This is a genomic window from Roseburia sp. 1XD42-69 (assembly GCF_003612565.1).
In the GTDB taxonomy this organism is placed as follows: Bacteria; Bacillota; Clostridia; order Lachnospirales; family Lachnospiraceae; genus Roseburia_B.
In genome coordinates this window covers 115344-164899 of record NZ_RAZG01000003.1, presented here as the reverse complement: position 1 = coordinate 164899, position 49556 = coordinate 115344, and the positions used below count along the sequence as shown (strand labels likewise).

52 protein-coding genes (1 of these 52 only partly in view) are annotated in these 49556 nt (G+C 42.6%); all 52 read right to left on the bottom strand.

The window, feature by feature from the left end; genetic code table 11:
• Nucleotides 1–172: 172 nt before the first annotated feature.
• Nucleotides 173–652, bottom strand: a complete 480-nt coding sequence (locus tag D7Y06_RS02945) for a hypothetical protein (RefSeq protein ID WP_120406341.1) — start codon at nt 650–652, stop codon at nt 173–175.
• A gap of 480 nt (nt 653–1132) precedes the next feature.
• On the bottom strand, nt 1133–2155 hold the full coding sequence (locus D7Y06_RS02940; protein ID WP_120406340.1) for a PDDEXK nuclease domain-containing protein: 1023 nt from the start codon (nt 2153–2155) through the stop codon (nt 1133–1135).
• Nucleotides 2156–2264: 109 nt separating this feature from the next.
• Nucleotides 2265–3215 carry a hypothetical protein gene (locus tag D7Y06_RS02935; protein ID WP_158591198.1) on the bottom strand — a complete coding sequence of 317 codons (951 nt, stop codon included), beginning with the start codon at nt 3213–3215 and terminating at the stop codon, nt 2265–2267.
• Nucleotides 3216–3355: 140 nt separating this feature from the next.
• Nucleotides 3356–4285 carry a translation elongation factor Ts gene (tsf, locus tag D7Y06_RS02930; protein WP_120406338.1) on the bottom strand — a complete coding sequence of 310 codons (930 nt, stop codon included), beginning with the start codon at nt 4283–4285 and terminating at the stop codon, nt 3356–3358.
• A 21-nt stretch (nt 4286–4306) separates the two neighbouring features.
• Nucleotides 4307–5044, bottom strand: coding sequence for a 30S ribosomal protein S2 (gene rpsB, locus D7Y06_RS02925; RefSeq protein ID WP_120406337.1), 738 nt, complete (start codon nt 5042–5044; stop codon nt 4307–4309).
• Nucleotides 5045–5214: 170 nt separating this feature from the next.
• Nucleotides 5215–5820, bottom strand: coding sequence for a hypothetical protein (locus D7Y06_RS02920; RefSeq protein WP_120406336.1), 606 nt, complete (start codon nt 5818–5820; stop codon nt 5215–5217).
• Complete coding sequence (locus tag D7Y06_RS02915) at nt 5817–6572, bottom strand: DUF6115 domain-containing protein (RefSeq protein WP_120406335.1); 756 nt, start codon at nt 6570–6572, stop codon at nt 5817–5819. The genes D7Y06_RS02920 and D7Y06_RS02915 overlap by 4 nt, the downstream gene beginning before the upstream one ends.
• A 14-nt stretch (nt 6573–6586) precedes the next feature.
• Nucleotides 6587–6907, bottom strand: a complete 321-nt coding sequence (locus tag D7Y06_RS02910; RefSeq protein ID WP_120406334.1) for a hypothetical protein — start codon at nt 6905–6907, stop codon at nt 6587–6589.
• Between the two features lie 24 nt (nt 6908–6931).
• The gene (locus D7Y06_RS02905) at nt 6932–8530 is read right to left on the bottom strand and encodes a DUF342 domain-containing protein (RefSeq protein WP_158591197.1); all 1599 of its coding nucleotides are present in this window, start codon (nt 8528–8530) and stop codon (nt 6932–6934) included.
• 14 nt (nt 8531–8544) lie between these two features.
• On the bottom strand, nt 8545–9309 hold the full coding sequence (locus tag D7Y06_RS02900) for a FliA/WhiG family RNA polymerase sigma factor (RefSeq protein WP_120406332.1): 765 nt from the start codon (nt 9307–9309) through the stop codon (nt 8545–8547).
• Nucleotides 9310–9367: 58 nt separating this feature from the next.
• On the bottom strand, nt 9368–9715 hold the full coding sequence (locus D7Y06_RS02895) for a hypothetical protein (protein ID WP_120406331.1): 348 nt from the start codon (nt 9713–9715) through the stop codon (nt 9368–9370).
• 29 nt (nt 9716–9744) lie between these two features.
• Nucleotides 9745–10230: a chemotaxis protein CheD gene (locus D7Y06_RS02890; RefSeq protein ID WP_120406330.1), complete on the bottom strand. Its 486-nt coding sequence runs from the start codon at nt 10228–10230 to the stop codon at nt 9745–9747.
• A gap of 13 nt (nt 10231–10243) precedes the next feature.
• Nucleotides 10244–10864: a chemotaxis protein CheC gene (locus tag D7Y06_RS02885; protein WP_120406329.1), complete on the bottom strand. Its 621-nt coding sequence runs from the start codon at nt 10862–10864 to the stop codon at nt 10244–10246.
• A 27-nt stretch (nt 10865–10891) separates the two neighbouring features.
• The gene (locus D7Y06_RS02880) at nt 10892–11356 is read right to left on the bottom strand and encodes a chemotaxis protein CheW (protein ID WP_330566346.1); all 465 of its coding nucleotides are present in this window, start codon (nt 11354–11356) and stop codon (nt 10892–10894) included.
• 15 nt (nt 11357–11371) lie between these two features.
• Nucleotides 11372–13456 (bottom strand): chemotaxis protein CheA, encoded by a 2085-nt coding sequence (locus D7Y06_RS02875; protein WP_120406328.1) that lies wholly within the window; start codon nt 13454–13456, stop codon nt 11372–11374.
• A gap of 1 nt (nt 13457) precedes the next feature.
• Nucleotides 13458–14519: a chemotaxis-specific protein-glutamate methyltransferase CheB gene (gene cheB / locus D7Y06_RS02870; protein ID WP_120406327.1), complete on the bottom strand. Its 1062-nt coding sequence runs from the start codon at nt 14517–14519 to the stop codon at nt 13458–13460.
• Nucleotides 14520–14579: 60 nt separating this feature from the next.
• The gene (locus D7Y06_RS02865) at nt 14580–15317 is read right to left on the bottom strand and encodes a flagellar brake protein (RefSeq protein ID WP_120406326.1); all 738 of its coding nucleotides are present in this window, start codon (nt 15315–15317) and stop codon (nt 14580–14582) included.
• Nucleotides 15318–15352: 35 nt separating this feature from the next.
• Complete coding sequence (locus tag D7Y06_RS02860) at nt 15353–16231, bottom strand: MinD/ParA family protein (RefSeq protein WP_120406325.1); 879 nt, start codon at nt 16229–16231, stop codon at nt 15353–15355.
• A 3-nt stretch (nt 16232–16234) separates the two neighbouring features.
• Nucleotides 16235–17539 (bottom strand): flagellar biosynthesis protein FlhF, encoded by a 1305-nt coding sequence (gene flhF, locus D7Y06_RS02855; protein ID WP_120406324.1) that lies wholly within the window; start codon nt 17537–17539, stop codon nt 16235–16237.
• Entirely contained in the window at nt 17540–19573 is a 2034-nt protein-coding gene (flhA, locus tag D7Y06_RS02850; RefSeq protein WP_120406323.1) for a flagellar biosynthesis protein FlhA, read from the bottom strand. It lies immediately after the preceding gene.
• A 17-nt stretch (nt 19574–19590) separates the two neighbouring features.
• Entirely contained in the window at nt 19591–20718 is a 1128-nt protein-coding gene (gene flhB / locus D7Y06_RS02845) for a flagellar biosynthesis protein FlhB (RefSeq protein ID WP_243119047.1), read from the bottom strand.
• Nucleotides 20715–21500: a flagellar biosynthetic protein FliR gene (gene fliR / locus D7Y06_RS02840; RefSeq protein WP_120406322.1), complete on the bottom strand. Its 786-nt coding sequence runs from the start codon at nt 21498–21500 to the stop codon at nt 20715–20717. Before fliR ends, flhB begins: the two co-directional genes overlap by 4 nt.
• Before the next feature lie 8 nt (nt 21501–21508).
• Nucleotides 21509–21781, bottom strand: coding sequence for a flagellar biosynthesis protein FliQ (gene fliQ, locus D7Y06_RS02835; protein WP_120406321.1), 273 nt, complete (start codon nt 21779–21781; stop codon nt 21509–21511).
• Between the two features lie 12 nt (nt 21782–21793).
• A complete protein-coding gene (gene fliP / locus D7Y06_RS02830) occupies nt 21794–22708 on the bottom strand; it encodes a flagellar type III secretion system pore protein FliP (RefSeq protein ID WP_120406320.1) in 915 nt (304 codons plus the stop codon).
• 13 nt (nt 22709–22721) lie between these two features.
• A complete protein-coding gene (locus tag D7Y06_RS02825; RefSeq protein WP_120406319.1) occupies nt 22722–23102 on the bottom strand; it encodes a flagellar biosynthetic protein FliO in 381 nt (126 codons plus the stop codon).
• Between the two features lies 1 nt (nt 23103).
• Nucleotides 23104–23466 carry a response regulator gene (locus tag D7Y06_RS02820; protein ID WP_120406318.1) on the bottom strand — a complete coding sequence of 121 codons (363 nt, stop codon included), beginning with the start codon at nt 23464–23466 and terminating at the stop codon, nt 23104–23106.
• Nucleotides 23467–23490: 24 nt separating this feature from the next.
• Nucleotides 23491–24627 (bottom strand): flagellar motor switch phosphatase FliY, encoded by a 1137-nt coding sequence (gene fliY / locus D7Y06_RS02815; RefSeq protein WP_120406317.1) that lies wholly within the window; start codon nt 24625–24627, stop codon nt 23491–23493.
• Nucleotides 24628–24630: 3 nt separating this feature from the next.
• Nucleotides 24631–25611, bottom strand: coding sequence for a flagellar motor switch protein FliM (fliM, locus tag D7Y06_RS02810; protein WP_120406316.1), 981 nt, complete (start codon nt 25609–25611; stop codon nt 24631–24633).
• Nucleotides 25612–25646: 35 nt separating this feature from the next.
• Complete coding sequence (locus D7Y06_RS02805) at nt 25647–26162, bottom strand: flagellar basal body-associated FliL family protein (protein WP_120406315.1); 516 nt, start codon at nt 26160–26162, stop codon at nt 25647–25649.
• Between the two features lie 26 nt (nt 26163–26188).
• Nucleotides 26189–26992 (bottom strand): OmpA/MotB family protein, encoded by an 804-nt coding sequence (locus tag D7Y06_RS02800; RefSeq protein ID WP_120406314.1) that lies wholly within the window; start codon nt 26990–26992, stop codon nt 26189–26191.
• Nucleotides 26992–27777, bottom strand: coding sequence for a motility protein A (locus tag D7Y06_RS02795; RefSeq protein ID WP_120406313.1), 786 nt, complete (start codon nt 27775–27777; stop codon nt 26992–26994). The genes D7Y06_RS02800 and D7Y06_RS02795 overlap by 1 nt, the downstream gene beginning before the upstream one ends.
• Before the next feature lie 320 nt (nt 27778–28097).
• The gene (locus tag D7Y06_RS02790) at nt 28098–29900 is read right to left on the bottom strand and encodes a flagellar hook-basal body complex protein (protein WP_120406312.1); all 1803 of its coding nucleotides are present in this window, start codon (nt 29898–29900) and stop codon (nt 28098–28100) included.
• An 83-nt stretch (nt 29901–29983) separates the two neighbouring features.
• Nucleotides 29984–30382 carry a TIGR02530 family flagellar biosynthesis protein gene (locus D7Y06_RS02785; protein ID WP_120406311.1) on the bottom strand — a complete coding sequence of 133 codons (399 nt, stop codon included), beginning with the start codon at nt 30380–30382 and terminating at the stop codon, nt 29984–29986.
• 17 nt (nt 30383–30399) lie between these two features.
• Nucleotides 30400–31116: a flagellar hook assembly protein FlgD gene (locus D7Y06_RS02780; RefSeq protein ID WP_120406310.1), complete on the bottom strand. Its 717-nt coding sequence runs from the start codon at nt 31114–31116 to the stop codon at nt 30400–30402.
• Between the two features lie 14 nt (nt 31117–31130).
• On the bottom strand, nt 31131–32603 hold the full coding sequence (locus tag D7Y06_RS02775) for a flagellar hook-length control protein FliK (RefSeq protein WP_120406309.1): 1473 nt from the start codon (nt 32601–32603) through the stop codon (nt 31131–31133).
• 23 nt (nt 32604–32626) lie between these two features.
• Entirely contained in the window at nt 32627–33550 is a 924-nt protein-coding gene (locus D7Y06_RS02770; protein ID WP_243119046.1) for a MotE family protein, read from the bottom strand.
• A 37-nt stretch (nt 33551–33587) separates the two neighbouring features.
• Entirely contained in the window at nt 33588–34040 is a 453-nt protein-coding gene (fliJ, locus tag D7Y06_RS02765; protein WP_120406308.1) for a flagellar export protein FliJ, read from the bottom strand.
• Nucleotides 34041–34043: 3 nt separating this feature from the next.
• Nucleotides 34044–35363: a flagellar protein export ATPase FliI gene (fliI, locus tag D7Y06_RS02760; protein ID WP_120406307.1), complete on the bottom strand. Its 1320-nt coding sequence runs from the start codon at nt 35361–35363 to the stop codon at nt 34044–34046.
• 2 nt (nt 35364–35365) lie between these two features.
• The gene (locus D7Y06_RS02755; RefSeq protein ID WP_243119045.1) at nt 35366–36172 is read right to left on the bottom strand and encodes a FliH/SctL family protein; all 807 of its coding nucleotides are present in this window, start codon (nt 36170–36172) and stop codon (nt 35366–35368) included.
• Entirely contained in the window at nt 36165–37175 is a 1011-nt protein-coding gene (gene fliG, locus D7Y06_RS02750) for a flagellar motor switch protein FliG (protein ID WP_120406306.1), read from the bottom strand. Before fliG ends, D7Y06_RS02755 begins: the two co-directional genes overlap by 8 nt.
• A gap of 4 nt (nt 37176–37179) precedes the next feature.
• Nucleotides 37180–38784: a flagellar M-ring protein FliF C-terminal domain-containing protein gene (locus tag D7Y06_RS02745; protein WP_120406305.1), complete on the bottom strand. Its 1605-nt coding sequence runs from the start codon at nt 38782–38784 to the stop codon at nt 37180–37182.
• A 16-nt stretch (nt 38785–38800) separates the two neighbouring features.
• Entirely contained in the window at nt 38801–39118 is a 318-nt protein-coding gene (gene fliE, locus D7Y06_RS02740; protein ID WP_120406304.1) for a flagellar hook-basal body complex protein FliE, read from the bottom strand.
• Between the two features lie 24 nt (nt 39119–39142).
• Entirely contained in the window at nt 39143–39586 is a 444-nt protein-coding gene (gene flgC, locus D7Y06_RS02735; protein WP_120406303.1) for a flagellar basal body rod protein FlgC, read from the bottom strand.
• 30 nt (nt 39587–39616) lie between these two features.
• Entirely contained in the window at nt 39617–40006 is a 390-nt protein-coding gene (flgB, locus tag D7Y06_RS02730) for a flagellar basal body rod protein FlgB (RefSeq protein ID WP_120406302.1), read from the bottom strand.
• Nucleotides 40007–40228: 222 nt separating this feature from the next.
• Nucleotides 40229–41011, bottom strand: a complete 783-nt coding sequence (gene codY / locus D7Y06_RS02725) for a GTP-sensing pleiotropic transcriptional regulator CodY (protein ID WP_120406301.1) — start codon at nt 41009–41011, stop codon at nt 40229–40231.
• A 119-nt stretch (nt 41012–41130) separates the two neighbouring features.
• Nucleotides 41131–43224, bottom strand: coding sequence for a type I DNA topoisomerase (gene topA / locus D7Y06_RS02720; RefSeq protein ID WP_120406300.1), 2094 nt, complete (start codon nt 43222–43224; stop codon nt 41131–41133).
• A 27-nt stretch (nt 43225–43251) separates the two neighbouring features.
• A complete protein-coding gene (gene dprA / locus D7Y06_RS02715) occupies nt 43252–44337 on the bottom strand; it encodes a DNA-processing protein DprA (protein WP_120406299.1) in 1086 nt (361 codons plus the stop codon).
• Nucleotides 44338–44339: 2 nt separating this feature from the next.
• On the bottom strand, nt 44340–45863 hold the full coding sequence (locus tag D7Y06_RS02710) for a YifB family Mg chelatase-like AAA ATPase (protein ID WP_120406298.1): 1524 nt from the start codon (nt 45861–45863) through the stop codon (nt 44340–44342).
• Between the two features lie 129 nt (nt 45864–45992).
• Nucleotides 45993–46619 (bottom strand): RNA polymerase sporulation sigma factor SigK, encoded by a 627-nt coding sequence (sigK, locus tag D7Y06_RS02705; RefSeq protein ID WP_120406297.1) that lies wholly within the window; start codon nt 46617–46619, stop codon nt 45993–45995.
• A gap of 125 nt (nt 46620–46744) precedes the next feature.
• On the bottom strand, nt 46745–47752 hold the full coding sequence (gene trpS, locus D7Y06_RS02700; RefSeq protein WP_120406296.1) for a tryptophan--tRNA ligase: 1008 nt from the start codon (nt 47750–47752) through the stop codon (nt 46745–46747).
• Nucleotides 47753–47773: 21 nt separating this feature from the next.
• Entirely contained in the window at nt 47774–48307 is a 534-nt protein-coding gene (locus D7Y06_RS02695) for a DUF5662 family protein (protein ID WP_120406295.1), read from the bottom strand.
• A gap of 21 nt (nt 48308–48328) precedes the next feature.
• Nucleotides 48329–49556: the 3' portion of a glycogen operon protein GlgX gene (locus tag D7Y06_RS02690; protein WP_147415569.1), read on the bottom strand. Its footprint extends 635 nt past the window's final position; only the last 1228 of its 1863 coding nucleotides appear in the window; its start codon lies off the right edge, out of view; it ends in the stop codon at nt 48329–48331.

Sequence of the window (49556 nt, the reverse complement as noted above, 5' to 3'; positions counted from 1 at the left end):
TAAGAAAGGTGGTGATGCCAACTTCTTTACATTCTACAATATAACCACTATATGAAAAAACAGCTGATAGCACCAAGGGGGAAGTCCGCCCTTTTTTAGTGTATTTTTATCATTCCTATCATCTATTATTGTTGGTTCAATGGCTTAATCCTGTTGTAATGTCATACCACTACTAAGTTGTTAACATTGCTTCTCCAATTACTTTAAGTATCCCCTTTTCATCATAAAACTCCCTTCTTGCATTCTTCCATGCCAAAACTGCCTCATCATATCTTTCTGCTAAATGAAATCCATTAACAATAGTTCCTTGCTTATTGACATTAAGGAATAAAATAAATTTTACTTTTCCCGGATCAAATACACCAGCTTCTACAGAAATCAACCAATTATACATTGTTTTCCATAAATCAGCCGCCTTATTAGATACCGGATTTCTATTAGAAAGGGCACTTTTTAATTGAATAGCATCCTTGCTTCCATCTTCATGTTCTACCCCTACATCATCAAATACTTCAACACTCACACTATCTCCATCTTTACAATTCAACAATTCATATAACATATGATGCGATTGAATCATAAACGCATAAACTTTATCTGGCACATGCGTTTTCTCAATATTAGTTTTTTTAATAACTTCTCCCTTGTCCATACTCACTTCTCCAAATCATAAGTAGGTTCTCATTTTTTCTATTCTAACATACTTTTTCTCCATATTCTACCACTTATATTTCCTTGAAATGTAAAAAGTTCCTGTAAACAGTGCCACTGCACCGTTTACAAGAACTTTTGTTTTAAATATCAATGTGTCGACAAAATACGACAATTATTTCATCTGTTTTGCGAACTTTCCCCTTTTTGTGTCCTGGTCGCATATCCCCAGAACTATGTATTTTACTGGCTTTGCAGTGATTTTTGACTACTCTAATCCAGCGGCTTTTCAACCGTATCCCCCAAATTTTATTTTGGGGGAAATTTCATTTTGCTTTCTAAAGTTTCCGATTTCTGATTTTTCAAATTTGGGGGATAGCCATTTCCCATTTGGGGGAATTTGGGGGTAAGGTTCTTCCCCAAAATTTCTGTTTTTCCAAATTATCATGAAATATATTTTTACAATCTATACATTTACATTTTATCCGTTTTGTATATCATCATGTAAAATATTATAAACCAATTTTTCCAGCTCTTTTCTGTTAGGCAGATATAATTCATATTTTGAAACAAATAGATTACTGTCCATCCCATAAGTAGCATATTCTACAAGCAATTCATCTTTGTTTTTACTTAAAATAATCCCAATAGGCGCATTGTCATCTGGCATATTCTCTTCCATTGCGAAATACCCCAGATACATATTCATTTGACCTATATCTTCATGCCTTACTGAATTTTTCTTCAAATCAATTAACACAAAACATTTTAAGATACGATGGTAAAATACTAAATCTACATGATAGTGAATATTATTCACTGTGATTTTATACTGTCGTCCAACAAAAGTAAAACCTTTTCCAAGTTCTAGCAAAAATATCTGGAGATTATCAATTATCCTTTGTTCCAAATCGCCTTCCGAATATTGTTTCAATTCTGGTATATTCAAAAACTCTAAAGTATAAGTGTTTTTAATTACGTCTTCAGGTGTTTGAATCTCAATTCCTTCCTGTGCCAATGATAAAATTCCTTCTTTGTCACGGCTCACTGCCAACCGAAGAAAAAGCGCAGATTCCATTTGACGTTGTAGTTCCCTAACTCCCCACTTTTCGCTTACCGCTTCTTTTTCATAAAAACTTCTTTCCAAATCATCATCAATTTTTATCAGTTCACAGATATGTGACCAACTCAATTTATCAGATACTAAATGATAATCTGGATATCTTAAATAAAACTTTCTCATATTATTTAGATTAGGCCGGCTATAGCCCTTACCTAAACGCAACGTCAATTCTTTAGAAAGAGTAGTAAGTAATTTACTTCCATAAGCCGCTTTAATGTTACCATTCTGTTCTGATTCCACAATATATTTTCCAATCAGCCAATAGGTTTCTATCATGGTGCTATTAACAACACCTGCTAGGTTCTCTTTTGCTCTTTTCACGGTTTCTTCAATGTTTAAAATTAAATCTTCCAATACAGTATTTAATCTAATTTCGCCCATGCATTACCTCCCTTAAATTTGTCAGACACCGTCTGACAAATTTAACATAATCACTAAGTTCACCTATTTTTAAAGTATCATTCCAAAGTCTTCGATATAACAAATTCAATTATATATCCTGATAAAATTGAAATTTACTAATTTCCCTGTTTATCATTTCGCCAATGTTACTTTGTTCATCAATATTGATCTCGAATCTACGCAATAATACGTCCAGACTTCCCAAACTTAATCCTGTTAATCGTGCAATCAAATAAGGATTCGCACCATTCACTGCTAAATTCACTATCCCAGTATTTCTAATGCATTCTACAGAGAATGTATCTTTATCCTCTGGCACATCATATCCAGTTTCTCTCAGTGCATAATAAAATGGTGTATTAAACACATTCTCTGAATATTTACAACTACAAAACAATTCAAAAAATAAATTCTCCTCACAAATTTCTCTACTTATCTTTTCTAACTCTCTTTTTATATCTTGGCTAAGTGCCCGTGGTAATTTGATTTTAATACCATTATGATACAGCAGCTCAAAATCATCTGAAAAATCTTTCACTTTCAAATTAGCGATTACTTTTCGTTTTGCAGGAACCAATAATGTAATCTTAAAAAAGAACCCTATCATTGTCATATTACTATACTTTTTAGGATAGCTATTAAAATAATCTAATAATTCTTTTATTTGATCTGCATCAATATATCCTCTATTACTAGAAGGTTTTAAATTGTTCTCTGTAATAATCTCATCCCTAAAAGCATCATAATCTGCAATTTTATTAAAAATATTATCAGCAATTCCTTCTTTGTAAAGATAAACAAAAAATTTTTTTATTGCATTCAAATGGTTATTCATTGTATTAACAGTTTGAATGAGACTTTTCCCATGATAAAATGAAACCGAATCTTTTAATTGCTGACTTCCAATTTCTACTATTTTATCCCCCAATCCAATTTGCTCCATATAATCCACAAATTTTAAAGATTGATTCATATAAATGTATTCCAAATCATTCGATTCTACAAATTTATCTCTATACATTCTAAGATAACTCATCATATCCGCCTTCTGAAATTATTATTTTTCTCTTATTATACTTCAACTTTTAATATTTTCATATATAAAGTTCAAAAAAAGAACCTATGAGCATTTACCCATAGATTCTTTTCGTTTCGTTATAAAATTCGCCACAAAGTTCACTAACGCATCTGCGCTGCAACCTCCGCCGCAAAGTCCTCATTTTTCTTCTCCAAGCCTTCGCCTGTCTCAAAGCGTACAAATCTCTTAACAGAAACCGGTGCGCCAGCCTCTTTGGAAACAGCCTCCAAATACTTTGCAACGGTCTGCTTTCCGTCCTCTGCCTTTACATAAACCTGATCTACCAGGCAGATCTCTTTCAGCTCTTTATTCACACGGCCTTCAATCATGCCATTGATAACCTTTTCCGGTTTCTGGGACTCTTTGGGATCATTCATAATCTGAGCCAAAAGAATCTCTTTTTCATGGGCAATATACTCTGCGCTGATTTCGCTTCTCGTCACATATTTGGGATTTAATGCCGCAATCTGCATAGCAATATTCTTCATAGCTTCTTTTACAGCGTCATTTACAACTGTTGTGTCGGCTTCTACGATAACGCCAATGCGTCCGCCGCCATGAATATAATCAACTACACATCCGTTTTCTGCAACTACTTTTTCAAATCTTCTGATTTTTAAGTTCTCGCCGATGACAGCCACCTGCTCCACCAATGCATCTTTCACAGTCTTAGAAGCGTCTTCTGTCCAGGATTCCTCCATAAATGCATCGATATCAGCGGCGTTGCTCACAAGTACCTGCTCTGCAACTTTCCCTACATAAGTCTGGAATTTCTCATTTTTTGCAACAAAATCTGTCTCGGAGTTTACCTCAACAATAGCTGCTGTATTGTCTTTCACTGCAATTTTAACAATACCTTCCGCTGCAATCCTAGCTGCTTTCTTCTCAGCTTTTGCCTGCCCGTTCTTTCTCAGGTACTCCATTGCCTCATCCATGTTGCCGTTTGTCTCGTTTAACGCTTTTTTACAATCCATCATTCCTGCGCCGGATTTCTCACGCAGTTCTTTTACCATTGCTGCTGTAATAGCCATTTCTCAATCCTCCAACTGTTTTTACTCTTCTACTGTTTCCTCTTCTTCTGTAAACTCGGCCTCATCCACTTCGATGTTACCCTGGTTTGCCTCGATAACAGCGTCTGCCATCTTGGAAACAATCAGTTTTACCGCACGAATTGCATCGTCATTTCCGGGAATTACATAGTCTAACTCTTCCGGATCACAGTTGGTATCTGCAATACCAATCAAAGTAATACCCAATGTATGAGCTTCCTGGATACAAATTCTTTCTTTTTTCGGGTCTACCACAAAAATAGCATCCGGAATTCTCTTCATATCCTTGATACCCCCAAGGTTTTTCTCCAATTTTTCCCATTCTTTCTTAAGGGCGATAACTTCTTTTTTGGGAAGAACATCAAATGTTCCGTCTTCTGCCATAGTTTCAATGGCTTTCAGCCTTGCAATACGGCTCTGAATCGTCTTAAAGTTGGTAAGCATGCCACCCAGCCATCTCTCATTTACATAGTACATGCCGCAGCGCTCTGCCTCTGCCTTAATGGCATCCTGCGCCTGTTTTTTTGTACCAACAAAGAGAATAGTTCCGCCGTCAGCTACGATATCTGCAACTGCTTTGTAAGCCTCGTCCACTTTGCCTACAGATTTCTGTAGATCAATGATATAAATCCCATTTCTCTCTGTGTAAATGTATGGAGCCATTTTAGGATTCCATCTTCTGGTCTGATGTCCAAAATGAACACCTGCTTCCAATAACTGTTTCATTGTGATAACACTCATCTTATTACCTCCGTATGGTTCATTGCTTCCATATGTTTCCTCTTATGGAACACCTTTTGGCACCTGTCCCATCATCCACATATGTGCTTTTTAGCCGGCACTATTGCCAAACCTTAAAAATTATATCACAAGAAAAAAGAAAATGCAAGATAAAATCTGCATCTCCTTTTTTAATTCTCTTCTATTTTCGTTGTCAGAAGTTTTGCAATTTCCTCGTAGGTAGCCCCTTTAGGAATTGCATAGACCCCCGGTAAAATCAAATTATCGTAATCATTGGCAATTAAAAACTTATTAAACTCTTCCGCACTGTCAATGAGATTTGCCTGCTGTAATTTCTTACAAATCACATCGGAGTATTCCCCTCCTCCAATCTCAAACCTGACTTTTCCCGTGTCAAGGGCCGTGTCAGAAGGATTATCTGCCGGATTGTCATTTTCCTTCTTATCATCCTTGACATCTTCCTCTATCTTATCTGCAGGTTTCGTCTCAGAACTTTTTTCTTCCGGCACATTAGTTTCGGAACTCTTTGTCTCCGGCTTATTTACTTCTGTAGACTTTTGTTCAGGTTTTTGGGCCAGCTGCTGATTTTCTTCCTGGGAGACTTCACTTTCTGACTCTGATTCTGTCTCCAGCATATCTGCCACTGTAGCATTTTTTTTGTCCTCTGCAGGTGTATTGTCCGTCTCATTTTTATGAAGTGCAATTGAAACCATAAAAATAAGGGTCGTGACCACTACGCCAATTCCTATTCCTCTTAAATAATATTTTAATTTCACTTCTTCCGGTTCCCTTCATACAATCCAATTACCAATTGAACTTCCCCCAGACCTAAGGCCAGTTCCCTGGCAATTTCAATAGCTGATTTTCCTTGCTTATGCAGCTTTAATATTTCTTCGTTATGATTAAAGTCTTCTCTGTCATCGGCCTCAATCTCTGCGTTGAACTCCTCAAACAATACATCTTTCAACCCTTCTTCGGCCTCAATCTCCACTTTCTCCGGAGCTTTTTCTTTTTCCTTTGCCTTTGCTTTCGGTTTCCGTCCCGGTTTTCCCGCCGGTTTAGGAGGCTGTACTTCCTCCACCTTTACTGGAAAAACTAAATGTTTCTGAATTTCTTCATCTTTTTTGGCTATCTCACTGGAGAGTTCCTGAAGTTTTGAAGAAAATTGAGTCAGCTCCGCATGTTTATCATTCAACATGCTGTAAAGAAACATAATCTCATTATGGGTCTTATTCATAGATTCGATTACCGTGTCAGAATACTCCCCAATGGCTTTAATTTTGTCATTGCACTCATTTTCCATAGAATCCGCAGTTTTTACCAAAACTTCCTCTACTTTTTCTTCCACTCTGCTGCCGATGCTGGCAGTGGCTCTCTGAAGTTCACGCTCCATAACTTTTTGAATCTCTTCATTACTCAGCTCACCGATTTTCCCCAGCTCACTTGGCGATAATTTTTCTGCTATAAAGAAACTGGCAACAAAAAATACTACTCCGATTACCAGCAACAGAATTTCTACTCCTGTCATCCTTCCAATCTCCTCTAAATTTTCATATCAAAATGGCTGTTCCCTGCTTTTAAGACGACTGACCCATCCTTTTCATTGGATCGTTTCTTTTTTTTCTGTTGTCCCTGGCCCTGGTATTCATTATTTCCTTTTTCTTTTGCGTCATATTTCTTTTTATGATTTTCTGAATCATCCGCATGGCGAACTTGTTTCAGATGTTTCATCTGCTCATTTTTCATATGAGCCTGAATATTCTGCTGATCTACCATAGGTTTTGAGTCTTCCTGATGCTTAACCGCTCCCACATCGTTCGCCCTCTGGATGACACCATGAATTGTAACTGGTCCAACTGACATAATTATCAACCTCGATTCTGTCTCTTACAGATTTACGGCCTTAATCTCTCCATTGTCTTTGACAAACTGGCAGTAATGTCTGGTATCTTTCGTTGTCATAGACAATTCTGAAATTTTAATAGTGACACCGGGATAAATCATGTTCTGAATCATAACCTTTGCCCGGTTTGCACTTACAAATTCCATCCGGAGCGTGTTGATTTCCTCATTGATAGGCGCTAACTGGCTCTGGAGAGTCTTTAATGCCATTACCTGTTTTTTTACGAACTCTATCTGCTCCGGGGAGAGCTGAACTCTTGAATTCATCTTTTCCGTGTATGTCACCAAAACCGGACGAATCTTTTCAATCTTCTGGCTGATTTCTTTGGCATTCCTTTGTAAATCGGCAAAGCGCTCTAATTTTTCCGGTTCCACTCCCACTTCCACCATGGTTGCAGTGCCCATATTTGAACCGATGGACTTTGCTGTTATCTTGGAGCCTGCCCGAACCATTCCTCCCATAATAAATCCTTTTCCGCCGTTTACCGTTATCTCTGAATTAGCGGAAACACGGCTCTGGATAATGGATTCCGTGTCAATGTATCCACCTGACCTTACGGTTGCCCCTTCTATAAATTTAATGACAATATTTCCCCTTGCGTTTAAAAGGCCTTTTCCCATGCCGTGGATACCTCTCTGCACAATAATCTGTCCGCCGGCATATAACTGTGCGCCTTCTACAACACCGTCTACAATGATGTCTCCTTCCGCCTTAATCATAAAGCCGCTCTTAACATTTCCTTTTACGGAAACATTTCCAGGGTAATTAATGTCCCCTATAGAATTATCTACATCTGCGGGAACTTCGTACACACCGGAGACAAATACTTTTCCATTGACCAAAGATGCATGGCCTGTCACTTCCGAATAGAGCTCTGTCCCGTCCTCGGAAATACGGATATTATTGGAAAAGGAAAGTTTTAACTGCTGTACATCCCTGGGCTTTAACTCCCCGCCCATTACATCAGTACCAGGTTCTCCCGGGACTGCAGGAATGAGTTTTGCAATCATCTGGTCTTTTTCCACTCTGCTGATAATATCCAGTTCGTGATAATTAACGGAGCCATCATCATTGTGTTTCGGCTTTAGACTCTGTTTCGTAGAAAAATAATACTCAATTTTGGCATCTTTTCCCAAACTGGGCGGAGTTCCCTTTGCAATAAGATATTCTGTGCAATATTCATGTTCTTTAACCAGCTGGGCAATCATTTCTTCGTCCATACCGTAGATAACTTTTTCATGGGTTAAAGCATCCATTATCCCATCCTGTGTAATGGCCCTTGTCCCGTCAGCGCCGGGATAAAATTTGCACCATACCAGCATACTGTCCAAGGAAACAGACAACATCACAGATTCATCAAAAGGATTTCCCAAATCGCTTCCAATATAAACTTCCTCAGGAGCCTCGGCGATAATTCCCTTATTCAAGGAAACCACATCGGTATCTGGATATCCCTGCATGTTCAAATAATTTTGAACATCCCTTAAATCCAGCCGTTTACCGCCCTCCTGCGCAGGGAAAAATTTTAAATAAATATTCCCATCTCTTTTCATTGGCTTAAAATAACTATTCTTATTATCCATGTACATTTCCCCCATCAGTCCACAAGAATGTCCATATAACTTCCCATTTTTTTCCGCATTTTCATTAGTGCTTTCGTATGCAGCTGTGAAACTCTTGATTCAGAAACATCAAGAACCTTGCTGATTTCTTTTAAGGTCAACTCTTCATAATAATACAATTCAATTACTTTTCTTTCTTTCTCTGTCAGAAGTTCTAGTGTTGATTTCAGTACTTCCTTCAGTTCATTTTCCTGGATTTGTTCTTCCGGCTGGGCAAAATGAGTATTGTGCTTTGCATCCATAACCGGCTCACTGCCCTGTTCCACATATTCGTTTAACGAGACAATGTTCGTTATTTTCAGTTGGGACTGCCAATTTGTCAGCTCTGCGTCTGAAATTCCGATTTCCTTTGCTATGTCCTCATCGCTGGCATTTTTGCCTGTCCGCATTTCCACACGCTTAATCGCTTCATCTAATTTTTTTTGTTTCTGTCTCACTGTCCTGGGAATCCAGTCCATTTTGCGAATCTGGTCCAGGATAGAACCCCGGATTCTGAGACTTGCATATGTCTCAAACTTTACATCTTTTGCTGCGTCAAATTTGTCAATAGCATCAATAAGACCAAATATGCCGTATCCCACCAGGTCATCATACTCCACATTATAACCAAGATACATGCTCAGCCTTCCCGCCACTACCCTTACAAGAGGTGCATACTCTAAGATAATCTGTTCTCGAATTTCAGGTGAAGGATTCTTCTGATAGGATTCCCATAACTTTTCTTTGTCTGTTGTCTTCATTTAAAGCCCCCATCATCTGAAAACTGTTTCTACACAGTTTTGCTCATTTCTGCCAATGCTATTCATCCTCGGATTCTTCTGAATCATCTTCTGAAGCGTCCTCTGAATCTTCATCCATGGATTCTTCCCTAAAGCTCTCTGTCTCTTCCTCAGACGCTTCCATGGACTCAATATTTTCTATTGAATCCTCGTTCACCGCCTCTTCCTCCGGCAATGGGTGCAGTATATCTTTAAAATTTACCTCTATCAAAATTCTTGCAATCATGCCGATAATAAAAAATATCACACATACGATTACAAACCGCTTTGCAAATACTACAATGTCTACATGCTGTACAAAAGACATAATACATGTGACAAATCCTGCAATCAAAGCCAAAAGTGCCGGTATTGGTTTCGTATTCATTTCTATTCCTCCATCAATACAGAGGCTTATTAGATAATTTTTAACGGTTTGCCCACGGATTTTATATAAAATTCCCCTGTGTCACAGTGTAACTCTACCGTGCGCCCATAATTAAGCCCTGTATCCTCCGCTACCAGCCGTATTCTAAGCTGTTTTAATTTTTGTTTGGCAGCAATCGCATTTCTCTCTCCAATATTTCCCACATTGGAAACACCGCTAACTTCAAACATTTTTGCGCCTCCGGCTATCTTTGCAACAAGACAATTCCGGTTGGCACCTGCTCTTATGACCCGTTTTAATAACTCATCTATCCCCGTATCTGCAAATTTTGCAATATTACTGTTATTCCTCATCTGTGTACTGTCCGGCAGCATATAGTGCACCATTCCGCCTATTTTGCTCACTGGATCATAAAAGGTCAGTCCAATACAGGAACCAAGTCCCAATGTTATGATAGTATCCGGTGATTTACAAACATTCAAATCTGCCATACCTACTCTTATAACCTGACTCATACATCCGCTCTCCTTACATTGAAAGACCAAGTGCCGTAAGTATCTTATCATAGGAATCCTGCTCCGGCATCAATATAAAATAACCATCAATCATTACATCATCGCCAAATTCCGTCTCTATCAAAAGCGCATTATCTCCAAACTGACCAAACTGAATCGCCGGCACACTTAAGATGGATGCCGCCATATCCACCGCAATATAGGGAATGGAAGGTGTAATGGTCAAACGTGTCATACCAGAAAGGGCAGACAGATAAGATGCTGCAATAATATTGCCGATTTCCTTTAATGCAGAAAGATCCATCTCATCAAATTCCGCTTTGTAATCCGCATCACGCATCATCAGTTTGTTCACCAGATACTGGGCAGATCCCATCTTCAAAAGAAACATCATGCTGCCCTCGATATCCGTCTGTACCTCCAAAAAAATCCCTACGATAATCTCATCTTCCGGACAAATTGCTGAGCCAAGTTTTGAAGCGTCCATGAGCTCAACTTTTGGAACATTCATATCTATTCTTAGCCCCAACATGGACGCAATAGCCGTAGTTGCATTACCGGCTCCGATATTTCCAATTTCCCTTAAGACATCAACATACATATTGTTAACATCTTCTAAACTAAATTTACCCATCCGTTCCTCCTCCACTCTGCTTTGTATTTAAGCATTATCCGGCTCATCAACAACAGCACTGATGTCAAACAGAGAAATAAGTTCATCGCCATGCTTTCCAACACCAAAGATAAAACTGTTTTTGTCAAGCTTGGATTTCTGAGCAGGGCGGTCAATATCATCCATTGCCAGTTCCACAACTTCCTTGACTTCATCCACAATAATTCCAATGGTTCCCTGTTCCTCAATTTTCAGAATAATAATACGGGAAGCGTCTGTAAACTGATCATCTGCCAAAAGCATTTTCAGACGGATACTCATCACAGGCACAACTTCCCCCCTCAAATTGATAATCCCCTTAAAATAGGTCTGAACTTTAGGTACCCTTGTAATTGTCTGCATACGCACAATATTGTCTATGTAGCTGATGTCAAGGCCGTACTGCTCACTTCCTATTTTCACCACTATGTACTGTTTTGTAGATTTCCCAGAAATCTCTATTCCATTCATCATCTTGGGTACCCTCCTTTAAAACAACGTATTGACATCTAAAATCAATGCCATTTCACCGTCACCAAGAATCGTTGCACCGCTGATAATCTTATTGGCTTTGATAAATTTGCCCAGGGATTTAATTACGATTTCCTGCTGTCCTATAAGATTATCTACCACAAGACCTGCATAGTTGTCGCCTTTTTTCACCACTACCACAGTAAGGCTTTCCGGCTCTTTCTCCAAAGGCTCCATCTCAAGGATTTTGTCAAGACGGATAATTGGAATTACAATCCCTCTTAAATGGATAACCTCTTTTGCCTCCACAAAACGAATCTCGTTTACAGGAATATCTTCAATATTTTGGATGCTTCCAAGGGCAATGGCATATTTCTCGTCCCTGATTTCCACCATCAATGCCTGGATAATTGCCAGGGTCAATGGCAGTCTTACGGTAAACTTAGAGCCTTCGCCTAACTTACTGGAAACTTCTACGTCGCCGCCTAAAGCTTCAATATTAGAGCGCACCACATCCAGTCCAACGCCGCGGCCGGAGATATCCGTAATCTTTTTTGCCATAGAAAAACTTGGCATAAACAAAAGATTGATAATCTCCTTCTGACTCATTCCATCGGCCTGATCCGGTGTGATAACCCCTCTTTCAATAGCTTTTTCCCTCACCGCATCCGTATCAATTCCGTTACCGTCATCGCTGACTTCAATAATAACGTTATTTCCTTCCTGAAAAGCGTTTAAGTAAATGGAGCCTTTTGCCGGTTTTCCTCTCTGGATACGGGTTTCAGAACTCTCCAAGCCATGGTCCGCAGAATTTCGGAGCAAATGCTGCAGAGGGTCCCCAATCTGGTCGACTACCGTACGGTCTAATTCTGTATCTTCACCGCTCATGTAAAGTTCCATGCTCTTGTTCAATTTCCTGGACAAGTCACGGATCATACGCGGGAACTTATTTACCACACTCTCAATGGGAACCATTCGCACTTTCATAACAGACTCGTGAAGGCTGGTGGTAATTCTCTCCAAATATTCTATCTGCTCATGGAAGAGCTGGCTCTCAAAATTTCCACCCTCTGTTGCACTGATGGAAACAAGACTGTTCTTTGCAATAATCAACTCACTGACCTGGTTCATCAACGCATCTAATTTTTCAATATCCACACGGACGGTACGGCTGGTCACAGGTTTATTGGCCGCCTGTTTCTTCCCTGCATTTGCTGCGGCAGGTGCAGCCTTCTTCGCCGGTTCCTGTTCCTTTGGCGCCGGAGCAGCTTCCGCTGAGACAGATGTCTCCTCCTTTTTATTGAAATCAGCAAATTTCACTTCCTCAGCTAAGACCGCATCTATCTCTGACACAGCCAAAGTGCCCGGTATAATTTTTTCCAGATCCTCTGAGGAAGCCAGGAAAAATGTAAAATCTAACTCAAACTTCTCATCCTCAATATCCCTGGAACTGGGACGGTAAATGATAATCTCGCCAAACTCTTCCACCGCCTTAAAGACAAGGAAAGCCCGTGCTGCTTTTAAGAGACAATCCTGGTGGATATACACTGTAAAACCGTAAACCCTGGTTCCTGAATCCTCTGCGCTTTTGATTGCCGTCTTCTCCACCTCATCCAGTTCCACTTTCAAGAACTTCTTTTCCCTTTCGTCCTCATCCTTTGCAGTATCGGACTTTTCTTCCTTGGCAGGTTCCGGTGCCGGAGCAGACGCTTCCCCGGATGCCTGGGCAATAAAGTCATTCAGCTCTTTAATAATCGCTTCATTGTCCTCCGTACCCTCATTTGAAGTTTCTTTTACATTCTCCAAATATTTATCCAGAGCATCCAAACATTCAAATAACAAATCAATCATTCTGCTGTTGACAGAAATCTTATCACTGCGTACTTCCTGGAACACGTTTTCCATATCATGGGTCAGATGTTGCATACGCTTAAAGCCCATGGTACCAGCCATTCCTTTTAAGGAGTGTGCTGCACGAAAAATCTCATTTATCGTGTCTTTGTTATCCGGCTCCTTTTCCAGAACCATAATGCAGTCACTTAAATTCTGCAAATGTTCATTGGTCTCATCAATAAAAATCTCAAGATATTGACTTACATCCATCTTAATGTACCCCCACTCTCTTGGTAATTGTCGCTGCAACTTCTGTCAAAGGAACCACTTCATCTACAACGCCGGCATCATAAACCGCCTTCGGCATGCCATATACCACACAACTCTTTGCATCCTGGGAAATCACATAAATAGATTTCCTTTTTTCCAAAGAAAGGATTCCGCTGGTACCGTCTGCCCCCATACCTGTGAGAACCACGCAGACGATTTCATCATATCCTGTCTTTGTCAAAGAATCATACATTATGTTGGCACAAGGTTTTAAGCCTCCGATTGCCGGCATGTCGTTGAATGTAATCTTATGTTTGCCGTCCGCCATTTTGGCAACCTCAATATGTTTGTCTCCCGGGGCAACATAGACACATCCTTTCTGTAAAATCTCGCCTTCCTCCGCCTCTTTTACAGACACCTTGCTGATTTCGTTCAAACGCTCTGCCATAGACCTGGTAAATCCCATGGGCATGTGCTGTACCAAAACCACAGGGGCATCCAATTCCTTGGGAAGAAAAGGTATCACTTGCTGTAATGCTTTCGGGCCCCCGGTGGAACAGGCTAAAGCAATCAGCTTTTCCCCTTTCACCGCAGAAGATTTCTTATTGGGCTTTTTAGGCACTGCCGGTCTGACAGGCTGCACTACAGTTTTTACCGGACGCTGTGTCTTTAGCACTGCAGCTAAAGTATCCAGTATCTTTGTCCGGAAAACCTCTCCTTTGGCCTCTATGATATTGGTTGGCTTGGTGATAAAATCCACCGCTCCCAATTCCATGGCGCGTATGACAATATCCGCATCCCTTATAGCCAGAGTGCTGATCATAATAACAGTTGTTTTGATCTTTTCACTCTGAAGTCTTCTAAGTACTTCCAGTCCATCCATTCTGGGCATATTAATATCAAGAAATACCGCATCATATTGTGTTGTCTTTAATTTTTCATATGCTTCCAGTCCGTCTTTACAAACATCTGTCACCTGAAATGTACTATCTGAGTTAATTATATCACAAATCACCCTTCTCATGAGTGCAGAGTCATCGACAACCAAAATATTTTTCTTCATAAGAACTTCCTTTCCCATATATGCATTACACATATGCAGGTAAAACATGAAAAAAACACTTTATAATTCACTGTTTCTGTCTTTTCTCTCTTCCTCAAATATATATTTGATAATTTCTTCTCTTATCTTATTATCTTTAAAGATAAACTGAATCCTTATCTCAAATTTGTCTGTATACCCTTTTAGAACTTCCGAAGTAAGTACATGCCCCATGATATAGTGCTGTGTGTCCATCACCTCATTGGTAAGTTTTAATATCAGCAGAAGAAAACTTCCCACCTGCAATTTTTCTTCTGCGATAATGCGTACTCCTCCGCCGCTGACATCCACAACTTTGCAAAATTTCTTTTTTTCATAGAATTGGTCGTCCCTCAGCTGATTCAGTATATCTTCTGTGGAATTCTTTTCTGCGTCCTCCTCTGTGATGGGATAAAACTCAGCGTCAATTAAACAGGGATAACGGTAATATTGTCTTCTCTGAAATTTTTCCATCTGAGAGTGGAGTTCTACTACAAGAACGTAGATATTATCTTTTTTACAGCGCTCTTTTATCTGCCCAATACAGTGATAAAGCCCTGTCTTTGCATAAAAGACAAACTCATACCGCACACCTAAAGGTAAAAGACGCACTTTCCCGTTTTCTATAGGCATAGTAATTTCAATATCGCCATTATCGCCGATATCATTAACCTGGCTCTTATATATCTTGGGGGAAACTCCTGTCTTTTGTTCCTGCGCCATCTGTTGTACCAGGCAAAAATCCACTTTGTCTCCCAAATGAATAATATCTGTAATCATCTGAATTGCCTCATTTCATTATTATACTAATTATACTACTTTCTGGATAAAAAGTTAATAAATAATTGGGTAATCCCCCTATGTATCACAATTTGTTCATTTTTTTCATTCAGAAAATTATCGGTTAGAATCCGAAAAGCCTGGGAAGAGGATGCTTTTAATCTCTCCAGTGAAACAATTTTCTGACTGCGGATGGCATTTTCAAGCTCCTGATCCTGGGGTATCATCCCCAGGAAATTCAGATTTCCGTTTAAAAACTGCGACACAACTGAATTTAATTTTGAAAAAACTGCGTCCCCCTCTTCTATGGTATTGACTTTGTTGGCCACAATATTAATTCTCGCCTTGTCTTTGCTAAAAGTGGGATTGCGGTACAGTGCCTTAAGCAGGGAATAGGAATCTGTGAGAGAGCTGGGCTCCGGGGTGCTGATTAACATAATCTCAGGACTCGCCAGCACAAATTCCAACACGCTGTCAGATATTCCAGCCCCTGTGTCAATGATAATCACATCCGCCATCTCATTTAATTCCGCCAGGGAATGTACCAGATATACAATCTGGTCTTTCGTCAGATTGCTTAACCCTGCAATACCGGACCCCCCAGAAATAAATCCTATCTCCATGGGCCCCTGGGAAATAATCTCTTTTATATTTTTTCCTTTATAGATTAAATCACTTAGATTATATTGTGGGACAGCACCAAACATGACTTCCACGTTTGCCAATCCCAAGTCCGCATCAAAAATCAGGACCCTTTTTCCTATTTTCCGGAGCCACACCGCCATATTTACCGCCACCGTGGATTTTCCAACCCCGCCTTTTCCACTGGTAATGGTAATGACCCTTGCATGCTCCGGCGGTGATTCCTGATTTTTCTGCTTAATCACATTCCTAAGCTGTTGTGCCTGATCCATAGGTTACCTTCCTCCTAGCAACCGTTTCACAATCTTTTGTGAATTAAAAACCTCAATATCATCCGGGACATTCTGCCCGTTGGTAATATAGGAAACTTCAGCATTAGAATATAACTTAATATTTAAAATGCTGCCGTAAGTTGTTGTCTCGTCCAGTTTTGTAAATATTATTTTATAATTGGATATCTCTTTGTAGACATCGGATATCTCTATCAAATCTTTATACTTGGTGGTAGCGCTTAACACCAGGTAAACTTCGCTGTCATACTTGACATCAACGCTTTTAATCAGCCTTCTGATATCCTCCTTCTGCTCCACATTTTTGTGGGAAAAACCTGCGGTATCCACTAAAATCACATCAAAGTCTTCCAGTTTCTCCACCGCCTGGTTTAACTCTTCCGGAGAATAGATAATGTTTAAAGGGGTATCCAAAATATTTGCATAAGTCCTAAGCTGTTCCGCAGCTGCAATACGATAGGTATCCGCCGTCAAAAATGCTACCTTTTTTCCCTGTTCCACCTTAAGCTTCGACGCCACTTTTGCAATGGTAGTTGTTTTTCCTACCCCTGTGGGCCCCACAAAAAAGAGAATTTTGGGTTTCTTTCCCGACAAATCAATGCCGTGGGGCGTACCGAATTTTAAAATCATTTTCTGATACACATTGGACAAAATATAGTCCACACTGTTGCCATTCCAATTGACTTTTTCCAATTCGTCCATTATCTGGTTTACATATTTTTCATTTACCTCATTGTCAATCAATGTCTCATACAAAACCTTGATAAATGCCAGGTTCTCATTCTTCTTGGAACCTGCGGCTTTCATAAACTCCTGTTCTTCCTTTGCCTTCTCCTGATTTTCACTGTACTGTTTTTCCAGGATACTCTGAAGATTTTCCAGTTTTTCTTCAATTCTCTCTGTTCTCTCTGAATCATCCGTGGTTTTCTGTGAAGACTCATTTTTCAAAAGTTCCGCATTGCGCTTTAAAAACTCAATGGCACTCTGCTCTGCCTTTGCCTGATCCATGGGCTCTTCCTTTACCAAAGGTATTTTAATGGGCTCATCCGCTGTCATATTAATTGTCTCATGCATTTTCTGGGCATTTTTCAATGCAAGGCCTGAATCCACATAATTTTCTTTTTCTTCCATTGCCGCCGTCACCTCATAGGTAGATTTTTTTAAGCTCTGAAATACTCCCTTTGGCTTTATCTCCTTAATGTTCATGACAACTGCATTTTCACCTAATTCCGCTTTTGCTTTTTCAATCGCTTCCTCTTTTGTTTTTCCTTGAAATTTTTTGATTGTCATTTAACCTGTCACCATCCCAACCGACTGTAATTCTACATTGGATTCCACTTCATTATAAGATATAACAATTAACTCCGGGAAATAATCCGATGTAAGTTTCTTAAAATACATTCTCACAATAGGAGAAGTCACAACAACTGCATTCTTCCCTAAATTTTCCAATTTCGCCACTTCATTTTCCAGAGAAGAAATAATCGCCCTGGTTCTCTCCGGGTCAAGGGTTAGATAAGCCCCCTGCTCTGTCTGCTTTACAGAAGCCATAATATCCTGCTCTGTCTTGGGGTCCAAAGTGATTACACTTGTCACCTCATTGGGAACAAAATATTTGCTGGAAATTGCACGTTTTAAGTTTTGTCTCACGTATTCTGTGAGCACATCCGTATCTCTGGTGGTCTGGGCATGGTCTGCCAAAGTCTCAAAGATACTTAAGAGGTCACGGATAGAAATGCCCTCACGCAAAAGATTCTGCAATACCTTCTGGACTTCCCCAAGCCCCAAAAGCTTTGGTACAAGTTCCTCCACCAAAACGGGATTGCTCTCTTTTAAATTGTCCACAAGATTCTGTACATCCTGCCTTGTCAGGAGTTCGTCTATATGGGTACGGATGACTTCCGTCAAATGGGTTGCAATAATGGAAGGCGGATCCACCACGGTATAACCCAGGCTCTCCGCACGCTCCCTCTGTCCTTCCGTAATCCAGATAGCCGGAAGGTGGAAAGAGGGCTCAAAAGTAGGAATACCTGTAATCTCCTCCTCCACAAATCCCGGATTCATTGCCATATAGTGGTCAAAGAGAATTTCGCCCTCGGTAATTTGTATCCCCTTAATCTTAATTATATACTGGTTGGGGTTTAATTGAATGTTGTCCCGAAGCCTTATAATAGGGACTACAGTACCAAGCTCCAAGGCTATCTGCCTTCGAATCATAACTACCCTGTCCAGCAAATCCCCGCCTTGGTTCACATCCGCCAGAGGGATAATTCCGTAACCAAACTCCAATTCGATAGGATCCACCTGGAGAAGGGAAACCACATTTTCCGGTTTTCTGATTTCTTCCGCCTCCGTCTCCTCCATATTTACCTCATCTTCAATCTGCTCAATATTTATATTTTTATCCACATTTTTTCCTGTTATAATAAAAGCGGTTCCAAGACTGACAAACAACACGATATTTAATGGAGTTGCAACGCCGAGAAAGGCTAACGTCCCTCCTGCTATGTAGAGCACTTTGGGAATGCCGAAAAGCTGTTTTACCAAAACAGTGCCAAAATCTGCCTCCTTGGACGCCTTGGTAATCAAAATACCTGTAGCCATGGAAATCAACAGGGAAGGGATCTGGCTGCTAAGGCCGTCACCGATGGTAAGCACGCCGAAAGACTGGATTGCCTCTGCAAAGGGGAGTCCCTGGCGCAGAACGCCCATGACAGTACCGCCGATTAAGTTTACAAAGGTAATGATAAGGCCTGCGGTGGCATCTCCTTTTACATACTTTGTGGCACCGTCCATAGCCCCGAAGAAATTTGATTCCATCTGGATTTTTTCACGGCGGATCCTTGCCTCTTTCTCTGTTATGGTGCCCGTATTTAAATCCGCATCAATTGCCATCTGTTTACCTGGCATAGCGTCCAAAGTAAAACGTGCAGTAACCTCTGCAACCCTCTCGGAACCTTTATTGATAACCACAAACTGTATAATAATCAGGATAATGAATACAATAGCTCCGATAATCAAATCACCGCCGCCTACAAATCCCCCGAATGTCCGAACCACATTTCCCGGGTCACCGGTAGTTAAAATCAAACGGGTGGAAGAAACATTTAAAGAAATACGAAACAATGTTGTAAACAACAGCAGTGTGGGAAAAAATGACATGTCCAAAACTTCCTGGACAAAAAGTGCATTAAACAATACAATCAACGCTATGGAAATATTGATTGCCAACATGCAATCCAACAAAATGGAAGGAATCGGTACAATGAAAAATATGACTGCACAAAGCAAATATAAAGCCACACCAACGTCTGCTTTTTTCATCCTTCATTCTCCTCCTTCTAAGTATTCTTTAGATTATAAACCATGGCAAGGACTTCTGCCACCGCCTGATAGAGTTCCGGCGGAATCTCCTGCCCGATATCCACATTAGCGTAAAGCATTCGGGCCAAAGGTTTATTTTCTACAATCTCTATGTGATGCTCCTTGGCTGCTTCCCTGATTTTCATAGCAAGGAAATCCTCTCCCTTTGCCACCACAATAGGTGCTTTGGAAATTTCCGCATCATATTTCAATGCAACAGCCAGATGGGTAGGGTTTGTGATAACCACATCTGCAGTGGGAACATCCTGCATCATACGCCTTCTTGATGCCTCCCGCATCCTCTGGCGCTGCCTTCCTTTAATTTCGGGATTTCCTTCTGTATTTTTATATTCATCTTTGACTTCCTGTTTTGTCATTTTCATCTCTTCGTGGAACTTATGTTTCTGATAGATAAAATCTGCAATCCCCACAATCAGGTAGACCAAAGCAATTTTCAAACCTGCATCTACGATAACCTGTCCGCAGAGAATAATAGCCTGCATCAAGGGGATATCATATAAAACAAATAACTCATCGGAATTTTTCCGTACCGATATGTACGCCACATAGGCAATTACTCCTAATTTTGCAATAGATTTAATCAATTCAAAGAAAGATTCTTTGGAAAGAATACGCTTAAACCCATTGATAGGATTAAACTTATCCGGTTTCGGCTGAAGAGGCTTGGATGTAGCTTTAAAACCAAACTGCAAAACATTTGCCAGAAAACAGATCGTAAATCCGAATACAAAAAAGGGCAATACTATTTTAAAGGATTCCACAATAATTGTAAATAGAAAAGAACTCATAGCAAAAGAAGACATCTCTTTTGCATTGCTCTCCAGAAATTCCGGAATTCTGGTATAAACAAATTGAAAAGAAGTCAAAAACCCATTATAAATAAATGAGGTAAAAATTTTCAACACCAGAAACAGGGTAATCAACTCAAAGGCAGCGGTAAGTTCCTTGCTCTTTGCCACTTTGCCGTCTTTTCTTGCATCATTCAGCTTTTTAGACGTGGGCTCCTCTGTCTTTTCCCCGCCGGGACCATCTTTTGCAAAAAACTGCAAATTGTAAGAAATCCAAATACTACTGTACTCTTTCAACTTTCATACATCCCTTTAACCATAAAAACTATCATCCTCTTCATCTCATCAAAAATAAAATCTGACGCATTTGTCAACAACCCAATGGTAAGAAACATAATCACCAGGCCGCACAGAACCTTTAACTGCATACCCACTGCAAACATATTCATCTGGGGGGAAACTTTTGCCATAATTCCAAGGATACAGTTTAAAATCATAATACATGCAAAAACAGGCAGAATAACCCGAAAAGCAATCACAAAGGAATCCACCATATAAGTAACCATTCCCTGCATGAGAGAATCCCACTGGAATACTTGTCCATTCACCGGAATCAACTGGTAGGAATCTGCAACAGCCCTTAAAATGTAATGATGCATATTCGTCACTACAAGTAAAAGCAAAATTAGGTAGTTGTACATATTTGCAGACACACTGGCCTGAGTTCTCATCTGGGGATTATACTCGGTGGCCATGGCAAATCCTATATTGATATCGATTAAATTACCTGCCAATAAAATAATGGAATTACAAATGTTTGCCCCAAAACCAATCAGCAATCCTGTAATTCCTTCTTTTATAACGATAATGGAATAACCCACAATCCCCGTATACGCAAGTTCTTCTTTTGGAAGAATCTGATACAAAATCAGAGAAACAAAAAATGACAAGCCAATTTTTAATCTCCCCGGGGTATTTGACATTCCAAAAAAAGGGGCAATGTACACAAAACAGGATATGCGGACCAAAATCAACAAAAAATATTCAAATGTAAGTAAGGAAAAGCTATAATCAACCATAATTTATCCTAGCTTAAGTATAAACTAAAGTCCGTCCATAAGCGTGTCATAAAATCTGACATTTCTGTCATCATCCAGGAACCCAGCAGCATAATGGCCAAAAATACCGCCAAAATCTTAGGTACAAAAGTAAGGGTCTGTTCCTGAATGGAAGTCACCGTCTGAAAAATACTGATAATCAACCCTACAATAAGGGATATCAGCAGTAATGGAGCTGACGTTATAATAATCGTATATATTGCATCCCTTGCAATAGAAATTACGTCTCCATCTGTAATCATTTTTTACCCCCATTAATAGAATGTTTCAACTACAGACTTAATCACAAGATTCCATCCGTCTGCTAAAATAAATAACAAAATCTTAAATGGAAGTGAAATCGTTGTAGGCGGAAGCATCATCATACCCATTGACATAAGAACAGATGCCACTACCATATCAATAACAATAAAAGGAACATAGATTAAAAATCCAATAATGAATGCACTGCGAAGTTCACTGATAATAAAACTGGGAATCAGAATCGTAAACGGAACTTCCTGGTAAGTCTCGTAAGTATTTCCGGAAATCTCAATGAACATATCCATATCTTTTGTTTGAGTCAGTTCAAACATAAACTCCCGCAGAGGCCTGCCTCCGATTTCGATTGCTTCCTCCTGGGTAATCGTGCCTGCCTCAAAAGGCTGTATTGCATTTTCATTAATATCTGTAAATACAGGCTGCATAATAAAAAATGTCAAAAACAATGCCAATCCGATTAAAACTTGGTTTGGCGGCGCTGTCTGAGTACCAATAGCAGCCCGGAGAAAATGTAACACAATAATAATCCTGGTAAAAGACGTGAGCATCATTAAGATGGACGGTGCCAAAGCAATCACTGTCAATACCAACAAAATACGGATGGAACCGGAAAGCGTTCCTTCTTCATTATTATAAATAAATGTCAGCCCGTTTGTGCTGTCCGAAGTAGCGCTTTCTACATCTCCTCCTTGTGACACATTAAAATTTCCTACACGCTGTTCATCTTCTGGTGTAATACTATCTGTAGTACTTCCGTCTCTTTGGTTCTCATCAATAACTGCTGTACCATCGTTTGCCGCAGTTGCATAGACATTGTCCTGCGCCCTTGCAAACATAATTGTAATGGCAATCACAAATACTGCGAAAGCTACAGAAAACCTGCAATATGACTTTTTAAATTTCTTCATAATTCATCCTAGTCTACTTTTTCGGCAAATGTTCTTTCATCTTTTCTAACACATCTTTAAAATTACCCACAGAAAGCTCCCTGTCTGTATCACTTGCCGGCAGTTTTTCCAACTGTTCTTTCGTAAGCCTGGTAAGCAGATGCACTTCATCTTTTCCGATGGCAATCACTAAATACTCATCGCCTGCCTTCACAATCTGTATAAATTTATTATTTGTAATCCTCAAGGTTTCTACTACTTGAAGATTACGCCCCTTTACCTGTCCCTTCTGATAGACTGCAACCCACCTGGTAACAAAATATGTGAGACTTAATACAAATACTAAAATCAGGAGAAGACTTAATATCTCTGCCAGATTATTCAGGCGGGATGCCTGCACTGCTACTTTTACCATACTAACCTACTACTTTTTTCACCGCTTCCAATACTCTTTCTGCCTGGAAAGGTTTCACGATAAAATCTTTTGCACCTGACTGAATCGCCTCAATAACCATTGCCTGCTGGCCCATTGCGGAACACATAATTACGCATGCATTGGGGTCACCCTCTTTGATTTTCTTTAATGCCTGAATTCCATCCATTTCCGGCATGGTAATGTCCATCAAAACCAGATCCGGTTTTGTCTCATTGTACTTTTCCACTGCTTTTGCACCATTTTCAGCTTCTCCAGCAATATTATAGCCATTTTTGGTTAAAATGTCTTTAATCATCATCCGCATAAATGCTGCATCATCACAAATTAAAATATTCTTTGCCATAGTTTACTCTCCTATTCTTATTACTTATTTAATAATTTCTGTAATTCTTACACCAAAGCTTTCCTCGATTACAACGACTTCACCTTTGGCTACATACTTGCCATTTACAAGTACATCAATCGGTTCACCTGCAATTTTATTTAACTCAATAATCGTTCCAGGTGAGAAATCTAAGATTTCCTGGATTGATTTACTTGTCCTGCCTAACTCCACTGTTACATCCAAAGGCACATCCATAATCAAATCAATATTCTCTGGCTGCATCATAGGACCTGCCCCAGGGGCAAATGCTTGAAACTGTGCCGGCTGTACATTTACCGGCTGCTGCATCATGGGTTGCGGTGCCATCATGGGCTGCCCCATTGCTGGCTGTCCCATCATAGGTTGTGCTGTCATAGTCTGCTCCTGTCCCGGTGCTGCCGCCTGCTGAGTGGCAGCTCCTGTATCACTGCTTTGGTTATTACTTAAGGAAACGCTTTCCGCGGCATCCTGCTCCATATTCTTAGAAATGCTGGAACACATTTCTCTGGCAAAGGAAAACGGATATAGCTGCATAATCTGACTGTCCACCAAATCCCCGATCACCATCCGGAAAGATATTTTAACAAACTCCCCTGCAAGGAACTGGTCAATATCCCTTCCGTCCACAGTCTCTGCCAAATCGATAAGATCTGCCTCCGGGGGACTAATGTCAATCATTTTATTTAACATAGATGAGAGGGAGGTGGCTGCCGACCCCATCATCTGATTCATAGCTTCACTGATAGCTGAGAGATGAAGTTCTCCCAATTCATCATTCGTGTTTGTTCCATCCCCGCCCATCATTAAATCGGTGATGACCTTCACATCGTTTTCTTTAAGTACCAAAAGATTGCTGCCGTCCAAACCTACGGTATAGGCAATCCGTATAAAAACGCAGGGTCTTTCATATGCCGAAACCACATCATCCCATGTGGCAAAAGAAACCACAGGCGTTGATATGTCAACCTTTCTGTTTACCAGCGAAAACAGCGTAGTCGCTGCCGTGCCCATACTGATGTTAGCAACTTCCCCAATGGCATCTTTTTCGGTATCAGAAAGCTGCTCCTCACTGTCCGCTCCTGAACCAGTGGGTTCGTTCAGCAGGGCATTTATTTCTTCCTGCGATAACATTCCATCCATTGTTTACTGCTCCTCTCTGATTACTGATGTAATTCTTACTGCATACTGATTGCCAGAAGCCCCTGGCAGCGCAGTAAATTTGCGGATATTTCCCACATAAACATCAAGTTCCTGATCTACTTTGGAATCCAAACGGATTATATCCCCCATCTGTAAAGAACTGAAATCTTTGATTGAGACTGTACTTCTCCCCAAATACGCTTTCACCGGTACGGAAGTTCTGGAAATCAAACTTTCGATAGCTTCCGTATACTCCTCTTCATCTGTCTTCTTAATATTAGAATACCAGAATTTTGTATTCAGTTTATCCATAACAGGCTCTAATGTAATAAATGGAAGACAGACATTCATAAGTCCTTCCACCTCTCCCAGGCGCATGTTTATCGTCACAATTGCAATCATCTCATTGGGAGAAATAAACTGTGCAAACTGGGAATTTGTCTCAATACGTTCCAATCGTGGATGAATTTCCACTACATTATGCCACGGTTCCGACAAAAGTTCAACGCAAACCGTCATAATTCGTTCAATGATAAGCAACTCAATTTCCGAAAATTCCCTGGGTTTATCCAAGGGCTGCCCCACGCCTCCAAGCATACGGTCAACAATGGAATATCCCAGATTCGAAGCCACCTCCAAAATAATACTGCCATCCAGAGGCTCCATATTCACCACTCCAAGCAAAACCGGATTGGATAATGCATTGGAAAACTCCTGGTATGTAACCGCCTCAGAGTTCATCACTTCCACTTGAACACTCTTCCTTAAATACACTGGAAGGTTGGTAGAAATCAATCTTCCGTAATGTTCAAATATAATCTCCAACGTTCTCAAATGTTCCTTTGAAAACTTGGAAGGCCTTGCAAAATCATAATCCTTTATCTGCTTCTCAGGAGCATCTTTCATTTCATCAACATCCAATTCACCCTGACTCAGCGCCGAGAGCAAACTGTCAATTTCGTCCTGGGACAATACCTCACCCATGAATTTTCACCACCTGCCTAATGTTTTAACCTGACCTATTGATATGTCATTGTCGGGAAGCTGACGCTTACAATGAAATTGGAACCGAATAACTTTTGCAATTCCTCTACAATTGTATTCCGCACTCCCTGGGTGTCTGCTTTAAATTCCTCATATGTGTAACTGCCTATCACAGTATTGAGTGTATCTTTAATAAGAGTCTCCCGCTCCCCAAGCGTCTCTCCATATTCTGCATAACCTTCCGCTTCTGTATTCATGGAAATAGCGGCTGTCAGCACTACCAGATGGGCAACCCCATCCCCGCCGTCCTTAAAGTTAATCGTCATGCTGTCAACGATGCTGTAGGTGGCAAGTTTATCAATAGGAACAGCGCTGGCATCCGATGTAACAGAGCCGCTCTGCAGTTCCAGATTAATGGCACTGCATACCTGGGTAATCAACTCATTTGCTTTCTTCGTCTGAGGTACTATCGTAATGGTCAAAAGAGCTGTCAGCACCAAATTTACCAAAACCAGTGCCAAAACCATCACTGTAATAAGATTTTTTTTCATCGTCTTTCCCTTCCTTATTCTGTCATCTATTGCTGAGAAGCGTAAGAATTATAAATCTTAATCTCTACTCTTCGGTTTCTCGCTCTTCCCTCTGGTATTGTATTATCGGCAACCGGAACATATTCCCCTCTTCCCGAGGATTTTATCAGAGCCGGATCCAGCTGGGTAGTCTCTCTGATATAATCCGCCACGCTTAGGGCACGGAACATGGAGAGGACATTGTTATTAGGAAACCGGTCATTGGAAATAGGCACATTGTCCGTATGTCCTTCAATCTCTATAATATTGCTGTCATAATTTGACAGAATAGCCCCTATTTTATCAATCAGAGGAAGTGCGTCCTCACGGATCTCACCCACACCGGAGTCAAATAACAATGCACCATTTAAAGTAAGGAGTACATACTGGGCATTAAAATCCACTTCCACCTGGTTCTGGATACCATTCTGCTGTACCTGTTTGGCAATTTCCTCAGCCATCTCTTCCATCTCTTCCAGCATTTCCTCCTCAAAAGCCTCCTGAGGTTCTGTTTCCCCCGGCTCATCCGGTTTTTGTGTCGCCTCGCTCCGTTCAAAGAATACGCTGAAATTTTCCAACTGGCTCACCCCGGAGGAGATAAGCTGTCCAGCTTCTATGGAAGAGCCTCCTGCCGGCAGTACGCTAAAACTGCTCTTTAAGGATGCCACAACCATTTCAAACTTAGCAGCATCAACGCTTGACATTGAGAAAAGTAGTACGAAGAAGCATAAAAGCAGATTCATCAAATCACTGAAGGTCGCCATCCATGCCGGTGAGCCTTTCGGTGCCTCTTCCTGTTTCTTTTTTGCCACTATTCGTCACCTCCGCCGCCTTCACCAATGCTGTCTCTAAGTGCAGGTGCCATAAAGGATTTCAGTTTTGTCTCAATAACACGGGGGTTTTCCCCTGCCTGAATGGACAAGAGCCCTTCCACCGTAACATCCTTTACGATAACCTCTCTGTCATTGTTATCTTTAAGAGTTGCCGCAAAAGGATTACATATCCAGTTTGCAACAAGAGAACCATACAAAGTTGTAAGCAAAGCAACCGCCATAGCCGGTCCGATAGCCGAAGGGTCATCCATGTTGTTAAGCATGTTTACAAGACCAACCAGTGTACCAATCATTCCCCAGGCAGGACCTAATTCTGCCCATTTTTCCCAGAAACCGATTATCTTCTTATGCCTGTCTTCCAGACATGTCAGCTCCGTTTCAAGAATTCCCCGGACAAGCTCCGGGTCTGTACCATCCACAATCAGCATAATCCCTTTCTTTAGGAAGGGGTCATCCACATCATTTGAAGCTTCCTCTAAAGCGAGAAGACCTTCTTTTCTGGCCACATTGGCCAAATCAATAATTTTTGTGATAACTGCACCGGGGTCCATGGACTGTTCTTTAAAAACCATTGATGCACTTTTCAATCCGGTAAGGAAATCCGGCAATTTATATGAAGCCAATGTACCTGCTACAGAACCACCAATCGTAATAATGACGGATGGAGTATCTATGTAACCCGGAATAGAAGCACCGTTGGATAGAATACCGAAAACCAACATAACAAGCCCCAGGACTGTTCCCACTAATGACGCAATATCCAATGTTCTCACCTACCATTCTGCATTTATCAACGTGTAAAAACACATTAAAAAAACCTTTTATTTGATTTTACTAAATTTTCACACTCTTGTCTATAAACTTCTCAAAATATTTTTAAAATAACACTATTTTTTTCCGAAACACAGTACTTTAGAACTATATTTCCTGAAAAAGGTGCATGGTCTGACACTTTGCAGAGCGCAGCCATGCACCGCCATTTCATGTATTATACCACATTATGTTGTATTTTGAAATAGTTCTGCACCATATATATGAAAAAATTTTTCATTTTTTTGCAAAAATTGCTAATATTCATGCAATATTAACGTTTCAGGTTGATCAACTCCTCTAACAATGTGTCGGAAGTTGTAATTACCCTGGAGTTAGACTGGAAACCTCTCTGGGTGATAATCATGGAAGTAAATTCTGTGGACAAATCCACATTGGACATCTCTAACTCTCCGCTGGTCATCTTGCTTCCGTCTGCGGAAATATCCACACCGATTCCATCAAAATCTCCTGAGTTTAAAGTGGTATCGTAACAGTTCTCCCCCACTTTTTCAAGACCGGAAGCATTGGCAAACTGGGCAACTGCTATCTGTCCCAAAAGTTCTGTGTTTCCATTGTCATAGGAACCCCAAATTTTTCCGCTTCCGTCTATGGCAAGGCTAATCATAGCGCCAAGTGCCCTTCCTATACCGGTTGACTTATCAATCGCCCCTGCCTCCAGTCCGAGAGATGTCTTTTTGTCCTGGTTTGATGATTTACTCTGGGAGAAATCAATATCAATGTTGGAAAAATTAGTTCCCAGTGTATTTGCCAGGTTAAGGGTTACACTGTTAGAGCCCTGTGCATTCACATACACAAATTCCCCGTTATCCGGGTTGTATTTCAAATTGTAGTTTACTGTGGGCTCTGTGTAGTCAAAGCGAACCACATAATTCTGGTCAGGATTGTTTGCATCCCATGCCGGCTCCATGACAAAGTTTCCTGTAGATCCCGTGGTTACTGTATTTAACCTGTCTGGGGAAACGCCAAAGGTCTCTGTAAGATCAATGCTTTTTTTCACCTGGGTTCCTGTAACTGTGGTATCCCCGGCCATAATCTTCCTTCGGTCCTCCTCGGAATACACCGTGTAGGTAACTTCATACACAAATGGATTATCCGGGCTCTGCACCATGTTGTTTGACAGTAAGGTGCTCTGTACCGGAACATTATTTGCTCCGCCCTCGTAAGAGGTATAACGGTACTGCCACTGTCCGTTGTTGTAGATTAAGTTGGGGTCTGAGGAAGTATAACTCTTTTCCAGCTGGGCATTCTGACCGAAAATCGTAGTCAGGGCATCATTTCTGGTTCCCTGGCCGCTGTTTATAAACTCAGTGATATAGTCCTCCAATACAGAGTGGTTGTTGGAATCCAAAATATCGGAAAGTTCTACGGTGTAAAGCTGTTCATCAGGATTTGTCACTTTCACTGCAAATTTTGCCGTATACCTGTATCCCAATGCGTCAAAGAAATTCAACATCATTACATAACCGTCGTCACTTTTAATATTCGAATCATCTTTATCCATAACACCTGTTGCCCTGGCATTTGTAGTTGCCTCCGGCGCAGAGGTAAGGTTTTTCTCCTCCATTACCTTTAAGGCGGAAACCTGATCCTTTTTAATTTCCCCGGTTGTCTCGTCTACCTGCCATCCCATTACGGTGTAACCTGTGGATGTCATACAGAGATTTCCCGCTCCGTCTACATAGAAAGAACCAGCTCTTGTAAACAGGTTTTTGGAACCGTTATTTACAATAAAGAAGTTAGAGGTACTGGTATCTGTAAGGCGCACATCAAGACCGTCCCCCGTTGTCTCTGCGGCACCTGGCAAAGTAATCCTAGTCTTTGTGGATCCTGTGCTTACACCAAGACCAATCTGTTTTGCGTTGACACCGCCGCGGCCTGTTGCCGCATTTGCCCCGGAAGCACCGGAAATGGTCTGATACATAATCTCACTAAAAGTTACCCCGGACGATTTAAATGCCACGGTATTTACATTTGCTACGTTGTTACCAATTACGTCCATCCTTGTCTGATGTGTCTTAAGTCCTGACACAGCAGAAAACAATGATCTCATCATAATGAATGACCTCCTAAAATTAAATACGGGCTGCCTGCTCTCTCTGTCAGTCAAAAGCCTCCGCTTCCACAAAGGTCCGGCGGTTAGATAATGACAGCTCCGTCAATATTTGTAAATACATTTTCTTCTGTTTCCCTCTGATCCATTGCTGTCACAACAGTCTTATTGGGAATGTTTACGATAAAAGCCAGGGAATCCATCATCACTAAAGATTCCTGAATGCCCTTTTCATCTGCCTTTTTGACTCCGCTTTTCAGCCGTTCGCTCTGCTCTTCTGTCAGGCTGATATTTCTCTCCTCCAAGCGGTGGGAAGCATGTTTGGAAAATTTTAATTCCCCGCTTTCCTGCGCCTGCTTTTTTAACAGAATGTCCTGAAAGGAAGCGCTTTTTTCTCCCGAGGTTTCCCTGTTGTTTCTTGCAGGCGTCATATATTGGCTGGCAACCTGCTCAATGGATGTAAACCGATTATTGATTTTATCCATATACTTCACCTCTCTGACTATTCATCCTTTAAGTCATCATCCGTTGTACCGCCTGTGCTTCCGCTTCCGTCTTCTCCCGGTTTCTCATCTTCAGAAGGTTTGGAAGGTTCCTGGGGTTTTATTTTCTCATAAACTGCCAGCAGTTCCGTATACTTCTTTGCATCCGCCTCGGAAATAAAATTCTGCTGATAAATGTTCATGGATTCCAGCAGTTTTTTAATCTTTTCAAAATCTGGAATATTTCCAGAAGTAAACTCTTTTGGATCCGGCATTGTTGCAAGAAGGCTTGAAAAGAGGTTTGCCATCTCCACAGCCTCGTAATATGTATCGTTTGCCACAGTGTCCAAATCTTCCAGGGAATAAAGCCCGTCGTTTACCGCCAGAAGGATGTTGCCGTTTTCATACATTACGTAATCCACTTTCCCGTGAACCGTACCTACATCTGTATTTAAGATAACATATTTGCCCACAAGATTGTTGGCAAAATCGTTATTGACAGTGTCGGCTAAGTTCTGGGTTGCCTCCAGCTGTGAAAATGTTGCAAGCTGGGCGATATACTCTGTATTGTCCATTGGCTCTAAGGGATCCTGGTACTGCATCTGGGCAATTAAAAGCTGCAAAAAGGCTTCTTTGTCCAAACCGGATTTACTTTTGCTGGCCGCATCCGTCTTTTTTTCCGGAGTTTCCGTTTCCTTTACTTTACCATTTTCAATGGGTACCGTTGTTAATGCCATATATTTCTCCTTTCCTATACGGTAAGGTCAACCTGGTTGCCGTTGTCCCGCATGATTTTTGCCACTAGCTCTTCCTCCTCCGACATCAATCCGGACAATCCGTCTAAGTCGTTTAGATTCAGGCTGCGTCTTGCTTTTTTCTGGTTTTGCTCCATCTGTTCTCCTGCCTGCTCTTCCTGTTTCGCCTGCCCATCTAAGTTTTGTTCAAACTCGTGGGTGGCAACAGTAACCTCAATGGCATCCACTTTAATGCCCTGTTGGTTTAAGTTCTGGCGAAGTTCCACCATCTGGGTTTCTAAAGCTTCTTTCACCACTTCGTTCTGGGCTGCAAGCTGAGCACGGATGACTCCTTCTTTTTCCGAAATATTCAGGTAAATTTTACCTAAATTTTCCGGGTTGAGCTGCATTTCCATTGTAGTCCCCTCTAAGGAAAAACTAATTTTTACATGGTTTGCAATCTGCTCGATAATGTCTGCCACATTTACCTGGCTGGTGTAAGGGGTAATAACAGGATCCTTTGGAACCGCAAATTCTTCCACCTTGTTATTCTGGATATTTGTTCCCTGTACATGGGACGTATCCTGCTGTGTCTTGCTGCTTTTTCCCTGTTCAAAGGAATTTTCATTTCTGCCATCCTGGAAAGTTTCCTGCTCCTCTTCCCCCTCAGTCTCCGGGGTATGGAACACCGGCTGGCTTTCCTCTGTTTCCTCTGCCTCCTCCACAGGCTGCACTTCATTGGCAACAGGCTTTTCTCCGGCAGTATTTTGGACTGCCATATTGGTCTGGACATTTTTTTCATCCACAGGCTGATTTTCCTCATTAGGCACCGTTAAAACCTCCTGGGAAATTTCAGTACCCCCCTGGTTTAACTCCGCCTTTGGCATATCCTCTTTCAATGCCTGGGTAAATGCCACAAGCTGCTCTTTTGTGATTCCAAGGCTTTGTGCAAGCTCCTCTGTCAACACGGAAATTTCCTGCATAACATTCTGAAAACTCTCGCTTAAGAAAAGCATTCCCACATCTTCCCCGGTAAGCTCTGTGACAAAGGCCATCAGGTTCTTTGGCTCCATCAAATCTGTCACAGTAAATCCAAGACTGGCCAAAACAGCTTCTATGTCTTCTTTTGACACATGGTATTCTTCCTCCAGCGTCTCAAAAACATTTTCTGTAAATTCTTCTAACTCCTCTGCCCCTTCTTCCTGGATTTTCTCCGGAGTTATCTCTTCTTTTACACTGACATTGTTTGGTTTTGCCGTATAGGAATCATAACCATTCGCATTGTCCTTAGAAGACACCGGAGCAATACTTTCCGTGGAAGCTTTGGAAGAGCTCACACTGGTTTGGAAGTTTTCCTGATTTTTCATCATATCCATAAAACTGGCTGAAAAATCTACACCTTCCTTGTCTTTTCCCGGGTTTGCGGCTTTCATATCAGCTCTGGCCTGCAGTACTACTTTTGCAATGCCTGAAATATTGGTATCTGCCACATTCCTTCCTCCTTTCCTATTTGTTATTTATTCGAAGGCTCCATGAGCTTCGTCAGCTTAGCCGCTGTCTCTGTGTTCATGGCTCCCAGAATACTAGAACTGCTTTCCACATCCATGGCCTGTAAAATCTTGGCCACAAGTTTCAAATCGTTTGTCATGGTATCGAAGATAGCTGCCGCCTGTTTCGGCTTCATAGAAGAATACATACTCACGTAATCTTCCACTTTCTTCTCGTTTTCCAACTGCTCTACCACCCGTTTGTAAATTGCCTCCGCATTGGCCGGGTCTATCTGTTCGTAATAATTCTTATATTCATTTATATCGGGCGCCTTGTCGGAAAACACAACCTCCTCATCGAATTTTTGCCTCCGCTGTTCAAAAGCCGCCTCATTGGCTTTATACTGCTCCAGCTGTTTGGACTGCTCCTGCAAATCCCCCACCTGTCCCTGGCTAGCGGAAAGAGCATTTTTTTCCTCCTGGAGCTGCGTTTCCAGTTCTTTAATCCTTGCAACCGCCTCGTCCAATGTGGCATAGGGATATTCCGTGTTCACGGTCTCCGTGGAGGATTCTGTCACCTCGTCTGTTTCCGGCAGAATCTTATTTATGTAGGGGACGTCTTTTAACAGAGGTTTCAGCATGGTAGAGCCAAAGCCTCCCACATCCATTTTCACCAGCAAAGCCAGTATCGCAAGCCAAACGGCAATAATCACAAGTGTTACAAAAAATACTGCCAGACGGCTGCCGCCGCTCTCCTCCTCGTAATCGGGATTGTCCAGGGCTCTTTTAATGGATTCCGGGTCCATGCCGGCCTTTTCCATTTTTTTTCTGCGCTTCTCCTGTTCTTTTTGCAGTTTTTCTGCTTTCTTGGCTTCCTTGGCCGCTTTTTTTGCGGCTTTCGCATCTACATTTCCATTTTCGTCTGACATTACGTTTTTTTCGTCTGCCATTTACTCACACCACCTGTCATCTTTATTGGCTCAAAGCCTACACCTGTTCTTCCTCCTGGTTAAAGGTATAGCTTACCAGCTCGTCGATTTCTTTTTTCTCTTCCAAAAGCAGTTCCTGCTTAAATTCATCCATTTTCTTTTCCCGGAGTTTCTCATAGGTCTTGCGCTCAATCATCACATTATTTAACCTTTGTCTGGCGAGTTCCTGCTGTTTTTGGGCTCGGTGCAGCTCTATCATCTGCCCTCGGATTCTGGCTTTCATGGTATCCACCGCATTTCTGCAGAACTTTATTTCCAAAAGGTCGATATCTCCCTTAACCAAATCCCTGGCCCGCTTGTCATACTCTGCTTTCTGGAGCATCAGCCCGTGAAGCTTTTCCTGCTCCTCCAGCACTTTTGCCGTTGCAAGGCCGTATGCAATTTTTTCCTGGCTTTCCAGCTTTTCTTTAATTTCCAAAACGCTCTGCAATTTGTATTTAAACTTTGCCATTTTTTACTCCGCAAACAATGCTCTCAACATCTGCTCTTCTTCTTCAAATCCAAATTTTTCCATAACATCCTGCTGTAAAAACTGATTCACAGCCCCTATTTTCGACACTGCAAAATCAATTTCAGAATTGGAACCTTTCTTGTAAGCTCCGATATTAATCAAATCCTCCGCCTCGCTGTATGTGGCAAGCACATTCCGAAGCCTGCCTGCAGCGGCTTTATGCTCTTTTTCTGCAATACTGCTCATAACTCGGGATATGCTTTGAAGCACGTCTATGGCGGGATAGTGGTTCTTATGTCCCAGCCTTCTGGAAAGCACGATATGGCCGTCCAAGATACTTCTGGCTGTGTCCGCTATAGGTTCGTTCATATCATCCCCGTCCACCAAAACGGTGTAAAGTCCTGTGATGCTTCCCTTGTCTGAATTGCCTGCCCGCTCTAAAAGTTTCGGCATTTCCGAGTACACGCTGGGAGGATATCCCCTGGTGACCGGAGGCTCACCGGAGGCAAGGCCAATCTCTCTTTGAGCCATGGAAAAACGTGTCAGGGAATCCATCATAAGAAGTACGTCCTTTCCCTGGTCCCTGTAATACTCTGCAATAGCGGTGGCTGTCTTCGCCGCCTTATTTCGGATTAAAGCAGGCTTGTCGGAGGTGGCTACCACCACCACGGAACGTTTCATTCCCTCTTCCCCCAAATCCCGCTCTATAAATTCCCGGACCTCACGGCCCCGCTCCCCAATCAGGGCTATCACATTAATATCGGCTTTGGTATTTCTGGCAAACATTCCCATAAGGGTACTTTTTCCCACACCGGAGCCTGCCATAATGCCGATACGCTGTCCCTTGCCCACGGTTATCAGGCCGTCCACTGCCTTTACCCCTAAAGGGAGCACCTCGTCGATAATCTGGCGCTCCATAGGGTCCGGAGGGGAAGCTTCCACCGGGTATTCCATCTTTGCCCCTGAAAGCTCCCCGTCCGCAAATCTTCCGATTCCGTCTAAGAGATGGCCTAAAAGGTCGTCTCCCACTGAAACAGACAAAGGATGTCCCGTATTTTCTACAGTACATCCTACGCCCAAGCCTTCCACACTTTCGAAAGGCATCAGCAGCAGTCTGCTGTCACGAAACCCCACTACCTCTGCCATTACAGAAAGGTTTTTTCCCTCGTCTATTATAATGCGGCACAAATCATTCAGCTTTGCATCCGGGCCCACAGACTCAATGGTCAGCCCCACAATTTTTACAACTTTCCCCATACGCTTAAAATAGGTGCGCTCTGTTAATTGTAAATATTTATCAAAATTATATGCCACGCTGCTCATCCTCACGAAATTAATGCTTTTATATCTCTCACAAGATTTTCCAACTGTACCCCTGTCCCACAGTCAAAGATACCTGTATCTGTCTCAATGACACACTGATCCTCCTGGAAAGAGGAATCCGACAGGAACTCAAGGGTTATGTCATGGCCCACCTGTTCCAAAATCTCTTCCTTACGCCTCTCCAAAAAGACTCTCTGTTCCTCCCCCACCCGGATGCGGAAAGATTTGCAGCCCTCAATATTCATCACTGCATTTTCCACCAGATAGAGAAGAATATCTTTTTTATCGGAAAACTGGATATGAAATACTTTTTCCACCACGGTTATAATGGTGTTTAAAAGCATGGGCTCCAGCTCCTTCATCTCCCGGTTGTAATCCGCCTGAAGGGATAACTTGTGCTCCTCAAGTTCTGCCTGCTTTTTCCCGTATTCCTCTTCCAGTTCCCGGCGGGCCTCTTCGCTGCCTTCCCGATAGCCCTCCTCATGGCCCTCTTCCCTGGCCGTAATCTTTATCTCCTCCGACTGGCGGTAGGCTTCGTTTAACATATCATCGGACCTTTTTCTGGCATCCTTTAAAATCTTATCCGCCTCGTCCTTTGCCTCCTGCAATACCTCTTCAGGAGTTTTCACAGGCTCCTGGGGCACGATGGAATCCAGGCTCTGAAATCCGTCTCCTCCCAGGGGAGCAAATTCACTTTTCTGTTTTGCCGCCAGCTTTTTCAGCTTCTCCTGTGCCATAGCGTTGTAGTCCATCATCCGCACGTCCGAATGCTCCTCCACAACGTTATACTGCTTAAATAAATTAGACAACGATCTCGTCACCTCCGCCTCTGGAGATTACAATCTCTGCAGAATCCTCTAATTTACGGATAACACCTACAATCTTCTGCTGTGCCTCCTCCACGTCTTTCATACGGACAGGTCCCATAAACTCCATGTCCTCCTTAATCATTGCGGCAAGACGCTTGGAAAGGTTCTTAAAGATTGCGTTCTGAACTTCCTCATTGGATCCCTTCAATGCGATGGACAAGTCATTGTTGTCCACGTCACGGAGAACACGCTGGATGGCACGGTCGTCAAGCAGCAGAATATCTTCGAATACGAACATCTTCTTGCGGATTTCGTCTGCCAATTCCGGTTCTTCGATTTCCAGAGATTCCATAATATGTTTTTCTGTGGAACGGTCTACAGTATTCAAAATGTTTACGATAGCGTCCACACCGCCCACGATAGTGTAATCCTGGTTGATAAGGGAAGATAGTTTTCTCTCCAATACGCGCTCCACCTCTTTAATCACATCCGGGGATGTACGGTCCATAGTTGCAATCCTCTTAGCCACATCCGCCTGGGTCTCCGGAGCCAGGGCTCCCACAATCATAGCCGCCTGGGCCGGTGTGAGATAAGACAAAATCATAGCTATTGTCTGTGGATGCTCATCCTGTATAAAGTTTAAAACCTGGCTTGGATCGGTCTTTCGCACAAACTCAAAAGGACGAACCTGCAGGGAAGCGGTGAGCTTGGAGATAACCTCCTGGGCTTTCTCGTTTCCGAGAGCCTTATCCAAAAGCTCCTTAGCGTAGCCGATACCGCCCTCTGCGATATACTGCTGTGCCAGGCAGACCTGGTAAAACTCTTCCAGTACAGCGTCCTTCACCTGAGGGGACACGCTTCTGGTATTTGCAATCTCCAGAGTGAGTTCCTCAATCTCATCTTCTTTTAAATGTTTAAAAATATCTGCGGACCTCTCCGGCCCCAGGGCAATTAATAAGATAGCCGCCTTCTGAACACCGCTAAAATCTTCTTTGTCTGCCATAACACTACTCCCACTCCTCATTCAGCCAGTTACGCAATAAGGTAGCTGCTGCTTCTGGATTTTCTTCCACAAATTTTTCAATCAATATACGAGTCTCAGATTTCTCGCTAAACCCAATATCTTCCAGGCTGTCCTGCGCCGCCTCTTTGGTAGTCTCTAACAAACTCTCCACAGAAAGCTCCGGCTCCATAACTTCCTCCTGCTGTTTCCTTGTGCTTTTAAACACTACAAAGCCAAGAAGGCCAAAAATCAGCACAGCCAAAACAATCTGAAGGTAATCTGCAAGCTCCCTTCCACCTGGGGATGCATATTTGAAAAATGGCACATCATAGGCGATAAATGTAATATTTTCCGCCGGAATTCCCGTTGCATTTGCCACCGCATTGTAAAAATCCTGGTCAACCGTGGTCTTTACCCTGTCGCTGTTTTGTGCCACAAACTCGTCAAAAGTCATATTGTCCAGTGTACCGTCAGCCTTTAACGCCCTTTCGTCATACACCACATAGGAAGTCGCCACTACGGAAATAGAAGAATTGGCGTAATCCACACTGGAACCCTCACTGTTTCTCTTTGTAATTTCCTCGTTAGGAAGATATTTGCTCTTCCGCTCCGAAACGGAGGAGGAAGTAGTCTCGCCGTCTGGCATTACATATGTAGGGTCATCATTGGCCGTGGTGCCCGGCACTCCCGCCTCGCCTCCTGTGGCTTCTGATTCAAAAACAGATTCGCTGTCCAAATACCCCTGTTCCTGGCCTTCCTCCACGGAATAGCGGTGGCTCATGTACTCCTCTGTATCAAAATTCATATTCAGGTTCAAGCCCACTTCCACGTTGTCATATACCTCTGTTCCAAGGACAACGCTTTTCACCTGGCCTTTTACCATGTTCTCCGCCTTGTTCTTTACAGAGAGCTGAGAGTTGGCATTGCCCACGGTGGAATTGGTATCCCCCCCGGAGAAAAGCACGTTTCCGCTGCCGTCAATAATTAAAATATTGTCCGTGGAATCATTCCCCACCTCTGTGGCGATAAATTTTGCAATTCCCACAGCCTGCTCATCATCCATCTCATTGTTCAAAGTCAAAATAACGCTGGCGTATGTCTCCTGGTTCATGGAGATAATGGTTCCGTCCTCCTCCGGGATGGAGAGGGAAACCGACGCCTCCTCCACACTGGAAATGGTTTCCAGCTGGCTCTTAAACTTGTCCTCCAGATAGAGCTGGTATTTTTTCTTCTTGTCAGACTCCGTTGTGCTGAAACTGCCGTCAAAAACTTTGTCCAGACTGTAGCCTGTGGTGGGGATTTCATTGGACCCCAAAAGGATGGAGGCGTTTGCCTCATCTTTTTCTTTCACCTGGAAAGTCAAACCGTCGGAAGAAAGTTTGAATTTAATACCTTCCCCATCCAAAAGATTTTTCACTTCCGATGCCTGTTTCGTATTTTCACATTCCGCCAGAATCACCATCTTCGGCTGGTTCATAACCACTGCCAGTATTACAAGGGCAATCATAAGGGCTGCCGTAATACTGATAATCAGGGTCTTTTGTTTCGTGGAAAACTTCGTCCACCAATCTTTTCCTTTATTTAACACATTCTGCACATTCTCTGGCATACTATCTACCTACCCACTATATTGACATATTCATAATTTCTTTATAAGCATCCAATACCTTGTCCCGCACTGCAACTGTATAGGAAAGCGCAATACCTGCTTTCTCCTGTGCCACCGCCAGATCATGCGTGCTGGTGGATTCCCCCAGGGCAAACTGAATCCGGGCGGATTCCGCCGCATTCTGGTAATCATTTGTTTCGTTAATCATATTCATAGCTGCCCCCAGCACAGAAGAAAAATCTTTGTTCTCTTCCGCAAAAGGGGTTAATTTACTGGCCTCATACTGTTTTGCCACGTAATCCGAAGATACATTTGTCAAAGCAGAAATATCCATCCCGTTATCCTCCTATTCCTTCTGTTATGATTTGCCAACCTGCAGACCGGACTGCGCCATAGACTTCACCGAATTAAAAGCCGTGACATTTGCCTCGTAGCCCCTGCTGGCATCAATTAAATCTGTCATCTCCTGTACAATGTTCACATTTGGATAAGATACATATCCATTCTCATCTGCATCCGGATGGGAAGGATCATACTTCATGATGTAGTCTGTCTCTTCATCGTCTAATATCTTTGCAACTTTCACCCCGTTGCCGCCGTACTGGCGTGTCTTGTTGGTAAAGAGCGTATAGAAAGTATCTTTGTCCCGCTCTGCAAAGGTTACCATTTTTCTTCTGTAAGGCGTGCCGTCCTCTGTCCTTGTGGTATTCACATTGGCCACATTTTCCGCAATGATATCTGTTCGGAACCGCTGAGCCGTCATTCCTGACGCACAGATATCAAAGGCCTGAAATAATCCCATAATCCTCTCCTCCTGTTTATGATGTCAATCCTATTTTATAACTGACCGTATACTGGAAAATTCCCGCGTCATACTGTCCGTCAAAGCATTATACCGAATGGCTTCGGATGCCAGTTCCACATTTTCCGTATCCACATCCACATTATTGTGGTCTTCCCGATAGGAATAATTGGCAGAATCTACATAGGTAGACACTTCCAGATGACTCAAATCTGCATGGTCAATCTTGCTGTCCAATGTGGTATATTTCATATTCCCCAGCTCCTGCTTCAAAACGCTCTGAAAATCCACGTCCTTTCTCTTGTAATATGGCGTGTCTACATTGGAAAGGTTATGGGCCAGCGTCTGGGTGCGAAGCCAGCTGGCATCTGCCGCTTTGTCCAAGACATTGATATAATTAAATACATTGGATGAAAACATGTTGATTCTCCTTTCTGCATAGAACTACTAATATAACCTTATTATATTATAAATTATATTACGAAAAACACAAGGTTTTTTTTTGATTTTTTACATTATCTTGTATTTTTTTCCTAATTCAACACAAGATATGACCAAATTTCTTCCTTTTTCGTCAAAATTTTCCTAAAAATCAAAAAGGTTCATAGACTTTTTTCCTATAAACCTTTTATTCTTATGTCCCTAATGCTTATCGTTTTGTTTTTTAATTTTTGAGAGTTCGTCAAAAACAACATCATTGATTACTTTTATATATGTCCCTTTCATTCCTGAGGAACGTGATTCAATTACCCCGGCGCTTTCAAATTTTCTTAAGGCATTGACAATAACAGACCTGGTAATTCCCACCCGGTCCGCAATTTTGCTTGCCACTAAAATCCCCTCGTTGCCCTCTAACTCATCAAAGATATGGGTGATGGCTTCCAATTCAGAAAAGGACAGTGTGTTGATGGCGGATTTTACGATCTGAATCTTACGGCTTTCCTCTGCGCTCTCCTCGTTTACGGATCGCATCATCTCAAGCCCTACCACGGTAGTACCATACTCGCTTAAAATAATATCGTCTATGTCATACTGGGAATCACACCGGTACACAAATAAAGTCCCAAGGCGTTCCCCTGCGATATCAATAGGCGTAATAATTGCACTATACCTTTTTGCGTCTCTTTCAAAGCCCAAAGTCTCCAGATTTACATTTTCTTTTGTGGAGAGAATTCCCAAAAGACGTTCGTTTAACTGAGGGTCAATAAATCCACCCACTTCCTCCACAATCAACTCATGAATCTCATCGATTCCGTATCCGCTGCTGCATCCAAGGACTTTTCCTTTTTTGCTGATTACAAGAATATTGGATTTTAAAATTTCCGTGAGAACATCGCAGATATCATTAAATACCACTTTGGACGAGCTGTTATTATGGAGAAGCTTATTAATCTTCCTGGTTTTATCCAACAACTGCACGCTCATAAGTTACCTCCTCATGAATACTCCGAAATTTCTGTAACCAAATCTTATTCTAGCATATTCATTTAGAAAATTCAAGATTCCCGTTTTCCTTTTCAAAAAAAGGCGCAGACTTATCCCGCCTAGGACTCTTCCGCTTCCTCCTTCGACGGCTTATTTTCGCTGTGTCCGCACTGTTCATTGGCACAGGCAAGCTTGTTTCCTTTTTCCACCATATACCCTCCGCATTTCGGGCATTTTTTTGTGGAAGGCTTCTGCCAGGACATAAATTCGCACTCCGGATTATTTTCACAGCCGTAATATTTTCTGCCTTTTTTTGTCTTTTTTAACACCACTTCCCTGCCGCATAAGGGGCAGTTTACACCGATTTTTTCCAGATAAGGTTTTGTGTTTCTGCAGTCAGGGAATCCCGGACATGCCAGAAATTTGCCGTGGGGGCCGTATTTTACCACCATGTTCCTGCCGCACTCCTCACAGATAACATCCGTGACCTCATCTTCGATTTGGATTTTTTCCAGTTCCTGTTCCGCTGTGTTTACCGCTTCCTCCAAGTCGGGATAAAAATTGCTCACCACTGTTTTCCAGTTGACAGACCCCTCCTCCACTTTATCTAAAAGGGATTCCATATTTGCGGTAAAATGCTCATCCACAATGGTGGGGAAAGACTCTTTCATAATGGAGTTTACCACTTCCCCCAGCTCTGTAATGTAGAGGTTTTTATTTTCTTTTACCACGTAACGGCGCCCCAGGAGTGTGGTGATGGTGGGGGAATATGTACTTGGACGTCCGATTCCAAGTTCCTCCAGGGCTTTCACCAGGGAAGCCTCCGTGTAATGGGCAGGCGGCTGGGTAAAATGTTGTTTTTCATCAAATTCCCCAAGTTGTAAGGATGTATCTTTGTCTATGTCTTTCAGCATGGTATTGTTTTCCGGCTTTTCATCCTCATCATTTGTGTAGACGGACATAAAACCGTCAAATACCACTTTGGAAGCGGAGGATGTAAAGCGGTAAAGCCCTGCCCCGATTTTTACGGAGATTGTCTCGTATACCGCAGGATTCATACGGCTTGCCGCAAAGCGCTTCCAGATAAGCTGATACAGCCTGAACTGATCCCTGGATAAAGACTCCTTTACCATCACAGGGGTGCGGGTAATGTCAGAGGGACGGATGGCCTCATGGGCATCCTGTATCTTGGCCGGATTCTTTTTTGCAGCGGAAGTATCTTTCGCCACATACTTATCGCCATATGCCTCTGCGATATATTCTCTTGCCGTTTTGTCGGCCTCCTCGGAGATACGCACGGAATCTGTCCTTAAATAGGTAATGATTCCCACGGTTCCCTGGCCTTTTATATCCACTCCTTCATACAGCTGCTGTGCAATACGCATAGTTTTTTGAATGGAAAAATTTAACACCTTGGAGGCTTCCTGCTGTAAAGTACTGGTAGTAAAGGGCAGAGGGGCTTTCTTGGTGCGCTCTCCCTTTTTCACTTCCTCCACAAAAAAATCTGTTTTTTCCACTTCTTTTTTTATTTTTTCCACTTCTTCTTTGGAACCGATGGTCAATTTTCCCTCTTTGGTTCCGTGGAATTTTGCAATGAGGGGACGTTTTTCCCCATGGATATTTAATTTGGCATCCAATGTCCAGTACTCCTGGGGGATGAAGGCGTTAATCTCCTCCTCCCTGTCACAGATAATGCGCAGTGCCACAGACTGCACTCTTCCTGCACTTAAGCCGCGCTTCACTTTTACCCACAAAAGGGGGCTTATTTTATATCCAACCATTCTGTCCAACATCCGCCTTGCCTGCTGGGCATCCACTAAATCCATGTCCACTTCCCGGGGTTCTTTTAGGGAAGATTTCACTGCATTTTTTGTGATTTCATTAAAAGTTATGCGATAAACCTTTTTATCCTCCAGCTTTAATGCTTTGGTGAGATGCCAGGAAATGGCCTCCCCCTCCCGGTCAGGGTCAGTTGCCAGATACACTTTGTCCGCTTTTTTTACTTCTTTTCTAAGCTTGGCAAGAATATCCCCTTTTCCCCGGATTGTAATATATTTTGGCTCGAAGTCATGCTCCACATCGATTCCCCACTGGCTCTTTGGGAAATCCCTCACATGTCCGTTGGAAGCTGCCACTTCATAATTTTTCCCTAAAAATTTCTGTATTGTCTTTACTTTTGCAGGTGATTCCACGATAACAAGGTATTTCGCCATTGTACCATACACTCCTTTATCTCTTTTCTATACTTTTCTGTAACGGTTTTTAAATTCTTCCTCAACTATACCTTTCATCATAAGCTTTACCAACAGGTCCGCAACAACGCCTGCACTAAGCCCGGTATGCAAAACTAACTCCTCTATTGTTTTTGCATGTAAACCAAAGCAACTATACACCAACAATTCTTCTTTTTCAAGTACCATTTTTTCATTTTGGCTCCCCGTTTTCCCCGAACCCCCAGAAAATCCCAGGTCCAAAAGAAATTCTTCCGGTGATAAAATAATTCCTGCGCCCTCAGAAATTAGCCGGTTGCACCCTCTGCTTAACATATCGTCAAGTCTGCCCGGAACAGCGTAAATATCTCTCCCCTGCTCTAAGGCAAATTCTGCGGTAATTAAAGAGCCGCTTTTCTCTTTTGCCTCCACCACCACCACAAAGTCGGAAAAAGCGCTGATTAACCGGTTTCTCATGGGAAAGCGCCCGGGAGCAGGCACTGTGCCGGGAAGGTATTCCGAGATAATTCCGCCTTTTTCCAAAATCCTTTCGTAGAGTTCCAGGGCTCCTCTGGGATAACACACGTCCACCCCGCAGCCAAGTACCGCAAATGTTTTTCCCCCGCCCTTGATGGCTCCCCAGTGACCGAAGGAATCTATCCCTGCCGCCATGCCGCTTACCACCTGAATCCCTTCCCCGGCAAGGCATTGTCCCAGATTTAAAGCCATGGTTTTGCCGTAGGCGGAACAGCTTCTCGCCCCTACGATGGCCCCAGTCTTTTTTGGTTCCGGGAGATTTCCCTTGTAAAAAATGGCGTAAGGGCCGCCGGGAATATTTAAAAGTTTTTCCGGAAAACTCTCCTCCTCCATGGAAACCATGCGAATTCCCTTTTTTGTCAAAAGTTCTGCTTCCTTTTCCAGAATCCAGTTTTTTTTGCTGTCTATAATCTGTGCCGCATCTCTTTTCCCGATGCCCTGAACCGATAAAAGCTGTTTTTCCGTCAGACGGTACACTTCTTTTGCACTGCCACAATATTCTACTAACTTTTTCTGTTTTTTATTCCCAATTCCGGGAACAGATTTTATCCAGTATCTGTATTTTAATTCTTCTTCCATATTTACCCCCAATATTTTTTGTCCAATCCACGGTAACAAACTGCCTCATTTAAATGCCTCTGGAGAATTTCTTCACTGTTTTCCAAATCCGCAATGGTCCGTGCCGTTTTTAAAATTTTATGGTATCCCCTGGCGGATAAATTCAGGGAAGCGTAGATTTTTTCCATATATTTTTTCTGCTCTTCCCTAAGGTTACAGTATTTTTCTATGTCCCCGGCAGGAATCCGGCTGTTATAGCAGATATCTGTGCCCTGAAATCTTGTTTTCTGTCTCTCCCATGCAGCCCTTATCCGATCCCTGATTTTTTCCGAGGGTTCATTTTCCCCACATGACACCAAATCCTCGTAGGGAATCTGGAACGTTTCCACACAGATATCAATTCTGTCTAAAAGAGGCATGCTGATTCTATTTAAATACCGCCGGATGGACTCCTCTGTGCAGCTGCAGCGGTTCCTGTCGGGATAATAGCCGCATTTGCAGGGGTTCATGGCGGCCACCAGCATAAAATCCGCAGGGTAACAGAAATTTCCCCACTGGCGCACCAGCTGTATCTGCCGCTCCTCCATAGGCTGCCGCAATATCTCCAGGGTAGTCTTTTTAAACTCCGGCAGTTCGTCTAAAAACAGCACCCCTCTGTGGGCAAGGCTTATCTCGCCAGGCTTTGGGATTCCCCCTCCCCCGGTGAGCCCTGCCGGGCTTACAGTGTGGTGTGGGCTTCTGAAAGGGCGCTCCCTGATAAGTCCGCCCTCCTTTGGCAGCAAACCGCAGACACTGTATATTTTGGAGAGTTCCAACTGCTCTTTTTCAGTCATAGGAGGCAAAATTCCCGGAATCCTTTTTGCAAGCATAGTCTTTCCGCTGCCGGGAGGGCCTATCATAAGCATATTATGCATCCCCGCCACCGCCGCCTCACAGGCGCGTTTTGCACTTTTCTGCCCGTTAATTTCCGCGAAATCCAAGGGGCATACCCTGGGTTTTTCCCGCTCTTTTTTCCCCTGCCGGGTTTCTTTATATTTCCTGCCCTTAAGGTAATCCACCCCCTGGCTGATATGGGAAATTCCCCAAATCTCCATGCCAGGGATTAATTTTGCCTCCTCTATATTTTCCAGGGGAATGATGCATCTCTTTATGCCCTCCCCCGCAGCGCTTGCCACAATGGGCAGCACGCCCCGGATGGGGCTTACATTCCCCTGAAGGCCGATTTCCCCCAAAACCAGGCTATCTCTTAAATTTTCCTGGGGAACTTCCCCCAGGGCGGCTAAAACCGCAATGGCAATAGGCAGATCAAAGCCGGAACCCGTTTTCCGCACCCCTGCCGGGGACAAATTTATGGTAATTCTCTTTACGGGAAGCCTGTACCCGGAGTTTCTCAGGGCAGTTCTCACCCTCTCCTTTGCCTCCTTTACCTCGGAGGACAGAAAGCCCACCATCTCAAAAACAGGAAGGCCCTCGCTCACATCAGCCTCCACACCCACAAAGACGCTGTCCATTCCCCGGACAATGGCTGTTTTTACGATACTGTACATATTCAATTCCTTTCTGGTAAAAAGGATTATGCCGGCGAACTGCCGAGAGACACACATAAAAAAGATGGGATTAGTATACCACAATTCCCATCTTTTTCCAATATGATTTTTTATCCGTTTTATTTCGGCTTACCCTTCTATAAAACTTAGCCTTAATTTTTCCAGTGCGCTCTTTTCTATCCTGGAGACATAGGAGCGGGATATTTTCATCTGTCCCGCAATCTCCCGCTGGGTGACAGGTTTTTTCCCCTCCAGTCCATAGCGCATAGAAAGAATCTTCTTTTCCCGTTCATTTAATACCTGGGGCATTAACTCATAAAGTTTTTTAATTTTCCGTTTCAGCTCCAATTGTTCCACAATGTCCTTATCCTGGGATTCCACCACATCCATTAGCTGAATCTGGTTTCCCTCTTTATCTGTGCCAATAGGCTCATAGAGGGAAATCTCCCTGGACACTTTCTTTTTGGAACGAAAATACATAAGCAGTTCATTTTCAATGCACCTCGCCGCATAAGTAGCCAGTTTGCTGCCGTAGCCCTCCTGGAAAGTGGACACACCCTTGATCAGACCTATGGTTCCTATGGAAATTAAATCTTCCATATCCTCCTCCATATTCTGATACTTCCTGCAGATATGCGCCACCAGCCGCATGTTATGCTCGATTAATGCATGTTTTGCCTCTAAGTCTCCCTCCTTCCAACGCTTAAAATACGCCTGTTCCTCTTTTGCAGTAAGAGGAGATAAAAAAGTTTTCAAGCCAGCACCTTAAAAAACTTACTTGATATATCCTATGTTTCGGCCATGTTGTTGGTGCTTTTCCTATGAAATCTTGGCATATCCTATTTTTAAACAGCTCTGGGGCAGGCTTTTTTCTTCCCTTTTTAACGGATTTTTTCTGTGAGCCCCACTTTTTTCTGGACTTTCCGCAAAGTCTTATTGGCATAATACTGGGCCTTTTCATCGTTATTTTTAATCATAGAATCGATATAAGCTTTGTCTGCCATAAGCTCTTTGTACTTCTCCTGCAGGGGGGCAAGGCATTCCGCCACTGCCTCCCCCGCCGCCATCTTAAAGTCTCCGTATCCCTTTCCTGCAAAGTCTTTTTCGATTTCTCCATGGCCTTTCCCTGTGACACAACTGTAGATTTCCATGAGATTGCTGACACCGGGCTTTTCCTGGGGTGCGTAACGCACTTCGCTGCCGGAATCCGTCACTGCCCGCTTGAATTTCCGGATAATGACGTCTTTGTCATCCAAGAGATAAATGGTTGCATTGGCATTTTCGTCTGATTTTGACATTTTCTTTTCCGGCTCCTGAAGGCTCATGATTTTTGCCCCGGTTTTGGGAATATATGCCTGGGGAACGGTAAACACATCCCCGTAAATGGCGTTAAACCTCTGGGCGATATCCCGGGTAATTTCCAGATGCTGTTTTTGGTCCACCCCCACAGGCACCACGTCGGACTGGTACAAAAGAATATCCGCCGCCATCAGCACCGGGTAAGTATACAGCCCTGCGTTAATATTGTCCGCATGTTTGGAGGCCTTGTCTTTAAACTGTGTCATGCGGTTTAATTCCCCCATGTAAGTAAAGCAGCCTAAAATCCAGCTCAGCTCTGCGTGGCCGGAGACATGGGACTGAAAATAGATGCAGTTTTTTTCCGGGTCAAGGCCCGCCGCCACATAGAGGGCGTATAAAGACCTGGCGTTTTTCCGGAATTCCGCCGGCTCCTGCCTTACGGTAAGGGAGTGGAGGTCCATCACTCCATATAAACACTCATATTCCTCATTCAGGCTTACCCAATTTTTTAATGCCCCCAGATAATTCCCCAAAGTCAGGGTTCCTGTGGCCTGCATTCCGCTGTATAATATTTTCTTGTCTCCCAGCATGTCTCTTCCTCTTTTCTTAAATCATTTTTTATTTTTCAGCACTTCCTGGCGGATATAACGAAACGTCTCATCTTCCCCTTTTTCCGCCAGCATCACCAAAAGCTTTTCCAAAAGGGCCTCCGTCTCCGGGTGCATCATATAATGGCCCCTGCCTCTTTCAAAATATTCCAGAGGGCTTCTATCCGTATATTTTTCTTTCTGATAATTCTTACTGGCCGACATGCGGTCAATAAACATCTCCACCACATAATTCACCGGCATTTTCATGCCTGTCATAATATCTTTATCCACAGAATAGTCAATCCAATATTCCAGGTGATGCTTGTTCCTTCCCTTGTGGTGCAGCCAGGCGGCAGAGTAGCCTTTCTTGGCCCGCTCCGCATTGTTGGGGCTTTTATCCCCCTGAAAATACCTGCACCCCACGAAAAACTCTGTGGGGGAATATTTGGACATATCGTGGAACAGCCCCTGGCGGTAAAGCCCCACTTTAAAGCAGCCTGCTCTCACCAGGGCTTTGTGGTGCAGAATTGTTTTTAAATGTTTCCATGCCTTCATGCTATTACACTCCAGGTATATTTATTTTCCTATTAAGATACAGACACTTTGAGGCTCTAAAATGTAAAAAGTCTCCGATACCACCACCGGGGTGGATAAAAATGCCTGTCTGCTGCTGGTATCCATATGCAGATGCCATTTTCTCTTTCTTTTTTCCTTTGGAAATGAGAGTTTTTTGCGGAAATCAGAAAAATTAAATCCTATATAAACATTTTCTTCCTCCTCTGCATATTTCCCGCAGTATAAAATTCCCAAAGCTCTTCTATTTATAAACCAGGGAGAAATCCAGGGCTGTTCTTCATGATAAGACAGATCCGGAAATCCATAAGAGCGGTAATCACTTAACTGCATGGGCTTTTCCCTTCGCAGGACAGTATGCTCCTTCCGAAACATTATCATGTTTTTTACAAATCTTAAAAATTCTTTAGAATTTTTGCTTTGTTTCCAGTCTTTATAGCCCACCGGATTATCCTGGCAATACACATTGTTGTTTCCCCCCTGGGAATTGCAGTCTTCATCCCCCGCCATAAGCATGGGCACGCCCTGGGATAAAAACAGCATGGCAATGGCATTTTTCATCTTTCTGTCCCGGATTTTTAACACATTACGGCTGGTGGTATCCCCCTCCACCCCGCAGTTGCTGCTGTAATTCCAGTCCATTCCGTCCCGGTTGTTTTCCCCGTTGGCCTCGTTGTGCTTTAAATCATAGGTAAACAAATCCGCCAGGGTAAACCCGTTGTTGTCACAGATATAATTTATATATCCCAGCTTATCGTCCTGTTTTTTCATCTGATCCGCCAGTTCCCAAATATTGCCGTTTATCCCATTCAACAGCTTTCTTGCAGGGTACAAAAACTCATCGGAATCCACAAAACATCTGGGTTCTTCCGCTTCCTCCACGGGAATAAAGTGCTTGGGGATATTTCTGTAGAATATTTTTGTCCTCCCCAAGTAGGGGTCTTCCAAAATCAGTTGTATCGGGATATTGTCTCCCTGGAGATGAAACCCATCCACATGATATTCTTCCACCCAGTAGCGCAGGGCCTTCAGAATCATCCTTTGGCTGATGTCCTGGGGAAAGTCCATCTCCAGGATAAGTTCCATACCATTTTTGTGAAGCTTCATCACACAGTCCTTAAACTCTCCCACGGGATTTTCTGTGGCGGCATAGGAAGCCTTTGGGGCAAAATACATCCCCGGCCCATATCCCCAAAAATTAATTTTGTACTCCTGTTTTTTCCTGGGCTTT

What these genes read in the sequence shown, in the direction of transcription:
- D7Y06_RS02945 (WP_120406341.1), bottom strand. Translation starts at nt 652, where the DNA reads ATGGACAAGGGAGAAGTTATTAAAAAAACTAATATTGAGAAAACGCAT.
- D7Y06_RS02940 (WP_120406340.1), bottom strand. Translation starts at nt 2,155, where the DNA reads ATGGGCGAAATTAGATTAAATACTGTATTGGAAGATTTAATTTTAAAC.
- D7Y06_RS02935 (WP_158591198.1), bottom strand. Translation starts at nt 3,215, where the DNA reads ATGATGAGTTATCTTAGAATGTATAGAGATAAATTTGTAGAATCGAAT.
- tsf (WP_120406338.1), bottom strand. Translation starts at nt 4,285, where the DNA reads ATGGCTATTACAGCAGCAATGGTAAAAGAACTGCGTGAGAAATCCGGC.
- rpsB (WP_120406337.1), bottom strand. Translation starts at nt 5,044, where the DNA reads ATGAGTGTTATCACAATGAAACAGTTATTGGAAGCAGGTGTTCATTTT.
- D7Y06_RS02915 (WP_120406335.1), bottom strand. Translation starts at nt 6,572, where the DNA reads ATGACAGGAGTAGAAATTCTGTTGCTGGTAATCGGAGTAGTATTTTTT.
- D7Y06_RS02910 (WP_120406334.1), bottom strand. Translation starts at nt 6,907, where the DNA reads ATGTCAGTTGGACCAGTTACAATTCATGGTGTCATCCAGAGGGCGAAC.
- D7Y06_RS02905 (WP_158591197.1), bottom strand. Translation starts at nt 8,530, where the DNA reads ATGGATAATAAGAATAGTTATTTTAAGCCAATGAAAAGAGATGGGAAT.
- D7Y06_RS02900 (WP_120406332.1), bottom strand. Translation starts at nt 9,309, where the DNA reads ATGAAGACAACAGACAAAGAAAAGTTATGGGAATCCTATCAGAAGAAT.
- D7Y06_RS02895 (WP_120406331.1), bottom strand. Translation starts at nt 9,715, where the DNA reads ATGAATACGAAACCAATACCGGCACTTTTGGCTTTGATTGCAGGATTT.
- D7Y06_RS02890 (WP_120406330.1), bottom strand. Translation starts at nt 10,230, where the DNA reads ATGAGTCAGGTTATAAGAGTAGGTATGGCAGATTTGAATGTTTGTAAA.
- D7Y06_RS02885 (WP_120406329.1), bottom strand. Translation starts at nt 10,864, where the DNA reads ATGGGTAAATTTAGTTTAGAAGATGTTAACAATATGTATGTTGATGTC.
- D7Y06_RS02880 (WP_330566346.1), bottom strand. Translation starts at nt 11,356, where the DNA reads ATGATGAATGGAATAGAGATTTCTGGGAAATCTACAAAACAGTACATA.
- D7Y06_RS02875 (WP_120406328.1), bottom strand. Translation starts at nt 13,456, where the DNA reads ATGGATGTAAGTCAATATCTTGAGATTTTTATTGATGAGACCAATGAA.
- cheB (WP_120406327.1), bottom strand. Translation starts at nt 14,519, where the DNA reads ATGAAGAAAAATATTTTGGTTGTCGATGACTCTGCACTCATGAGAAGG.
- D7Y06_RS02865 (WP_120406326.1), bottom strand. Translation starts at nt 15,317, where the DNA reads ATGATTACAGATATTATTCATTTGGGAGACAAAGTGGATTTTTGCCTG.
- D7Y06_RS02860 (WP_120406325.1), bottom strand. Translation starts at nt 16,231, where the DNA reads ATGGATCAGGCACAACAGCTTAGGAATGTGATTAAGCAGAAAAATCAG.
- flhF (WP_120406324.1), bottom strand. Translation starts at nt 17,539, where the DNA reads ATGACAATCAAAAAATTTCAAGGAAAAACAAAAGAGGAAGCGATTGAA.
- flhA (WP_120406323.1), bottom strand. Translation starts at nt 19,573, where the DNA reads ATGAAAAAAGCAGACGTTGGTGTGGCTTTATATTTGCTTTGTGCAGTC.
- fliR (WP_120406322.1), bottom strand. Translation starts at nt 21,500, where the DNA reads ATGGTTGATTATAGCTTTTCCTTACTTACATTTGAATATTTTTTGTTG.
- fliQ (WP_120406321.1), bottom strand. Translation starts at nt 21,781, where the DNA reads ATGATTACAGATGGAGACGTAATTTCTATTGCAAGGGATGCAATATAT.
- fliP (WP_120406320.1), bottom strand. Translation starts at nt 22,708, where the DNA reads ATGAAGAAATTTAAAAAGTCATATTGCAGGTTTTCTGTAGCTTTCGCA.
- D7Y06_RS02825 (WP_120406319.1), bottom strand. Translation starts at nt 23,102, where the DNA reads ATGGTAAAAGTAGCAGTGCAGGCATCCCGCCTGAATAATCTGGCAGAG.
- D7Y06_RS02820 (WP_120406318.1), bottom strand. Translation starts at nt 23,466, where the DNA reads ATGGCAAAGAATATTTTAATTTGTGATGATGCAGCATTTATGCGGATG.
- fliY (WP_120406317.1), bottom strand. Translation starts at nt 24,627, where the DNA reads ATGGATGGAATGTTATCGCAGGAAGAAATAAATGCCCTGCTGAACGAA.
- fliM (WP_120406316.1), bottom strand. Translation starts at nt 25,611, where the DNA reads ATGGGTGAGGTATTGTCCCAGGACGAAATTGACAGTTTGCTCTCGGCG.
- D7Y06_RS02805 (WP_120406315.1), bottom strand. Translation starts at nt 26,162, where the DNA reads ATGAAAAAAAATCTTATTACAGTGATGGTTTTGGCACTGGTTTTGGTA.
- D7Y06_RS02790 (WP_120406312.1), bottom strand. Translation starts at nt 29,900, where the DNA reads ATGATGAGATCATTGTTTTCTGCTGTGTCAGGACTTAAGACACATCAG.
- D7Y06_RS02785 (WP_120406311.1), bottom strand. Translation starts at nt 30,382, where the DNA reads ATGGATAAAATCAATAATCGGTTTACATCCATTGAGCAGGTTGCCAGC.
- D7Y06_RS02780 (WP_120406310.1), bottom strand. Translation starts at nt 31,116, where the DNA reads ATGGCATTAACAACGGTACCCATTGAAAATGGTAAAGTAAAGGAAACG.
- D7Y06_RS02770 (WP_243119046.1), bottom strand. Translation starts at nt 33,550, where the DNA reads ATGGCAGACGAAAAAAACGTAATGTCAGACGAAAATGGAAATGTAGAT.
- fliJ (WP_120406308.1), bottom strand. Translation starts at nt 34,040, where the DNA reads ATGGCAAAGTTTAAATACAAATTGCAGAGCGTTTTGGAAATTAAAGAA.
- fliI (WP_120406307.1), bottom strand. Translation starts at nt 35,363, where the DNA reads ATGAGCAGCGTGGCATATAATTTTGATAAATATTTACAATTAACAGAG.
- fliG (WP_120406306.1), bottom strand. Translation starts at nt 37,175, where the DNA reads ATGGCAGACAAAGAAGATTTTAGCGGTGTTCAGAAGGCGGCTATCTTA.
- D7Y06_RS02745 (WP_120406305.1), bottom strand. Translation starts at nt 38,784, where the DNA reads ATGCCAGAGAATGTGCAGAATGTGTTAAATAAAGGAAAAGATTGGTGG.
- fliE (WP_120406304.1), bottom strand. Translation starts at nt 39,118, where the DNA reads ATGGATATTTCTGCTTTGACAAATGTATCTTCGGATTACGTGGCAAAA.
- flgC (WP_120406303.1), bottom strand. Translation starts at nt 39,586, where the DNA reads ATGGGATTATTTCAGGCCTTTGATATCTGTGCGTCAGGAATGACGGCT.
- flgB (WP_120406302.1), bottom strand. Translation starts at nt 40,006, where the DNA reads ATGTTTTCATCCAATGTATTTAATTATATCAATGTCTTGGACAAAGCG.
- codY (WP_120406301.1), bottom strand. Translation starts at nt 41,011, where the DNA reads ATGAGCGTGCAGTTGTTGGATAAAACCAGGAAGATTAATAAGCTTCTC.
- topA (WP_120406300.1), bottom strand. Translation starts at nt 43,224, where the DNA reads ATGGCGAAATACCTTGTTATCGTGGAATCACCTGCAAAAGTAAAGACA.
- dprA (WP_120406299.1), bottom strand. Translation starts at nt 44,337, where the DNA reads ATGGAAGAAGAATTAAAATACAGATACTGGATAAAATCTGTTCCCGGA.
- D7Y06_RS02710 (WP_120406298.1), bottom strand. Translation starts at nt 45,863, where the DNA reads ATGTACAGTATCGTAAAAACAGCCATTGTCCGGGGAATGGACAGCGTC.
- trpS (WP_120406296.1), bottom strand. Translation starts at nt 47,752, where the DNA reads ATGCTGGGAGACAAGAAAATATTATACAGCGGAATGCAGGCCACAGGA.
- D7Y06_RS02695 (WP_120406295.1), bottom strand. Translation starts at nt 48,307, where the DNA reads ATGAAGGCATGGAAACATTTAAAAACAATTCTGCACCACAAAGCCCTG.